Genomic DNA, 56,274 nt, shown 5'->3' on the forward strand with positions numbered 1-56,274 from the left:
ATCAAGAGCCTCAACATCATGATGATCGATGAGGCCCACGGACCGGAACGCCCCCAGCCGGGCCAGCAAAGCCGATCCCCCGCCCGGGACCCACTGGTCAAACGCGCCATCCTGCGTATGCAGCAGAACATCGAATTGCCTTTGCCGGTGGAGGATATCGCCGAGGCGCTTGGCGTTGGTCGCCGGACGCTTGAACGGCACTTCCTCAAGGATCTGCGAATGACGCCGCACAAGGCTTATCTTGGGCTGCGTCTCGACCGGGCCGAGGCGCGGCTTCGTGGCACACGGCAGACGGTAACCGAGATCGCCCAGGCTTGCGGCTTCTGTGACGGCACCCATCTTGCGCGTATGCTTCGAGCGGAACGGGGGATGTCACCGAGGGAATATCGCGCCGCAACGCCGGAACAGGACGCGGAGCATCATGCGGTCGGTGTGTTGCTACCACCTGATGGGTGACGCGGTTTTTGCCGCGACACCACATGTGATTTACCGCGGTAAAGTCAGCGCAGCCAGCGGTCGGTTTACCGGGGTAAATTCTGTACAGCTATCGTTACCCCGGGCTCAACTTAAAGCCTGCACATGGGCCGGTCTTGACAGATGAACGCTTCCGCCAGCGACACTATCCCCTCTCAGCAACCGGGCCAGCATCGATTTCAAATACCCCTGAGGCTTTGAGATTTGATCGACCTTCCGGGCGAGATAATCGACCAGCCGTATCGTATTTTCCAGCCCTGCGATCGACAGGGCTGCCTCTACGCTGTTTCGTCCAAGTCCAATGAAAGAAGAAAATTCAATGATACTCCGCTTGGCCTCATGTTCCGACGATGGGGGGCTGGGGTAGAACTCACTGAGCGAAGTGGTCTGACACCAGGCATTTCGGAAGTGACCAGAATAAGCTGGTGCAGGGTGTTTATTTATATCTTTGTGTTCAGACTCTATATGCCGGACAGATTGACCGGCATCGTCGGTGTAAGTGTCCGGCTGAGGACGCAGCTTGCGGGGCGTCGGGTCTACCTCGGTCGTGTGTTCCGGCGCTGGATCGGAACGTTCCATGGAGGCAATCTCGGTCTCGAAGGCATCGAGTTCTTCTTCAGTGACAGTGCTTCGCCGCAGCGCATTGCGCAGCGCGTCCTTCAACGCAAGCAGCCGATCAGACGGGGTAAGGCATCGCAGCAAGCTAGAGAGCCGAGCACTGAGGCTGTTATGTCGCTGTTTCAGCGCACGCGCCTCATCCTCCAGCGTCGCCTTCAGGGCGCAAAGTTCCGGGTGGCGTGCAATGACCGGCGACAGGTCGATGCCATAGGCGGCTATGATACGACCATCTGCACCGCGTTCGGGAAAGCGGCGGCCATTGGCACTCAGGCGCCGGGTGATGAGGCCGCGCGCCTCGAGCTGCACTTCGCCGCGCCGAAAGCGCCGTTCATCCATGCCACAGGCACGGTCCTGAATCTCGGACAGTTGCATGAAAGACATGTTGAGCGCGCCGGGTACCAGCGGCCCGTGGGGCAGGACCGACAGGTGCGCGCGCAGGACCATCACGTCGCGGTCGGCAAGGCCAAGTGGTTTGCGCAAGGCTGTCACCAGTGACAACAGTTCCCAACGGTCGATCGGGGCAGGGCCCGGGCACGGCTTACCCGGTTGCCCAAGCGGCTGAGCCGCGGACATTGCGTGTTCCATATCGATTTCACACGGCAAAAAGAGATCGTTCACCGGAAGTCCGGTGTTGAAAACGATTCTCGGTCAAGCTAGAAAGACTTTGCTACAAGACCCTTCGAGCCCTCTCCGGAACTTCTGTTTTCGGCGGGGGCTTTTTCTTGTGTCCCCCTTGGTCCCTCGGCCGTTCGTGCTCCTTGTTGACTGCCTCTGGATTGGATCTGCCTCCCCGGTTTACCGGGGTAAACAGTGGTTATAGGTGACCGTGAGCCTCAGTCTTGGTCTGCCTCGTACTCTGCCACCAGTGCGGCGACCGCGTCGTCGATGCGGTCGAGCAGGTCAGGAGGGGCGGATCTGCCCATCTTGATCGTGATCTGTTTGGGTTTGCGCAGCGTCGTGACGCCGCCCGCAAGATACTCGCGCCGGTCGGCCTGCGGGGCAGGGGAGGGGCGTTTGATCCGCCCGCTTTCCACGGCCTTCAGCAGGGCCTGAAAGCGCTCCACGCTGTCCTCCATGCCAAGGTCAACCAGCGGCAGTGCGTCTTGGGGCGACAGACCGTTCTGCGCCATGGCCGCGATCAGCCGGTCCCAGTTGCGCCGGCCTACCCCACGGGCGGGGCCAATGGCCACCACCAGATCCTCGCCGAGGGACTGGTAGGTCTTGACCATGAAGTTGATAAGCGTGCGCGACACGTTCAGGAACTCGGCAATGTCCTTCTGCTCATACCCCGCATCAAGGCCCTGCGCCGCAGCGCGCGCCCGTTCGATGTAGCTGGTTTCCAGCCGGGCCGAGTTCTCGATTCCCTGCGCGACAAAGGCCTCGCGGTCATCCATGCGGGCGACGAAGGCCTTGATCCGCGGCTCGCCAAGACGGCGCATGGCGGCAAGGCGGCGGCGGCCCACGACGATCTCGTAGCTGCCTTCGCCCTCGGGGAGGATGCGCACGAGGATGGGGATCTGCTGTCCGTTCTCGCGAATGCTGGACGCCAGCGTGTCAAGATCCTCGGTCAGGTCGATGCGATCACGGATGCGGCTGTCGCGCACCTGGTCGACCGGGATTTCCTGATACGTGCGGTCGGCTCCACCTTGCGTCGCGGCGCGGATGTACTTGTCACTGGCCGCGCCGCCCTTGATGATAGGCTTGCGCCGGGCAAGGGGCTTGCGCGCGGGGCGCTCATCGCCTTCAGGCACTTCAGGGTCGGTGTTGCCGGCGTTCGGGCCGAATACGGAACGGGCCATCAGGACGTCTCCTCACCGCTGCCGATACGGCCGCGTGCAACCATGATCTCGCGCTCGATTTCCAGCGCGATGCCATGCAGACTCTCGAGGATGCGGTCGTAGGTCTTGCGGGTAAAGCTCGACGGGTCTACCTCGAGCAGCGGGTTCATGGTATTGCCCGCATCGGCGATGGCCGTCGATGCGAGGAAGTCGGTGTTCAGCATCGCCGTCCCCAGCGTGTTGCGCAGGAACGAGCTCAGTTGCAGCTGAGCTGGATCGTTGGGCGAATAGCGGGTCAGCAGAATGCGCACGAACTCGAAACGCTTGGCAGGATCGACGCCTTCGATGCTTTCCAGCGTGCTCGATGCGAGGTCGAGAAACTTCACGAGGCTGACCACGTCAAGCATCCCCGCTGACAGGGGGATCAGCATGGAGTTCGACGCGTAAAGCGCTGCGATCACGCAGAAGGACATGTGCGGCGGGGTGTCGAACAGCACCACGTCATAGGCATCTTCGACAAGACTCAGCGCATCCGAGATGCGCGAGTAGAAGGGGATGCCCTTGGCCGCGGCGCTGGCGGTCTCGTACTCGAATTCGGTGAGCGAGATCGACCCGGGCAGGATGTCGATGTTGGGAAAGTAGGTGGCCTGGATCGCATCGGCGATGGGCACGCGGGTTTCCCCGTCCGCCTGTTCCTCGTAGCGCAGCACGTCGTAGATGGACGGGAAACCGTCAAGGTCGGCCTGGATGTCGAAGAGGTCCGACAGGCTGGCCTGAGGGTCGAGGTCCACCAGCAGTACCTTGAAGCCGCGCAGCGCAAGGAACTGCGCCAGGTTCGCCGCGGTCGAGGTCTTCGACACACCACCCTTGAGGTTGTATACCAACAGCTTGGAGGTGCTTTCACCTTCGAATTTTCCGGGGAAAAGATCGTTGGGGACCTTGCCTGCTTCGAACAGGGCAGACTGAATTTCGTGAATTTCCTCGAGCGAGAAGGTGCGCCGGTTGCCGGGCTCCATGATGCCCTCGGGCAGACCTTCGATGGTCTTGAGATGATGCCGCAGGGTATTGTAGTTCATGCGGAAGGCGATGTCCGCCATCTCGCGGATGGTGAACCGACGCAACCCCTTGTCGGACTTGCGCGAATCCGGCGCATGAAGTTTGCTGGCCTGCAGGCGCAGGGCCTCGTCCAGCGCATCGCTGAAGCTTCCGAGGGTCTCGGAGCCCAGAAGGTCTCTCATCTGCTCAATCCACTCGCTCTTTTTTCCAGATGATTACATCAGTAATCGCGTGAAAGTCTACAGAAAGCTGATGAAGTGCAGTTGGCTGCGTGGAAGTGTAGCTGTGTGATGGATTGACGGAGCCCGAATATGCCGTTTAATTTCAATTACCTAAAGGGGTTATTTCATCTGGCTAACGTGGATGCGGCCCGTAATGAATTATCCACAGGCTGGGCGGTCAATCCCCTAAGGGACCGCGAATCCCCATCCGAGAGCGCGGCAGGGCAGGGGGTTACTGGAAGAAATACTGCGCGTAGATCGGCGCGCAGGCGGCGCCGAGCGCTCGGGCATTGGCCCCCACCTGCGCCGCTTCGGGACGGGGGGGCAACATGCCGCGAGTGTCCAGCACCGACAGGGCCTCGCGGGTCCGGGCCACCACGCGGTCGCGGACCTGCGGGGGCATGGCGCCGTCGATCAGCACGGCCTCAAAATCCATGACCGAGCCTATGGACCGGATGGCATGGGCGAGCGCGTCGCCGGTGCGCATCACCCAAGGTTCAATGAACGGCTCGAAGGCGGTCCAGTCCTGCGGCTGGGTCCAGAGCGCGGTGGTATCCAGCCCCTCGGCGGTGATCGCGGCCTCAAGCAGATGCAGCGACGCTGCGTCGATCAGCGGCAGCTCGCCGCCGCCGGGGGCCGGCACGCGCAGCGAACCGAAGGCGCCAGCGTTGTTTCGTGCGCCCACCGTGACGCCCGAGTTCAGCACGACACCGCCGCCGATGAACGAGCCGATGAAGAAATAGGCGTAATCACTGAACTCCCGGCCGCGCCCCAGCACATGTTCGGCGCGGCAGGCTGCCGTGCCGTCGTTTTCAGTGAAAAGCGGCAGGTCGGATATCTTGGCCACCTCGGCCTTGACGTCGACGTCTGCCCAGACGGTGAAATCCAGCGGCGCGTCCAGTACCTCGGTCCAGCTCCAGATTTCCGACGGGGCAGCGATGCCGATGCCGCGCAGCCGACCGCGTTGGTAGGGGGTAAGGCCGCGCGACAGATCCGCCATGCCGTCCCGAAGATAGCCGAAGACCTCGTCCGGCATTGGATAGCGGAAGGTCGTCTGACTGCTCCCTAGCACCTCGCCGGTCAGGTTCATGACAACGAGGTCAGCCGACCGTCGCCCCAGTTTCAGCCCGAAGGACAGCGCCGCGTCGGGGTTGAGCGCCATGGGCACCGACGGTTTGCCGACCCGGCCCCGGCGGGGATCGCGGCGCAGCAGGAACTCCTCGGCCTCGAGCCCGCGCAGGATGTTGGACACGGTCTGCGCCGACAGTCCCGTAAGCTCGGCGATGTCGCGGCCCGGCAGCTCTCCGTAGCGCTGGATCATCGACAGGATCAGACGCTCGTTATAGGCGCGCACACCAACCTGGTTGGCACCGCCGCCAAGTGTCCGGATCTCGCAGATCTCCATGGGTCCGTCTCCGTCTGTAATGCTCGAAGCCTACTCTCCAGAGTTAATAAATCAACTTTATTTATTTATTGACGCGGCGCGAGTCGCGGCGCTATGAACGCTGCCAATCCGCAAGAGGAAGCGGAGAGGCCCACCGGGCCGCATTCACATAGCGGGAGGAGGATATCCCAATGAAAAAACTGCTGCCCTGCAGCGCCATCGCGCTGGTGGCATCGGCCCTTGGCGCCCAGGCCCAGGAAGGCGCCAGCGCCTGCATCATCACCAAGACCGACACCAACCCGTTCTTCGTGAAGATGCGCGAAGGCGCCTCTGCCATGGCCGAAGAGCTGGGCATGACCGTCAACGCCTACGCAGGCAAGGTCGACGGCGACAACGAAACACAAGTGGCCGCGGTGGAAACCTGCATCGCCAACGGCGTCGACGGCATCCTCATCACTGCCTCCAGCACGTCGGCCATCGTGCCCTCGATCCAGCAGGCGCGCGATGCGGGCATCCTGGTGATCGCGCTCGACACCCCGCTCGATCCCATTGATGCGGCGGACATGACCTTTGCCACCGACAACTATCGTGCCGGTGAGCTGATCGGCCAATGGGCCGCCGCCAGCCTCGGGGATGAGGCGGAGGATGCGCGCATCGCCTTCCTCGACCTCGACGTGAGCCAGCCGACCGTGGGGGTCTTGCGCGATCAGGGCTTCATGGAAGGTTTCGGCATCGACGTCGCGGACCCGAACAAATGGGGCGATGAGGATGACAGCCGCATCGTCGGCCATGACGTGACGCAAGGCAACGAAGAGGGTGGCCGCAAGGCGATGGAGAACCTGCTGGCGCAGGATCCCATGGTCAATGTGGTCTACACCATCAACGAACCCGCCGCAGCCGGTGCCTACGAGGCGCTGAAGGCCATCGGCCGCGAGAACGACGTGCTGATCGTCTCCGTCGACGGCGGTTGCCCCGGTGTCGAGAACATCGAGGCGGGCGTGATCGGCGCAACCTCGCAGCAGTATCCGCTGCTCATGGCATCCAAGGGCATCGAGGCGATCGCCGCCTACGCCAAGGACGGCACCAAGCCGCAGGCCACCGAAGGCAAGAACTTCTTTGACACCGGCGTTGCGCTGGTGACGGACCAGCCCGCCGAGGGGGTGGAGTCGATCTCCGTCGCTGAGGGTCTGGAGAAATGCTGGGGCTGACCCCGGCGGGCCCGTCCCCTGCCGGGGCGGGCCGACCCCTGCCAAACTGACAGCAAGCGCCCGGGCGGTGGCCCGGGCAGGAGGGCAATTGCATGGCCAGCTCGGATCACTACGAAGACGTTGTCCGAACCCGTAGCGAAGAACGCTTCGCAGAGTTCGATCAAGGAGGGAAAGGGCCGGTCGCGCGTCTGCATGACGTGCTGCACAGCACCCCCGCCATCGTGCCGCTGATCGTTCTGGTCAGTGCCTGCGTGGTGTTCGGGCTGGTGCTCGGGTCGAAGTTCTTTTCGCCCTTCGCCCTGACGCTGATTTTGCAGCAGGTGCAGATCGTCGGCGTCCTTGCGGCGGCGCAGGCGCTTATCATCCTTACCGCCGGGATTGACCTCTCGGTGGGGGCCATCGCGGTGCTCTGTTCGGTGGTGATGGGCCAGGTGACCTTCCGCTACGGCGTGCCAGCGGGCCTCGCCGTGCCCATCGGGCTGGCCTGCGGCACCGCCATCGGCGCGATCAACGGCTGGCTGGTCAGCCGCGTGAAACTGCCACCCTTCATTGTGACGCTGGGCATGTGGCAGATCGTGCTGGCGGTGAACTACCTTTATTCCGCCAACGAGACCATCCGCGCGCAGGACATCGAGGCGCAGGCACCGTTCCTGCAGTTCCTCGGGGCCAAGGTAAACGTGGGCGGCGCGGTCTTCACCCTCGGGGTGCTGCTGATGCTCGTCCTCGTGCTGGTACTGGCCTATGCGCTGCGCTCGACCGCATGGGGCCGGCATGTCTATGCCGTGGGCGATGATCCCGAGGCCGCGCAACTGGCGGGCGTCGACCGTCACCGCACCATCATGTCGGTCTACATGCTGGTTGGCTTCATCTGCGGTCTTGCGGGCTGGGTGATGATCGGGCGCTTCGGATCGGTGTCGCCTTCGGCCACCACCGGCGTCATCGGCAACATCCAGGCAATCACTGCGGTGGTGATCGGGGGCATCTCGCTCTTTGGTGGGCGCGGCTCGATCCTCGGGGCCTTCTTCGGGGCGCTCATCGTGGGTGTGTTCGAACTGGGCCTGCGCATGGCCGGGGCGGACCCGCAGTGGACCTATCTTCTCATCGGTGTGCTCATCATCGCCGCCGTGACTATCGACCAGTGGATCAGGAAGGTGACAGCATGACCCGGCCCGTTCTCGAAGCCCGCGGACTCGTCAAGCGCTACGGCAAGGTGACCGCGCTCGACCATTGCGATTTCGACCTCATGCCCGGCGAGATCCTTGCCGTGATCGGTGACAACGGCGCGGGCAAGTCGACCCTCATCAAGGCGCTGTCGGGCGCGATCCAGCCCGACGAGGGTGAGATCAAACTTGAGGGCAGCCCGGTGCGTTTTACCTCCCCCAACGACGCCCGCGCCGAGGGCATCGAGACGGTCTATCAGACCCTTGCCATGTCGCCGGCGCTGTCCATCGCCGACAACATGTTCATGGGGCGCGAGCTGCGGATGCCCGGCGTGATGGGGCAGGTCTTCCGCCGCCTCGACCGGCGCAAGATGGAGGAGTTCTCGCGCCAGAAGTTGGCGGACCTCGGCCTGATGACCATCCAGAACATCAATCAGCCGGTAGAGACCTTGTCGGGCGGCCAGCGGCAGGGGGTCGCGGTGGCCCGGGCGGCGGCCTTCGGATCGCGCGTGGTGATCCTTGATGAGCCGACGGCGGCCCTCGGCGTCAAGGAAAGCCGCCGCGTGCTCGACCTCATCCAGGAGGTGCGGTCGCGCGGGATCCCGATTATCCTCATCTCGCACAACATGCCGCATGTGTTCGAGGTGGCCGACCGGGTGCACGTGCATCGCCTTGGCAAGCGCCTCTGCGTGATTGATCCGAAGGAACATTCCATGTCGGATGCGGTGGCCTACATGACCGGCGCCGCAGTGCCAGACGCGGTGGCGGAACCCGCCTGAGGCCGGACGTCCCCAACGCCTGACTGCGCCGCCCGTCCCCCGGGCGGCGCATGTGGTTTCAGCGGATGCGGATGGTGGTGCCCGAGCCATCATCGTGGAGGTGCCGCGTGCCGGGAACGCTCGGCTCCTGCGCCGCGAAATCGAGGCCCGTCTCACGCTCGCGCCGGGGTCCGGCCCCGACGCTCACCTGCTCGCTGATCTCAATGTGGTGGTTGCAGCCCCCGCTGGACAAGAACAGCGCCCGTCGCGGGTGGGGATCCCCGACCTTGAGGTGGCCTGCGGCGCACCGGTCCGGACCGGCAGCGGCAGGTCGGGCGAGCCCATGATCTCGTCCACGTCCAGCGGTTCGGCGCCATTATGCACCTCGCCATCCCGCCAACTCCGGTCTTGCTTGGGAGGGTGGGCGTAGATCGCGATGCCGTTGTCCTCGCGGTCGGTCAGGTCGTTGCTTCGCACGCCCGGTGGTTGGCGACCCGTCCACGGGCAGCCCTGTGATCACCACCACTGAAATCTAGCGTGCCAGATATTGCCGCGTGGGCAGACGGAAGGCGGTGTGCAAGCCGTTCTGGTACAACCCCGCCAGCGACAGGCCCTTCTGTTCGCGCAACGACCCCGGTGTAAACTTGCGGAAGCCCATCCGGATGGTATCGGCCGCCGGGGACATCTCGCGCGGTCCAAGCGCCTCCCGGTATCAGCCTGAGCAACGATCGCGGCCTCAGCGCCTGGAAAAGGCGGGCACGCAAAGCTGGTTGGATTAATGGACATGATCTTCGAGTTCTGGTGGGTGCGGGCGCCGTGCGGCGAGGCATGAAAACAGGGCCAGAACGCAAGAGCGTCCGGGATGTGGGACAGAAGATCAGACGCGTGGCGGCTTTGGGCCCAGCAGGATCGTGCGGCCCGAGCGCCAGTGCGGCCAGTCTGCAAAGGCCGGCGCTGCAGGTGCAACGCCGCGCCGGCCGAGACGGGGTGATCAGGCGATCTGGCGCTGGCGGCGCAGCAGCCAGACGATGATCTCGACGACTGCAAGCACCAGCATCGACACCCCCACCAGTGGGAAGAAGACGCCCGCGATCACCGCCATTACCAGCAGCCCGCGCGGGATGCGCCAGTCCGCCGGGACCTGCGGCACGCCGATGCGGCCCGAGGGGCGGCGCTTCCACCACATGGTGGCGGCGGACACGCACATGGCCACCATGGCAAGGCAGGTCAGCAGCAGCACGATTTGGTTCACCAGCCCGAACTCCTGTCCCATGTGGACGCTTACACCCCATTCGGCCCAGCGGCCCAGCGTGCCTAGATCCTCGAAGCCAGCGTCGTAAAGCACCTCGCCGCTGTACTGATCAAGGTGGATCACCCGCTCGTCCGTGATGTCGTCCGGGTAGACCGAGGCGGTGAAGACGCCGGTGGCACCTTTGGGCATGGAAACGCTGTAGCCCGGCACGAGGCCCAGCCTCTCGACAGTGGAGACCACGGTATCAAGGCCTTGCGGCACCCCTTCGGCGGCCGTGGAGAGCGGCACGGGCTGCTGCTCCATGATCCACGGCGCGCGGTCCACCGCGTCGCCCACGGGTTCGGTCGACACCGGGATCTTCGACCAGTAGCCATCGGGCATGCCCAGCCCAATTGCATAGGCGGTATCGTAGAATTTGGCCCCCCAGACGCCGGACCACGGCAGGCCGGTCATGGCGAGGAACACGATGAACCCTGCTGTATAGAGGCCTGTCACCGCGTGCAGATCGCGCCACCAGGGCCGGCCCCGGGCAGCCTTGATGCGCACCGTGCCGACATTGCGGCCACGCGGCATCCACAGGTAGAGACCGGTCCCCACCAGAAGGACCATCCAGCCTGCCGCCAGTTCGATCAGCCGGTTGCCGAGCCAGCCGACATATTCCAGCGAATGCAGCTTGCGCACCACGAACATGGCCGGGCTGCCGGCGGCGCCGCCATCCCACAGCGTGCCAAGCACGTTTCCGGTGTAGGGATCGACATAGACGGTGTCGCGCAGACCGTCTGCGCCGGTGATGTCCACCTCGGCGCTACGGTCCGGCGTCTGGGCAGGGGTGTAGGCCCGGAGGGTGCCGGGATGGGCGTCAAGCGCTGCAGCAGTTATCTGCGAGGGGGCGAGCGCTGTCTCTCCCGCTTCGACGAAGCGCAGGGGCGCGTGGGCCGCGTCGTTGATCTCGTCCTTGAAGATGTAGATGCCGCCGGTGATGGCGAGGATCAGCATGAAGGGCAGGACAAGCAGCCCTGCGATGAAATGCCAGCGCCACACGGCGCGGTACAGCGCGGCGCTTGCCGCACGTTGGGTTAGGTCGGTCATGATACCATTCCGATTGGCCCGCCTGTGGGAGGCGGGTATTGCAGGGCGGCCTCGAAGGCGGGGAAAAAGGAAGACAGGTTGGATCAGGCCTGTTCCGGTGGCGCCCGCGTCGAATGGTTGATGTTGCGCGCCTGCGCCGCCCGGTGCAGCGAGCGGCCCTGCCGCCAGTCATCATGCGGCACGTACAGGAAAACGGAGTGTCCGGGCCGCAGGGCAGGGGCCTCGGGCAGACCATGACAGAACGGGCAGCGGTGGTCATGCGATGCCTCGCCGGTGCACAGGTCGTGAACCCCGTGGCCGTAGCTTAGCGTGAAGGCTTCGCGCTCGGCGCTGCCCCGGTCCGGAGCCATCATCGCAGCTGACGTCATTCCGGTCACGGCCATGAAGAGGCCGAGCAGGATCGCCGGTAGGGATGGAAGCTGCGTGATCATCCTTGAGCTGATGCCACGGCTGCGCCCGCGAGGGAAGTGGGGCGCATGGCCACAGGCAAGGCGGATCAGCCCCGCGCCGCCATCACCACGGTCGAGACATAGACCTGCACCGGCGCATCCTCCTGATTGTACGTCACGCAGCGGATGCGCACGATGCCCCGATCCGGCTTGCTTTGCGAGACGCGGGCGGACAGGATCTCGATCTCGGCACGCAGGGTGTCGCCGGGGTAGACCGGGCGGGGCCATTTCAGCTCGTCCATGCCGGCCCCGATGCTGCCGCCTGTGGGGCGGAAGGGACTATCCACGTAAAGCCGCATGGTCATGGCGGCGGTGTGCCAGCCGCTCGCGGCCATGCGTCCGAAGATGCTGCTCCGCCCGGCTTCTTCGTCAAGGTGGAAGGGCTGCGGGTCGAAATCGGCGGCAAAGGCGCGGACTTCGTCCGCATCCACCAGCTTGGTGCCCGTGCGGAACACCTGCCCGACCTTCAGATCCTCGACATATAACTCTTTCATCCGCCTGCCCTTTCCTGCGTCGCGGCAGACCGTCCCCCGGCAGGGCAGGGGCGTCAAGGCAGCCGCGGCCTTCGTGACGCAGCGATCCTTGTCATTCGTACCGTTTGCGCACAAACATCGCGTCATTCCCTCCATCCCGTTAGCACCATCAAGGGAGCAGACATGCCGGCCATCATCACCCCGTGGCGCGCCGTTGCCGCCGCCTTCGCCCTGAACGGAATCCTTCTGGGCTGCTGGGCCTCGCGGATTCCGGCGGTGGTCTCGGACCTCGAGCTCAGTGAGAGCGCGCTTGGCGTGCTGTTGCTGTTCATGGGGGTGGGGGCGTTGGTGTCCTTCCCGGTAGCGGGACGGCTGTCGGACCACTTCGGCGCGGTGCGGGTCGCGCGATGGATCGCAGCGGCCTGCCTGCTGTCCATCGTGCTGGTTGGGCTTTCCGGGACGACCGCGCTTATGGCGGGCGCGCTGCTGTTCTTCGGGATGTGCCATGGGGCCATGGATGTCACAATGAACAGCTGGGCCAGCGAGGTCGAACGCCACATGGCCCGCCCGGTCATGTCATCCTTCCACGCCATGTGGAGCCTTGGCGCCGGGCTTGGCGCTGCCGGAGGCTACCTCGCCACGTCGACAGAAACCGGCGTAGCGCTGCACTTCACCCTCGCGGCGCTGGTGACCGGAGCAGTGTTCGGTCCGTTCCTTGCGCTGCGGTGGTCTTCGGTGATCCGTCGCAGCGTGCGGACGGGAGCGGTGTTCGCGTTGCCGCGCGGGCCGCTGATCGCCGTGGGGGTCGTGGCGCTTGGCTCGGGCCTCGGCGAGGGCGCGGTGACGGACTGGAGCGCGGTGTTCCTGCGCGATGCGCTCGGTGCCGACGAGAGCCGCGCGACGCTGGGCTTTGCCGTATTCTCGGTCACCATGGTTGCAATGCGCCTGTGCGCGGGCCCGATGATCGAGCGGCTCGGGCCGGTGACGGTGGCGCGGACGGGCGGTATCGTGGCGGCGGCGGGTTACCTTTTGTGCGTCCTGACCCCGGCGCCATGGGTTGGGCTTGCGGGCTTCATGCTGGTGGGGGTCGGCCTTGCGGCGGTGGTGCCCATGGCCTTCAGCCGCGCCGCCAACGACCCCGAGATCCCGGCAGGGCAGGCCATCGCCTCGGTGGCAACGCTGGGCTATGGCGCGATGCTGCTCGGCCCGCCTGCCATCGGCTTCATCGCCCATGCCACATCGCTCCGGGTGGCATTCCTCGTGGTTGCGATCTGCGCGGCGCTCATTGCGGTACTGGCGGGATCGCTACGGGCACCGGGCCTCGGCCGGGACTAGGCGCGACCGTCTACCGGGACCGCGACAGGCGGTTATGCTGCTGCTGCCCTGCTTGCCGCTAATACAACGGGGATATGTGCCTTGTGGTCAGGTCATAGGCTCATGGTCACGCGTCAGTCCTGACCCCGGCGCCCGCTTTGCATGGCCCTTCAGGCAGCTACATGACTGCGTTCAGGTGGTCTGAGCGAGACGCTCGGCCATATCCAGCATCCTGGCCGAGAATCCCGCCTCGTTGTCGTACCAGCCGAAGATCCTGAGCTGGTCGCCCACCCTTTGCGTTTCTGTCCGGGCGAGGATGAGACTTTCTGTCCGGCCCCGGAAGTCGACGGACACACAGGGATCATGGCTGCCACCTATGATATGCCCGTCGGTGATCGCATCAAGCAGCGCCTCGACATCACTGGCAGGCGCGGCGCACTGTATCACCGCATCTACGGCAGAAACCGAGATGGACGGAATGCGCGCGGCTGCGATGCTCAGCCGACCGTTCAGCGCGGGCAGGACGTTCAGCACCTGCGCGGCGGCACTGGTCGAGGTGGGCACGATAGATTCGTGCGAGGCGCGGCTGCGCTCGGGTGTTTCGCCGGGCCGGTCGGTGGTGGGTTGGCTGGCGGTGGCGCAGTGGATCGTGGTGACATGGGCGCGGGCGATGCCGCAGCGTGCGTCGATGGCCTGCAGAAGCGGCGCGATGGCGTTGGTGGTGCATGAGGCGTTCGAGACGATGCCCGCCGTCTCCGGAAGGGCGTCCGACGCGCCCATGACGAAGGTCAGGTCGGCCGCTTTCGATGGCCCCGAGATCAAAACCCGACTCGCCCCGGCATCGAGCCCGGCTCTTGCCGTGTCAGGGCTGCCGGCGCGGCCCGTGCATTCCAACACCATGTCAACCTCCGAGAGGGCCAACTGCCGCAGGTCGGACACCGCGTGGAACGGCATCCTGCGCCCCGCGACGATCAGCGCCTCCGGCGCCGTCTCTACCGGGACGGGGAAGGGACCGAAGACGCTGTCGTAGCGCAGAAGGTAGGCGCAGGTCTCAAGTGGCGCCACGTCGTTGATCCCGACGATTTCGATCGCGCGGCCCCCGGCGATGACCTGCCGAAAGACTGTGCGGCCGATGCGCCCGAAACCGTTGATGAAGATGCGGACGGGTCGTGCCATCATGAAACCTCGTGCAGTGGGCAGGGCATCTCCTTTTTGGTGATACCTTTCTCTGTTCCCAGTTCACCTACTACAGCGACAACCGCAAGCTCCTCTGAGCCCTCTGAGCCCTCTGAGCCCTCTGAGCCAAGTGGTGCCGCAGCTTTCGCCGTCAGGCAGGGAAGCCCACCGCCCTTCGCATCGGGCGTCAATGATCACTGGACGCCGCCTGCTAGTGGCAGGGATGGTCTTGAGCAGAGGTCGAGCGGCGCGTGAGATCCGTCATGGCGACGGCCGGTCCCGGGCCGTGCGCTCGGCTCCGGAAGGCGTCCGTGCGCCAGCGCCTGGGCGCAGCCAAGCCGCACGCACGGACGCTGCGCGCACGCCGCTGGCGTCGCCGTACCGCGCGCGCCGCCTTAGGTCTCTGCCAGCAGCGTGTCGATGCCCTGGAGCAGTGACAGCCCACCGCCAAGCACCACGCATTCGGGGTGAAGGACCAGCTGGATCACCAGAGAAGCCTGGCAAAGCAGGGCAAGCCACGCCTCTATCGGGCGCGCAGGGCCGGGACCCCATTTGCCATCGCGCTGCGCCGGGGTCTTCGGGTCGAGCAATCCGCCCGCCAGATGCAGCGCAAGCTCCAAGAGGTCCGGACCTGCCGCCAGCGTCTCGAAACATTCGGTCAGCCCGCAGCCGCAGCGCCGCCTGGGCAGACCAAGCCCTGCCGCCAGCGGCGCGCCGATGGGGAGGTGCCCGATCTCGCCGGCGAGACCCTGTAGCCCCCGTGATTGCAGAGAATACGCCCCGCCCCGTCCCGTGGATCAGTCCGAAGACATTGGCAAAGCCGTCGCCCGCGCCGCCACTCGCCTCGGACAGCGCAGAGCACTTGAGATCCCGCCCCGCGCCGCAAGGTCACGGGGGGAGGAGCTTGCCAGAGGCGGCTAGGTTGGCAGCGTGGAAAAGGCCGCTCTCACGGTTGCAGAACCCCGGTCAGCCCATGGCGATTTGCAGGCCCGCGAAGGACTGTCCACGCAGCCGTCCCACATGGTCTGAAATGGCATCGAGTAGCGGCTCATAGCTGCCGTGCGGCGTGTCGAGGCGGCGGGTGACCAGCCGTTCGCCTGCGCCCAAAGAGCGCGCTGCCTCGATCTTGGTGCCGCCAAGGTCGATCCCCCCGAGCAGCTGTGCCTGCGCGGGGCACATCGCCTCAGCAGATGTGGTCAGAGGTATCTGCATCCAAAAAATGCACCTTTGGGATGTCAAAGTGCACGGTCATCGCGCCGCTCCCGGTCTCTTTCTCACCGTGATTGAGCAGGTCATCAGGCCGCGCCCCAGCTCAGGGCAGTAGGCCGAAGTAGAGACAGGCTTTCGGGCCGACCAGTTCCGAGATCAGGATTTTCGCCTCAAAGGACTGCGACGTCGCTCCGCCTGCTGGGAAAAGGGCCATGAACTCTGGGCGCACGCCAGTCAACATACGCGCTTCCGGTGTCAGATCGAAGGGGATGCCGGTCTTCGCGAGCTGGCTCGCAGGCCTTGGGGTGTGGCGGAAAGGTCGGCATAGGCGAAGTTTATCGCCGAAGAGCCCATGAACCTGGCACGAACGTGTGGCGCGGGTAGAGGTAGAGCTGATGCGGGTCGTCGCATTGCTGCAGGTTGCTCGACAGGTCCACCGAAGGTGACGCGAACACCGCGACGCGGTCCCCGACGAACATCGCCTCCGAACATCGCCTCGTGCTGATCGTGGGTGATGTAGAACATAGTCGCTCTCAGCCGTTGGCGCAGCAGCTTCGGCCCGGCGCGCATCTGTACCCGCAGCGTGGCTTCGTGGTTGGAAAGCGGCTCGCCCATTGGGTAAATTTCTGGGTTGCGCACGATGGCGCTGACCGCCTGACAGCCTGCCGGGCCTGCGACCCAGCAGCGGTTCGAATTCGAGGAACGGCGCCGCCTCGAGCACTTTCTCCGTATCTCGGAATTCGGCGGCTTGCGCTGCCCCGGCGCGAGCGAGATGTTATCGTAGACCGTGATGTGCGCACAAAGTGCGCGGCTTTGGAACACCATGGCCGCATCGCCGTCGCGTGGGTCCATGTGGCTCACGTCGCGGTCCCCGAGGTGCATCGTGCCGTCGGTCAGCTCCTCAAACCCCGCGTTCATCCGCAGGAGTGTGGATTTGCCGCAACCGGAGGGGCCGACCAGGATGGGAAATTCCACGTCCTTTACGCCGATTGACACGTTCTCGATGGCGCTTCCTTGGCCATAGTCCTTGCCCACCGCTTCGATATTGAGCGATACCACGTTTCCTCCTTGGCGCTGCACGTCCAAGGAAAAATCCGTGGCGGCGCTTTGCTCGATGGCGTTGAGGAAGCGGGGTCACTTCCAACCGTCCTCGCCTTGGCCAGAAGTGGCGCGTCGTGCTGCACCGCGTCCAAGGAGCGGGCGATGGATCCAAGGGTGTCGCCCCCGTTGCGCCCGATCCCGGCTGGGGTTTCACCCAAGAGGGCCATGTAGCGCAGGCCCCCCCGGCCATCCGGCGATAGGCCCGGGAATGCGATGGGTCGGCCCGAAGTCGACCGTCCTGCAGACCCTTGAAATGCTGGACAATTTTATCATCTACACCGGGTCCCGCTACGGTGGGGCTCAGCTGCGCGAGTGGCTCAAGCCGCCAGTGTCGCGGCTGGTGCCGTTTCTGAAGGGACTGCACGTCAGCCTTGGGAAAGATGAACGGGAGGTTACCCCGCGGGGCGCCGTCGGCCTCATCATCAGCGACCAGCTTCAGATCGAGCTCTGAAGCTGGTGCGGTCCGCCGTCATTCGGCCGAGAGCTGGCTGCCTTCGATCACAAGAGGCGTGTAGTGATGTGGCAGCCGCATGGTGATGAGATCCTTGCGGCGCGTGACATTGGTTGGATAGGGCCCGCCGAGGTTCCCAAGGTCGATGTCCAGCGTGGCCATTCCCGGCGCGTTGAGAATTGCACTTTCCTGCCGTGGAAAGGCGAAGGTGTCGGCACCGAAGATGCCGCTCAGGCCCTGATCCCCGGCATTGGCAAAGGCGAAATGCAGGTTGTTCTCGCCGCTGCGGGTGCGGAAGGCATGCCAGTGGAACGGGTCCGCGCCCTTGGGGATCGGAAAGTTGTGCGGAATTGCGGTGCCCTCGTGCGCGCCGGTGAACCCCTGCGGGAGTGCGGCGGGGCAGGCGATGATGTCGCAGCCTTCAAGGCCCAGCACCCGTGCCGCTTCGGGCAGCAGAGCATCGGTGCCGGTCAGCAGGCCGACGCGCCCGAACGGCAGATCGAACCACGCCCACCGGTCCCCTGCGGTGGCCCAAGTGCGGTCTGCCAGTGACAGGTGGATCTTGCGGTAGCTGCCCACGCGGCCCTCTGGACCAGACAGCACCACGCTGTTGTAGGCCAGTTCACCGTCACGTTCGGCAAAGCCCGCGACCATGTGCAGACGGTGCCGCATGGCGATGCGGGTGAAGCCATCGACGGTGTCGCCGGTGATCGGCTCGGGGGTCTTTGTCAGGCAAAGCTCGGGTAGGACCAGCAGGGAGGCGCCCCTCGCCGCAGCATCGGCGGCATGGGACTCGATTATGGCCAGATTCCGGGCCGGATCGTCCGCCGGCGTGAACTGCGCCACTGCCAGCGTCGAGGCCGTGCCTTCGGGCAGCGGCTGGTAGCCGTAGAGACGGTGGTACTCGAGCGGGTTCCAAGTGAAGCTGTTGGTCATCAGCGTCTTGTACAGCTCGGGGCGGCGCATTTCGAAAACAGGCTCACCCAGCACCTCGCGCTTACGGGCGCGCGCCGGGTCGATCAAGCCGGTAACGATGGCATTGCCGCTGTCCACGCTGGCCTCGATGACGCCATCGGGCCCGATGATGCAGCTTCCGCCCGAGAACTGCACCGTCCGTTCCAGCCCCCAACGGTTCGATTCGACCACGTAGCAGCCATTCTCCCACGCTCGGGTGATCCAATAGGGGGCGGGGGTGCGTTCAGCCAGCCAGTTCGAGATGTGGCAGATCACATCGGCGCCCTGCAGGGTTTCCAGCCGCACGGTTTCGAAGAAGTGCAGGTCCATGCAGATGACGATGGCGATGCGGCCGATGGGGGTGTCGAACACCGCGTGCGCCTCGTCGCCCGACGCCGCCCATTTGGGCTCGGCAATATAGGGGTGTGACTTGCGGTGTTTGCCGACAATGCCGCCAGGCCCGATGAGCGCGGCGCTGTTGTAGTAGAGCCCGGTCACCTCGTCGATCTCGGGCAGACCCACGACGATATAGCAATCGTGCCGCCTGGCGATCTCGTGGAAGCGCGTTGTGGTGGGGCCGGGGATCGGTTCGACCTCCGGGGCGACGTCGGCGCGGTCATACCAGCAATAGCCGGTGGTGCCCATTTCGGGGGTGACGATCAGGCGAGCGCCATCCAGCGCGGCGCTTTCGCACATCTCCAGCAGGGTTGCGATGTTCCGCTCCTTTTCGAACATGGTGGGTTCGAACTGGATCGTCGCGGTCTTGAACGGGGCGGGAGAGGTCATCTGGTGGCTCCTTCGAGGGCGTCTCACATGCTTCAATATAATTGAAATGGAAAATATCTCAGATCAAGATAGTTCTCACTATAAGGCGCAGACGCCGCCACGACCTCAGCCGCCATCGCGGTGGGGCGAGTGAATCTCCCGTAAAATACCGCTTTGCGAGAGCCTTCCAGCGCAGTTCCGCTCATTTCATGCGCTGAAGACCAGGAATTTCGCACAACAATTAATCGTTTCCGCGCATGGGGCGCTTATCGTGACAGATAGATATTTGCCGTTTCCAGTAAATAGGGAAGCGTCAGCTCAGGTTCAAAACCAACAGGGGACAATAATGACCAAGCTCAGCAGACGTTCTTTCCTCCGCACCACTGGCATGGCGGGTGCGGCCTCGCTCGCCTCGCCGCTCATCGCGCGGGCACAATCCGACACCATCAAGATCGGCGGCCTTCACGACCTGTCCGGCGCGCTCGACTCAACCGGCGTTCCGATGAACCAAGTCTTCCAGCTGGCCATCAAGGAGATCAACGAAGCCGGCGGCCTGCTGGGCCGCGAAGTCGAGCCGGTGATCTACGATCCGCAGTCGAACATGTCGCTCTATTCGCAGTACGCCACGCAGCTGGCACTGAAGGACCGCGTCGACGTGGTCATGGGCGGCATCACCTCTGCCAGCCGCGAGACCATCCGTCCGATCTTCCACCGCTATGACACCTTCTACTTCTACAACACCCAGTACGAAGGCGGCGTCTGCGACCGTAACGAGATCACCCTCGGTACCACCCCGGCACAGACCGTCGCGCGCCTGATCCCGTACGGCATGAACCTCTACGGCAAGAAGGTCTATACTGTCGCCGCAGACTACAACTACGGCCACATCACTGCGGCCTGGGTCAAGCGCTACGTCGAGGAGAACGGCGGCGAGGTCATCGAGACCGAGTTCTTCCCGCTCGACGTGTCGCAGTTCGGCTCGACCATCTCGAAGATCCAGGGCGCTGATCCGGACTTCGTGCTGTCGGCCCTCGTGGGCACCTCGCATCTCGGCTTCTACCGCCAGTGGGCGGCGGCCGGCATGAAGGACCAGATCCCGGTCCTGTCCACCGTGTTCGGCGCCGGCGGCACCGAGCAGGTCATCATGACACCCGAAGAAGGCAACGGCATCATCTCGTCCTTCGGGTACTTCGAACAGATCGACAACCCGACCAACAAGGCCTTCCTCGACAAGGTGGCGGCGGAATACCCGGACAAGGACTGGGTGATGTCCGAGATCTCGGAAGTCACCTACGAGGGCGTAAAGATGTGGGCCGACGCGGTCGCCGAAGCGGGCACCACCGAGCGTGATGCGCTTCTAGAGGTGCTGACGTCGGGCAAGACCTACGACATGCCCGCCGGAGCGGTGAAGATCGACCCCAAGACCCATCACGCCATCCGCGACGTCTATATCGCCGAGCTGCAGGACCAGGTGTTCCAGATCAAGGAAAATTACCCTGACAGCCCGCCGACCGACACCCAGATGGTCTGCGATCTCATCGAGAACCCGGACTCGAACGAGCACTTCGAGATCAGCCTCTGATCTGAAAAGCAGGAGACGAGCATGGACTATACACTCGTAATCGCGCTGGAGATGGTGCGGGCCGTCGCATGGCTGGTGCTTCTTGCCTCTGGCCTCGCCATCATCTTCGGCATGATGCGGATCATCAACTTCGCCCACGGGGAATTCCTGATGCTGGGCGGGTACACGGTGGTGATCTCGACAGGAAACGGCGTTAACGAGTGGTTTGCCATGCTCGTCCTCGCCCCCCTCGTGGTGGGGATTTTCGGGGTGCTCGTCGAGCGGCTGGTGATCCAGAGGCTCTATGGGCGGATCCTTGACAGCCTGCTCGCGACATGGGGGCTGTCGATGCTGATGATCGGCGGCGTGACGATGATCTTCGGCAATTCGGTCACCGGGGTGGCGACACCACTTGGCGGCATGAGCATCGGTGACTACCAGGTCCCGCGCTACAACTTCGTCCTGATCTTCGCGGCGATCTTCCTTCTGCTGGCGATCTGGGCGGTTCTCAAGTTCACCAAGGCGGGGCTGATCGCCCGCGCCACCATGCAGAACCCTGACATGTCCGAAGCCTTGGGCATCCCGACGCGCTGGGTTTACATGGCGACCTTCGGCATCGGCTCTGCCGTCACCGGCTTTGCCGGCGCGCTGCTGGCCCCGATGACCGGCGTGGTGCCGACCATGGGCGTCAACTTCATCGCGCAGAGCTTCATCACCGTCATCACCGGGGGTGCCTCGGTCATCACCGGCACGCTGAGCGCCGCCGGGCTACTCGGCTCGATCAGCCAGGGCATGACCTTCCTCACCGGCCCGGTCTACGGCGATGCCGCGCTGCTGCTGGCCGCCCTCGTGCTGCTGCGGCTGCTGCCGCAGGGCATCACCGGCCGCATCTTCAAGAAATCCTTGTAAGGACTGGGACACATGGAAAAACCCGTTACCCGAGATCCCGGCTTCTACGTCATGGTGGCGATCGGCCTTGCCGTGATGTTCATCGCCCCGGTGATGCTGGATCTCTTTACCATCATGCAGATCACCCAGTACGTCGTACTCTCGGTCTTCGCCCTGTCCCTGGGCTACATCTGGGGCTTCGGCGGCATACTGAGCTTTGGCCAGGCGGCGTTCTTCGGCCTTGGCGCCTACACCTTCGCGGTGGCCTCGATCAACATGGGCAGCACCACCATCCCGATGGTGCTTGCCTTCATCATCCCGACGATCTTCGGCGCGGCGCTTGGCTACTTCATGTTCTACGGGCGGCTGTCGGACGTCTATCTCGGCGTGGTGACGCTGGTGGTGGCGCTGATCTTTTGGAAGCTCATCAACCACACCGCCGGTCCGGAGTATGCCATTGGCGAAGCGCGCCTCGGCGGCTTCAACGGCATCCCTTCGATCCCGACGCTGCACATTCCCGGAGATCCCGGCGCGTGGCTTGACCCCGGCCAGATGTTCCAGGTCTTCATGGGCTTCCTGATCGTCGTCTACGTGGCGCTGCGCTTCCTCATCGCGTCCGACTTCGGCCGTGTGTCGGTCGGCATCCGCGAGAACGAAACCCGCGCCTCACTGCTGGGCTACGATGTTCGCAAGCAGAAGGTCATCGTCTTCGCCATCGGCGGCGGCATTGCCGGTGTCGCAGGGGCCATGTGGGCCACCTATCAGGCCTTCATCGACCCCAACTCGGTGTCCATGGAGATGTCGGCAAAGGCCCTCGTCTGGGTCATGGCGGGCGGTGTCGGCACCCTCGTCGGTCCGATTATCGGCTGCATCCTGCTGCAATGGCTGACGCTGCAGCTGGGGACCGTGGACGTGGTGAACTCCATCGCGGTGCTCGGCGCGATTATGATGGTCCTCGTCCTCGCACTGCCCAAGGGCATCGTGCCGACCACCCAGTCGCTGCTGCTGGGCGGATACATCCTGTGGAAACGCAACCATGGCTCTGCCATGCCCGGAAAGGCGGTGAAGGAATGAGCGAGCACATCCTGAGCACCTGCGGTCTGACCATGCGCTTCGGCGGGGTCACGGCGGTGGACAACGTGGACTTCAACCTGCGCGACGGTGAACTGCGATGCCTGCTGGGGCCGAACGGGGCAGGCAAGTCCACCTTCTTCAAGTGCCTCACCGGCCAGCTGACCCCGACCGAGGGCAAGGTGACCTTCTCGGGGCAGGACATCACCGGCGCCCTCACCCACGACATCGTCAAGAAGGGCGTCGGCATCAAGACGCAGGTGCCCAACGTCTTCGACGGCATCACCGCCTACGAGAACGTGCGTCTCTCGGCCCGCCGCAAGCACCTGAAGCCCATGGCGAAAGAGCTGACGATGAAGACGCTTGAGCGGTGCGGCATCACCCATCTTGCCAAGCGCGAGGTCGGTCTGCTGTCCCACGGTCAGCGTCAGCTGGTCGAGCTGGCCATGGTGCTGGCGGGCGAGCCTAAGCTGATCCTTCTGGATGAACCCGCCGCCGGGATGACCGGCGATGAGCGCGACCGCCTGGCGCAGCTTGTACTGGAATCGGCGCGCTCGGCGGCGGTGGTGGTGGTCGAGCATGACATGGCCTTCATTCGACAGATCGCCAAGTTCGTCACCGTCTTCAACCGAGGCGCTATCTTCCGCGAGGCGATGATCGACGACATCATGCAGGACCGCGAAGTCCAGGAAATCTATCTGGGGAAACAGGCCAATGCTGCTTGACGTAAAGGGACTTTCGGCCGCCTACGGGCTCGTTCCGGCGCTGCACCGCGTCGATTTCCACGCCATGCCGGGGGAGGTCGTGGGCATCCTTGGCCACAACGGCATGGGCAAGACCACGCTGATGCGGTCCATCATGGGCTACGTGAAGGTGACGGGGGGCGAGATCAGTTTCGACGGCCAGTCGATCCTCGGCACCGCCGTCAATGCGCGGGCCAGGATGGGCATCGGGCTGGTGCCGCAGGGCCGGCAGATCTTTCCGAACCTGTCGGTGAAGGAAAACCTCGAAGTCGCCATCCCCGGCGGCAAGGCGGAGGTCGCGCGCACCGTCGACGAGATGCTGGACCTCTTCCCGCGCCTCAAGCGGCTGCTCGACCGTCGCGGCGGGGCGCTCTCGGGCGGGGAACAGCAGCTTCTGGCGCTGGCCCGCTGCCTTGCGCGGCATCCGCGCCTGATGCTGCTCGACGAGCCGACCGAGGGCATCCAGCCGTCGATCATCGACGAGATCTCGGACACGCTGGCCGCCCTGACCAAGAAGATCGACATCACCATCGTGCTGGTCGAACAGAACCTCGACTTCATCACCGGGCTGTCGGACCGGGTCTACGCGATCTCGAACGGCGTGCTCGACCGCGAGATTCCCAAGGCCGAACTCACCGACGCCGGCGCGGTCAGCGCCTTCATGGGCTTCACCGCCTGACCCCGGGGGCGCGGGAGGCGCCCCCTTTTGACAACATCGCGAACAAGGACCCAACGGATGTCAGTGAAACTTCCGAACGAAGAGCAATTGGCCGATGTGGCCGACCGGCTTGGCTTCAACCTCAGCCCCGAGGACGTGAAATCTTTCCAGGGCCTGATGCAGGGCTATGTCGACGCCTACAACATCGTCGACGAGATGATCGACCCTCTGCCCGAGATCACCTATCCGCGCACCCCCGGCGTCCGCCCGCCGGAGGCCGAGAACGAGCTGAACGCGTGGTACGTGAAATCCACCGTGACCGGCGCGCCCGAGGGCAAGCTCAAGGGCAAGACCGTGGTGCTGAAGGACAACGTCATGCTCGGCGGCGTGCCGATGATGAACGGCTCCTCGACGCTCGAAGGCTACATCCCCAACGTGGACGCGACCATCGTGACGCGAATGCTGGACGCGGGCGCGACCATCGTCGGCAAGGCGCATTGCGAATGCTTCTGCATGTCCTGCGGCTCGCACACCTCGGCGCTGGGGCCGGTGTGCAACCCGCATGACAAGGGCCGCTCGGCGGGCGGCTCGTCATCCGGCTCGGCGGCGCTGGTCGCCAAGGGCGAGGTCGACATGGCCATCGGCGGCGACCAGGGCGGCTCGATCCGCATGCCCTCGGCCTTCTGCGGCACCGTCGGCATGAAACCGACCCATGGCCTCGTGCCCTACACCGGCATCGTGCCCATCGAGATCACCGTGGACCACGCCGGCCCCATTACCTCGACCGTGGCGGACAACGCGCTGCTGCTCGAGGTTCTCGCTGGCTCCGACGGATACGACAGCCGCCAGATCGACATCTCGGTGTCGGACTACACCGAGGGTCTGGACAAGCCCGTGAAGGGCATGAAGGTCGCGCTGCTCAAGGAAGGCTTCGGCCATCCGCATTCCGAGGCGGCCTCGGACGACAAAGTGCGCGAAGCGGCCAAGAAGCTCGAAGCGCTCGGCGTCGAGGTCGAGGAAGTCTCGATCCCTTTGCACCTGCTCGGACCGGCGATCTGGACCCCGATCGGCCTTCAGGGCCTGACCCAGACCATGATGCTGGGCGACGGCTACGGCACCTCGCGGCCCGACCTTTACGTCACCAGCTTCATGGACTTCCACCGCGGCTGGCGCGAGCGCGCCGACGAGCTGTCCGAGACGCTGAAGGTGGGCATGCTCTTCGCGCAATATGTTGATGACCAGCATGGCAAGCGCTACTACGGCAAGGCGCATAACATCGTTAAGACCCTGCGCGCCGCCTATGACGCCGTGCTGGCCGACTATGACGCGATCCTGATGCCGACCGTGCCGATGGTGGCGACGCCGCTTCCCGGCAAGGATGCAAGCCGCGAAGAGATCGTCCAGCGCGGTTTCGAAATCCTGCACAACACCGCGCCCTTCGACATCACCCATCACCCGGCGCTGTCCGTGCCCTGTGGCAAGGTCGATGGCCTGCCCGTGGGCATGATGCTGGTCGGCAAGATGTGGGACGAGCAGACGCTCTACACCCTTGGTGATGCGTTCGAGAAATCCGGCGACTGGACGAGCTGGTAAGCCCTCTTCCCGAGGACTGCGTCCGCCTCCCTGCGGGGCGGGCGCCTTTTTCTTCCGCCAGACCTTCCGGAGACACAGACCGATGAAAGATGTAGACGGGCCGATGATGCTCGAGACGGTGCTGGGGCTTGCCTCGGACCGTGAATGGCATGACCGGCTGCACGCGCTTGAACACGAGGGGGGGCTGGAGACGATCGCCATCCCCGAAGCCGACGCCGCCCGCAAACGCATGCGGGTCACCACGGACCGGGGCCGTGACTGCGCCATCGCCCTGCCGCGCGAACAGACGCTGACGGATGGCGCGGTGCTGTTCCATGACGGCAGGCTTGCGATCGTGGTGCGCATCGACGGCGCGGCGCGGATGCGGCTGAAGCCTGCCTCGGTGGACGACGCACTGCGGCTTGGCCATTGGTGCGGCAACCTGCACTGGAAAGTGGTGTTCGGGGATGGCGTCATGGACGTGGTGCTCGACGGCCCGCGCGAACGCTACGAGGCGCGGCTGGTCGACCTGCACGAGCTGGCCTCCTTCGAGATCCTGGGCGCGAAATGAGCCTCTCGACCATCCGGGCCATGCAGCTTGCGGACAGCGGCTTCCCCTCAGGGGTTTTTGCCTATTCCTGGGGGCTGGAGACGGCGCTCGCCGATGGGCAGGTCTGCAAGCGGACCCTGACGGACTGGGTGGCGGCAGAGCTGCGCACCCGCTGGCTGCGTTTTGACCGGGTGGCGCTGGCCGGGGGCTTCCGGCTGGCGGGTGAGGCGCTCACCGATTGGTTCCACACCGTCGATACCCTGATGCCGGTCGAGCGCAACCGCCGAGAAAGCGCCGAGGCGGGGGATGCGCTCTTTGCCTCTGCCCGCGCGCTGCGCATCTCGATGGACCCTGGCGCCGAGGCGGCGCAGGCCAGCGGCACCGGTCATTTCAGCGTGGCGCATGGCGTCTTTCTGCGCGCCTGCGGTCTCACCCTGACCGAGGCGCTGGAAACCTCCGCGCTCAGCATGGCGCGCGGCGCGTTCTCGGCCGCCGTGAGGCTCGGTGTCTCGGGCGCGATCACCACCCAGCGTGACCTGCTGGCGCTGGCGCCGCTGCTGTCCGAGCTGGCGGTCGCGCCCGCCCCGGACGATCTACCCTCGGGCTTCATGCCGCTGTCGGACGTGGCGCTGATGCGCCCGCACGAGGGCCGACTTTTCATCAACTAGGAGGCGATGATGCACCTGACCCCCACCGAAATGGAGCGGCTGACCATCTTCACCGCTGCCGAGCTTGCCCGCCGCTACGTGGCGCAGGGCATCCGCCTTGCCCACTCCGAGGCGGTGGCGCTGCTGGCAGACGAGTTGCTGACCTTTGCCCGCCATGGGCACACCCATTCCCAGATCGTGTCGCACGCCTCGACGCTGCTCACCCATGAGCAGGTCGAGCCGGGGGTCGCGCACCTGCTCAAGACCTTCTCGGTCGAGGTGTCCATGGCCGAGGGCACCAAGCTCATCACCGTCTTCGACCCCATCGCCCCCGGGCCCGGCGATCCGATCCCCGGCGAGGTCATCCCCGCCAAGGGTGAGATCGAGATCAACGCGGGCCGCGCGCCGGTCACGATCACCGTGCTCAACACCGGCGATCGCACCATCCAGGTCCGCTCGCATGCGCATTTCTTCGAGGTGAACCCGGCGCTGCAATTCGACCGGGCGCAGGCGTTCGGCATGCGGCTCGACCGGCCCTCCGGCGGTGGCGAGCGCTTTGATCCGGGCATCGAGAAAGAGGTGGTGTTGGTTCCCTACGGCGGCAAGCGCGTCGTCCACGGCTTTGCCGGGCTGACCGAAGGGCCGGTCGAGGGCGGTCTGGATGCCGCGATGCAAACTGCCAGCGAGAAGGGCTATACCAAATGAAGCTGACACGCGACGTCTATGCCCGTCTCTATGGGCCGACCACCGGCGACATGGTGCGCCTTGGCGATACCTCCCTCATCGCCGAGATCGAGAAGGATCACACCCATTACGGCGATGAGCTGACCGCCGGTGCCGGCAAGATTATGCGCGACGGCGAGGGGTTCAGCACCACCGGCACGGCAGCCAACGGCGCGCTCGACATGGTGATTATGAACGCCGTCATCATTGACGCGGAACTCGGCATCGTGAAGGGCGACATCGGCATCCGGGACGGGCGCATCGTCGGGGTCGGCAAGGCAGGCAACCCCGACATCATGGAGGGTGTCACCCCCGGCATGACCACCGGACCCAACACCACCACCGTGCACGGGGACAACCATTTCGTCACCGCCGGGGCCATCGAGGCGCATGCGCATTTTCTGTCCCCCCAGCAATGTCACCACGCGCTGGCGGGCGGCTGCACCACTATGATCGGCATGTCTCCGGGGCCGAACTTCGACGTCTCCTGCTCGGGGCCGAACGTGCTGGGCAAGCTGATCCAGGCGGCGGATGAATACCCGATCAACTTCGGCTTCCTCGGGCGCGGAAACTCCAACTCCGAGGCCGTGGCCGAAAGCGTCAGCGGCGGCGCGCTCGGCGTGAAGATCCACGAGGATTTTGGCGCGTCACCGGCGGTGCTCGACGGCACGCTGACCGCTGCCGATGACGCGGATTTCTCGGTGCACCTGCATACTGACACGATCAACGAATTCGGCTTCTACGAGACCACGATGGACGCCATCGCTGGCCGCAGCATCCACATGTACCACACCGAAGGGGCAGGGGGCGGCCACGCGCCGGACATCCTCGTGGTAAATGGCTATCCCAACGTGCTGCCATCCTCGACCAACCCCACCAACCCCTACACGTTGCCCGCCCTCGAAGAGGGGGTGCCGATGACCATGCTCGCCCACATGATGAGCTTCGATTTGCTTGAAGACGTCGCCTTCGCCGAGGCGCGCATCCGGCCCCAGTCCATGGCCGCCGAGGACCTGCTGCACGACAGCGGCGCGATCTCGATCTTCGCCACGGACACACAAGGCATGGGGCGGCTGGCCGAGAACCTTGCCAAGTGCTGGCAGCTGGCCTCAGTCATGAAGGACCGGGTGGGCCGTCTGCCAGAGGAAACGACCGAGAGCGCCGACAACGAACGCATCCTGCGCTACATCGCGAAATACACCACCAACCCGGCAATCGCGGCGGGCATCGACCACGAGGTCGGCTCCATCGCGCCCGGCAAGATGGCTGATATCGTGCTCTGGCCCTTTGCCTTCTTCGGGGCCAAGCCGTCGACAGTGATCAAGTCCGGCACCATCGTCTGGGCCACCATGGGCGACGGCAACGGCAGCTTCTCCGGCTCCGAGCCGATGATCCACCGGCCAATGTGGGGCTCTCTCGGCACTGCCAAGCACAAGCTGGGCGTCACCTTCGTTTCGAAGCTGGCCATCGAGGCGGGGACCGAGGCGAAGCTGGGCGTCCAGAAGCCCTTCGTCCAGATCAAGAACGTGCGCAAGCTGGGCAAGGCCGACATGGTTCGCAACACCGCCCTGCCGAAGATCACCGTCGATCCGCAGACCTTCGAGGTCGAAGCCGACGGCGTGCCGCTGACTGCGGAGCCCGCAACAGACGTTCCCCTTGCAAGAAGGTACTTCCTGAGATGACAGCCGCCCGTGTCGGTATCGGGGGCCCCGTGGGCTCCGGCAAGACTGCCCTGATCGAAGCCATGCTCGGCGTGCTCGCCGAGACCGGTATCGAAACCGCCGTGATCACCAACGACCTCGTCACTGACGAGGACGCAGAGCGGCTGCGCAAGGGTGGCAAGCTGGCCCCCGATCGGGTCCGCGCAGTGCAGGCTGGAGCCTGCCCGCATACGGTGATCCGCGAGGACCCGACGCTCAACATGGCCGCCGCCGACCGGCTCGAGGCCGACTACCCCGGTCTCGATCTGATCTTGCTGGAGAGCGGGGGCGACAACCTCGCCTCGACCTTCTCGCCGAATCTCGTGGATTACTGGATATTCGTGATCGACGTGGCGGGGGGCGACGACATTCCCCGCAAGAAGGGGCCGGGGATCCTGCAGGCGAACCTGCTGGTGATCAACAAGGCCGATCTCGCGCCGCATGTGGGGGTCGATTTCCCCAGGATGCTGGCCGAGGCCACGGAGGTGCGCGGTGGCAGCGCCGTTTTGCCCACCGTCTGCCGCAAGGGCGAGGGGGTTGTCGAAGTGGTCGAGCACCTGCGCCGCGAAGTGCTGTTCAAGTGAAGGATCTCACGCCAGAGCATCCGCAGGTCTTCCTGACCTGCGGGATCGGCCCCGATGGCGGTACGGCGATCCTGGGCCGCCTCGTGCAATGGCCGTGGTCTCTGCCGCGTGGTTACCGGCGTGACGGGCTGTATGGCCCGCTGACCATCCTGCCGCAATGCGCCGGGGCGGCCCTGCTGCCCGGGGACCATTGGCGCCACGCGGTGACGGTGGAGCAGGGGGCCAGCGTCGACATGATCGGCGCGGGCGCACTGATGATCCACGCCGATGCCCGGCGGGGCAGGGCGTGCCGGTCGGACTGGACCTTCCAGGCGGACGAAGGGGCGACCGTCCGGCACCTGGCCGATCCCAACGTGCTCATGACCGGGGCGAAGATGCACCAGCGCATTTCGGTGGCGCTGGCCCCCGGCGCCAAGGCGGTGCTCTTCGATGGGTTCTGCCGCCGCGCGCCGGAAGCCGAGGCAAAAGGCGGTTACTGGGACTCGGATTTGCTGATCGAGGACACTGCAGGCAGGACGATCCTGCGTGAGCGACAGCATGTCACCGAAGAAGACCTGATCCGTCTCGGCGCCCTTCGCGCTGGCATTACCGCCTTTGGCACCGTCACCTTCGTCGGCAGCACGCCTTTCGAAGATGGCCCGCTCGACCTGCCTGACTGCTACGCCGCCGCCGGGGCGGCGCGAGGCAAGGCGGGGCAGGTGATCCGCATCGCGGCAAGGACCGGAGGCGCGCTTGACCGCGCCTTCCGGCAGATCGGTTCCCTTATTTGAACGGTGACAGATCGGGGCGCTTCGTGTGCAGGTCGGTGACCCGCTGGAACGCCGCGCCGAGCTTGAACAGCTTGTCCTCGGTCAGGGCGTGCCCCATCAGCTGGAACCCGATCGGCCCGCCCCGGCTGTCGAAGCCGCCCGGCAGGGTGAGCGACGGCATACCGGTGAAATCCGCGGGCGCGGTGAACTTGAGCATGTTGCCGAGGTTCTCGCCCTTGCCTGCCAAAGGTGCTGCATAGGTGTTGTCCAGCTCTGCCATCGGCGCATCGGTGATCGGGAACAGCACCGCGTCCAGCCCGTGCATCGCCCGCGCCACCGCGCCGTTATACACCAGCCGCCACTGCATCGCCGCGCCGACCTCCTTGGCGCTGAGGCCAAGGCCGTAGTCCAGCAGTTCGGTCAGGTGCGGTGCGTAACCGTCGCGCTGCTCGGGGAAGCGGCCCTCGTGGGCGAGCGCAACCTCGATGGCGCAGAGTACTGTCCACTGGTCCACCGCATCCTCGGGCCAGGGGAAGGATACCGGCACGATCTCGGCGCCGAGGGACTCATAAACCGCGATGGCCTCTTCGATGACGGCAGCGGTCTCGGGGGCGGCGCTCTCGATCACGGCGGCGCGGTCGATGCCGATGCGCATGCCCCGGATTGGCCCGGCGCAGCCTGCAAGGTAATCTGGAACCGGCGCCATCAGGGCCGTGGGGTCGTTTGCGTCGGCCCCGGCAATGGCGGTCATGATCGCGGCGCAATCCTCGGCGGTGCGCGCCATCGGTCCCACGTGGTCGAGGCTGTCAGCCAGCGCGAACACGCCGTGACGGCTGACACGGCCCCAGGTGCCCTTCATCCCGGTGATCCCGTTCGCGCCGGAGGGAAAGCGGATCGACCCACCGGTGTCCGATCCGGTGGACCCCAAGGCCATGCCTGCCGCCACAGAGACGCCCGAGCCGGACGAGGACGAGCCCGGCCAGAGCTTCGCGTTCCATGGGTTCTTCGGCACCGCCATCCGGTCGTTGTGGCCGGAATAGGCGCCCTCGGTCATGCCAAGCTTGCCGATGGTGATGCAGCCGGCCTGTTCGAGGCGCTGGGTCACCGTGGCGTTGCGCCCGGTTTCGTTGTCCTTGAGCAGCGCGAGCCCTGCCGAGGTTGGCGCGAAGTCGGTTTCGCACAGGTCCTTCAGCGCAAAGGGAATGCCATGCAGCACACCGCGGTCAAGCCCGGCAGCGCGTTCCCGCGTCGCAAACGCGGCCTTTTCGCGGGCGCGATCTGCGGTCACGGTGATGAAGGCGTTCAGTGCGCCGTCCACCTCGGCAACGCGGTCCAGCACGGCCTCGGTCACGTCCGTGGGCGTCGCTACGCCAGATGCGATCAAGGCGCTGGTCTCTGTCAGCGACAGGTCGGGGATGTCACGGGTGGACAGGCTGGGGGGCTTGGAATGGGCGTTCATGGAGATCTCCGGCAGTGTACTTGAAAAATAAAATACCTAAAAATAAACAAATGACAGACGAGATGCGGCTTCGGCGCCGACTTGTCAGTTTGCCCGCCGCGAGCGCACATCAAACAGGCATCTTGCGGCATTGCCCCCTCAGCGACTTCCACAGGATTTGTGCGAAGGTCCAACGTTCCGTAACGATTCACACATGAAAATCGGTTTGATCCTCTCTCACGAAGGCCTCGCCGGCATTTGGACACTTGCCTGTCAGGGCGGTGCGCTGCTTGCGGCGGCCGAGCTCAACGCCGCCGGGGGTGTCCTCGGCGAGGAAATCGAAATCGTCGAGATCGACTCGGGCGACACGCCAGCCAGCGCCTACAAGGCCGCGCAGCGGCTTGCCATCGAAGAGAACGTCGATGCGGTGATCGGCATGCAGTCGAGCGATCTGCGCCCCGCCGTGCGGCGCGGGCTCGGGGGGCTGGCCCCATATGTCTACACCTCGCACTACGAGGGGGGCTTTTGCGGGCCGGGCACCGCACAGCTCAGCTGTACCGATGGTGAAGTGCTGAACCCGTCACTGGACTGGATGGCCCGGCGCCACCGGGCGAAACGGTTCTTCTTCGTCGGCAATGACTACATCTGGCCCCGCGTGGCCCATGGCACCACCGAAGAGGCGGTGAACTTCGCTGGCGGCCAGTTCGTCGGTGAGGCGCTCATTCCCTTCGGCGCGCGCGATTACGACGCGGTGCTCGACCGTGTCCGCAAGGCACGGGCGGACGTGGTTGTCATCGCCATGCTGGGAGAGGACGCGGTCTGCTTTAACCGCGCCTTTGCTGATCACGGCCTTGCGCGCAACGCCATTCGCCTGAACCTTGCCTTCGACGAATCCCAACTTATGGGGCTGGCCGATGGGGGGGGCGAGAACCTTTACGCCGCGCAGCCCTATTTCGACACCAGCCGTGCACCGGGACGGGACGCGCTGGCCGAACGATATGACGCCTGTTTCTCCGGGCAGCGCCCCGTCATGACCGCCAATTCGGTGCATTGCTACGATGCACTCCATTTGGTCGCGGCCATCGCCCGGCAGGTCGGGCGCGTGGATGGATGCCAGATGGCGCATTTCCTGCGCCCTCGCCTGAAGCGCGACCATGCCTACCGGATGATCGGCCGGACCGATGCGGATGCACGGGTCCGCCTCGCCGAGGCGGATGGCGTGGACTTCGTGGTCCGGCAGGCCTTCACCAATTAGCAAAGCGTGACATTACGGCAATCAGCCATCTGCGAGTAGGTAGTCGCGGTTTCAAATGTTGTGGAATTGTTCAACCTGCGGTGCTACATCCTGTATAGTTTCAGGGTGATGGACGGAGGCACCATGGCGGACCCCAAGTTTACCGAGCAACTCGGGTATCTCATTGCTCGGGCCAACCGTCTAATCGAAGAGGATCTGTCGCGCCGCCTGTCCTCAAACGGCATTGCGATCGAACAGTACCGCGTCCTGAAATCGCTCGAAGGCGAAGGGCCTATGACCATGGGCCATCTGGCCGAAAGAGTCCTCGTAGAACCCGCGACGCTGACAAAAATCATTGATCGCATGGTTCGCGAGGCGCTGGTGTTTCGCGTTCCCGATGAACAGGATCGCCGCAAGGTCCGCGTGGCACTTTCGTCGAAAGGCGTGGCGCTGTGCCGCGAGCTTGAGAACGTAGGCGACGATCACGAAAAGCACGTGGCAGAGGCGTTCGGCTCGGACGAGCTGGGCGATGTCCGGCGTCTGCTGGCCGGGCTCAGCCAGGACTGAGCTCGGACAGGCAGTCGATCACGCCGTGGGGCGGATCGCCCGGACAAGGCCGGTAGTGCGGGTTGGTGGTGATGCGGATCCCCCGGACCCCGGCAGCCGCCGCTGCCTTCATGTCGGTGGACACCTGATCCCCGATCATGATGGTGTCGCCCGGGTCAGCCCCGAGCAAATCCAGCGCAGCCAGCAGCAATCCCGGCTGCGGCTTGCCAAGGATAACTGGCTCAAGCCCCGGGACCGCTGCGTCGAACAGCGCGACAAGGGCACCGACGCACGGTTCGAACCCATCCTCCACCGGTGACAGGACGTCAGGATTCGTGGCGAGCAGGACCGCACCGTTCAGCAGCGCGTTCGTTGCGATGCGCAGCTTGGTATAGCCAAGGTCGTAATCCGTACCCAGCACCACCACTTCCGCCCCGGCATCCTCGACCACGTGCCCCCCGGCGGCGATGACCGATGTGCGCAACGCGTCACCCCCGATGACGTAGCAATTCGCCCCAGGACGGTTGGTCTGCAGCCACGCGGTCAGTGCCTCAATCGGTGTGATCACGTGGCTGGGGGCGACCGGAATTCCGAACCCGTTGAGAACGCGTGCGAACTCCGCCGCTGAGTGGGCGGAGTTGTTGGTCGCGAAAGCCAGCGGCACCCCGCGCTCGAACCAGCGACGCAGAGCCACCACGGAGGAGGGGATGGCCGCTTCGCCCCGCCAGACCACGCCGTCGAGGTCCGAGATCACTGCCCGGATCGGCTTGCTCATCGGATTGCTCCCGATGCGCGGACATCGCGGGGCGCGGCGTTGAACTGCCGCGAGAAGCTGCGCGAGAAATGTGCCGGGCTGCGGAAGCCGGTGCGATAGGCTACCTCCGATATCGCCAGACCTCCGTGGCCATCGGACACCAGCAGCTCGTAGGCTGCCTGAAGCCGGCGGTTGCGCACGAACTCCGACACGGACTCGCCGCCATCGGCAAAGAGGGCATAGAGGTGGCTGCGCGAGATACCGACCGCACGGGCGATGTCTGCGGGCGCCAGTCCCGGATCCGGAAGGTGGCGTTCGATGTGTTCGATGATGCGCTGGCGGGTGCGGCTGCGGCCACTGCGGCTTGGCGGCCCGCTGACCTCCTCGGCGCCGAGCATCAGCGCAACGAGTGCGACCATCTCGGCCCCAAGCGCCTCGGGCTGCCGGGGCGGCGCGGTGCGAAAGACTTGTGCGGTGGTCGAAACCGTCCTGGACACCAGCGCAGCCATCTGTGGATCTGCGCCAAAACGCCCGCCCACGTGCCGTTCCACATCCATGAGCCGCGCCCCGAGTGCCGATGCGGGCAGCACCACAACCCGCTGCGACAGGTTTTCGAACGCAGTCAGATCATAGAACCGATCCCCTCTCAGCAGCACATAGGCCCCGGGCCGCACCTCGCCTGTCATCCCCGACTGGCAGAAACGCAGCGGCGATTGCATGGGGAAGACGAGGTGATAGCAGGGCTCGGTCGATCCCGAGTTGACGAGGCGGGTGACGGCGTCACCCCGGTGCAGGATGTTGACCGGCCCAAGCGTCAGCTGGGTGGGGCAGGAGGGCTCAGGAGTGTGGCGACGCATCGTCATGGGGCTGGGTCTTCTTGCTGGTGGAAAGGATACGAACCCCCTGCGCCGAAAGCGTCGCGGCAATCGCGCCCTGCGGCGGGGTGTCAACGACAAGGAGGTCGATCTCGGGCCAGCTCGCGATGCGGGCCAGCGCTGGCATGCCGAACTTTGAACTGTCGGCAAGAACGGCAACCCGTCCTGCCTGCCGGAACATGCGGCGACAGATGCCCGCCGCGTGATCGTCAATGTCATAGACGCCCGAGCCGTCGATTCCCGAGGCGCCGAACATCGCCCAGTTGGCACGGTAGCGGGTCAGCTCCTCGATGGCCTGCGGACCCCAGGCGTAGCGCTCAGTTGGGTGGAGGCGGCCGCCGAGGGTGATGATCTGCGCGCCGGGATTGTCACACAGCGCCTCGGCAACGGAATGATAGTTGGTTATGGCCGTGACCTGCTGTGCGCCGGCTGCAAGACTGCGCACCATGTGCCAGCAGGTCGATTCGCTGCCGATCATGACGACCTCACCGGGACCAACCAATGCCGCCGCCTCGGCACCGATCCGGTGGCGGGTGTTCACGTGCATGGTGCGCCGTTCTGCCAGTGGCGCCTCGATCCGCAACGGCCGTTCGGCGCCACCATAGGTGCGCCTCAGCAGGCCGCGCCGATCGAGGTCTATGATATCCCGGCGGATTGTCTCGTGTGACACATCAAGCTTTTGCGCAAGTTCCGAGGCGCGCATGCTTGGCTGGGCGCGCAGCTCGGTCAGAATGCAATCCTGCCGGGCGGCGCGGTGGCGGCGTTGCGATGAAATGTTCGGCTCGGCCATGCAGTCCCCAGGCGTCTGTCGTGCGGCGAACGCCACCTGAGTACCACTCTCTTTATTGAAAGTTGCATTTTCAAGTATGTAGATTAAAGCAGGCAGGCCTCTTGCGGGGCCCGCCTGTTTCTTGTGCGTTGTTGCCGGGTCTCTGCTCAGACCAACCGCAGCCAGCTGTCGAACCGTGGGTCCATCATCATCGCGCGTCCGCGCATGTATTTCCAAAGCCCGTATTTCTGGAAATCAAAATCCCAGTCGGTCAGCTTGCGGTTTACCACGGCCCAGCTGCCCCATTTCATGTCCGCGAGGATGCGGCACAGGGTTACCCGTGCCTGCATCTGCGGTGACACCTTGCCGAAATAGGTCTCGATCAATGCATCGGTCTCGTCCTCCTCGAGAAACATCTCGCAGGCAAAGACGCCGATGTCGTAGCTGCGCTCGTTGGCCGAGGCGAACTCGTAGTCGATCAGCTTCAGTTCTCCCGAGGGCGAGAACAGGAAGTTGCCCGGCATGGGGTCGTTGTAGCAGGTCACCAGGTCGAGGCCCGACGCGGTGAACGCCGCGCGGATCTTTTCGTAATGGTGCAGCAGCCAAGGCAGATCCTCGGGCATGGATGAGCCCAGTTCAGCCGCCTGCTTGAGGTGCTCGTCGATCAGGTCGAAGATAGTCTTGCGCTGGCTCAAAACCGGGCTGGAGTGCAGGGTACGAAAGAGGCGGATCACCTGATCGCGTACATCGGCGCGCATGAAATCTGCCGTGGTGCAGGTGGTGTGTCCCTCGAGGAACTCGTGCACCTCCGTGCCAGTGGCGTCATCGTGAAAGATCACCTCGGGCGCGATGCCGACACTGTGGGCGGCCACGGCAGCCTCGTAGGAAGTGGCCCGGTTGATGAAGATCTCGGTGCCGTCGCCGGGCACCTTGAGGAAATAGGACCGCGCGTCCCCGGCCACCGATATGTGCCAGTTGCGATTGTTGAGCCCACCCACCATCATCCGGTAGCTGATGTCATCCTCGCGCCCGGCCCATTCGGGCACCTTGCGGATGGCGGCCTCTGCGTTGGTTTCGTCGATGGTGCGGGCCTCGCCCAGTTTGCGGATGGGGATCATGCTGCGCTCCTCAAGCGTTCGCCAAAGCGGGGATCGCGCAGGGCGGCGCGCAGCCGGACCAGCCGCCACAGGCCGAACTTGTAGAATTCCTCGTTCTTACGGGGGCTCAGGTGACCCATCAGCATCCCGATCATGGTCCAGCGCAGATCGTCCGCGATGCCGTGCAGGCGCACCCGGTCGAACACCTCGTCCTCATCCGGCAGGCCGAACAGTGCCGCCGCGCGCGAGAACGCGGCCCGAGCGGGCGGTTCGAAGGCGTACATCTCGACCAGGGCGCTGCCCAGTTCCTCGCAGGGGCTGCCCATGCCGGCGCGGTCGTAATCCACCAGCCGGATCTCGCCCACCTCGTTGAACATCACGTTTGACAGGTTGCCGTCCCCATGGATCGGCACCGGCGTGTCGTGCCCCTTGCGGGGGGCGGCGAGCATCACCGTGTCAAAGAGGAACTCCAGGTCAGGCGCGGTTGGAGCCTTCGTGTCGTTGATCAGCGCATGCAGGCGTGGAAGCTCGGTGAAGACATCGGCGCAGGCGGGGAGGGCAGGGCCCGCCCCAAGCCGCGCGCGGGCCGCCAGCACCCGGTCGACGAAGTCCGGATCGGCCGCGTGTTCAAGACCCGCGGTCCGCCAGCCGTCGCCGAGATGTTCGGTGACCAGCACCCCGTCCCCGGCATGAAGCACCTTTGGCCCGACCCCCAGCTCACCTGCAATGCGCGCCGCCTCGAACGAGGCGTCCGGGTCGATGTAGAAGGATGTGTCAGGGTGCAGTTGCTTGACGAAAAGCTGTTCACCGCTGTCGCCGTCGCGCACCACGAGAGGCGCGCCGTCTACGCCGCGCCAGGACGGAGAGGCCAGGACCGGGATCGCCGCCTCGGTGATGAGGGGGCGTCCGTCCCAGCCGGGAATACGGTGGATGATCTGCTCGATGTCCATGGGATCCTCGCGTTGTCGCCGCAATGAAACCATGGCCCGGACAGGTTGTCCTGCGCCGATCGGGGCGGGATTTGTCCCAGAGTCCAGTATGTCGTGACGCAGCGCCCCGCGCCGCCGATGGCGCCTGTCTGCAGCATCGGCGCGGGGGTAGACAGGGCGGGCTTTCAACGCGGGAACCCCCAAGATGCATGATGACCTGATCGCCCTTATCGACCGCTTCTCCCAGATCGGCTCGACCATGGACGGAGGCGTCCGGCGCCTGACCGGCAGCCCCGAGGATGGCGCGGCGCGCACCCTCTTCGCGCAACTGGCGACCGAGAGGGGCGCCAGTGTCATCACCGACGCTGTCGGCAACATGTTCGCGACCTTCCCCACAGCGCCCGACGCGGACACCACCGTTCTGTGCGGCTCGCACCTCGACAGCCAGCCGACGGGCGGGCGGTTCGACGGCACCCTTGGCGTGCTTGCGGCGCTCGACGCGGCGGCGGCGCTGCTTGCCGAGGGGACGCCCCTGCGCCACAACATCACCGTTGTGAACTGGACCAACGAGGAAGGCGCCCGCTTCCAGCCCAGCCTCACGGGCAGTTCTGTCTTTACCGGCAAGTACACGGCCGACTTCGCCCTTGGTCTGCGCGATCGCCTTGGCACCAGCATGGGCGAGGCCCTTGAGGCGATCGGCTGGCTGGGCGAGGACAGCCTCGGCCTGACCCCGGTCCACAATCTCGAACTGCACGTGGAGCAGGGCGGCCACCTCGAGGAAAGCGGCGTTCAGATCGGCGCGGTCACGGCCTCCTGGGGGGTGCGCAAGCTTACCCTGAGCTTCGTCGGCGCGCCGTCCCACACCGGCCCCACGGCCATGCCGCAGCGCCGCGATGCCATGCGTGCCGCCGCCCTGGCCATCACCCGTTTCCACGACCAGATGGAGGCCGAGACCGCCCGGCTTCACTGGTCCGCCGCCAAGATCGTCGCCGAGCCGGACAGCCCCAACGTGGTGGCCAGCCGCGTCACCGTGTACTTCGAGATCCGCAACCCTGATCAGGCGGTCTGCACCGAGGTGGGCGACCGCTTCATGCAGGCCATCACCAAGGATGTCGCCGCCCTTGGCTGTGCCATCGATGTCGCAACGGACGAAGCCCGCCCCGGCACGCCGCTGTCGGCTGAAGGGGTGGGCATGACGCTCGAGGCGGCCAGTGCGCTTGGGCTAAGCGCGACCCCCATGCTGACCATTACCGGTCATGACGCACTGGCGCTTGCGGCGGTGATGCCCAGCACGCTGGTCTTTGTTCCCAGTGTCGGCGGCCTCAGCCATAGCCCGCTGGAACTGACCCATCCCCAGGATCTGCGCAACGGTGGCGCGATGATCCAAGCGCTGCTGCGGCGGCTCACCGCCTGATCGCCGGCCCCTTCAGGCCGCGCGAGGCAGACCCCGTCACAGGTGGTGCTCAAAGATCCGGCGAAGGGGCAGGCTGGACTGCAGCCGGTTGTCCAGAACCAAGAGGCCGCCGAATTTGCGCTGCAGGTACAGCACGTCCATCGGCACCGAGGGCGGCTAATAGCCTTCTCGCGCCGGTTCCATGCCCTCGGTGTTGAGGGTACGAAGAATGGCTTGATCGGAAAAATCAAAGCGCTCGGCTCCTAGGGCCTCGAAACCGCGCCCCATCAGCGCCAGCGCGCTTGCAGCGAAAGCGTCGTTTCCAGCACCCGTGCCAACCAACCCGAGGGCCTCAGTCGCGGTCTCGGGGCGAGCCGCGTCGGCGGAGAGGCCAGCCGCACCGCGACTCGGCCATGGGCATCAGCGTCAGCCCGGCCTCGGTAACGTCATTGGTGTGATCGACCAGAAGGGGCCGGGCGCGTCGTCCGGGCCGATGATCTATGTCGCGTTCTCCATCGGATTTCTGTCCCAGCCTCGCGCCCGCCGCATGAGAAACCCGCGCGCTGCGCCGACGGCTTTGGCTGATTCCACTCGGCTTTGCAGGCCGTCTTTCCGGCGTAGCGCTGCAGTCGATCCCTCTGATGGTTCTGGGCACTGCGTTGACCAGCGCATCCGGTTACGGCTTCACATATCAGTCCTCGCTGTCGGAAATCTCGATGCTGGCACCGGAGAACACTGCGCGTGCCAACGCCGGCTTCTTTATTTACGCATACAGCGGTTTTACAATCCCGGTGATCGCGACCGACGGCCTTGCGGATGGGATCGGGCTTGTTCCGGCCAAGGCCAACTTTTCGGCTGTGCAGCTCGCGTGCCTCGCATCCCTTGCCCTCGCATGGCGCAGCCGGCTCGACGGGCTGGAGGGGGCAGAGGCATAATCCACGGGGCGTCCGGGCGGCGTGTCCACGCTGCTAGGGATCCGTCATCCAGTCTGTCCCCGATCTCCACCCCGTCGCTAGACGAGCCGACCGCCACGCCAAACGGGCGGCCGGCGTGGTCTTTGTCGGGTCGTCAGTCGGGTGCTTCGACGAGGATCTTCACATGGGACTTCTCCGAGACCAGCGCCTCGAAGCCTTCAGTGACGATATCCTCCAGGGCGATGCGCTTTGTGACCAGCTGATCGGCGCTGAAATAGCCCTGGGTCATGAGCGCCATGACTGCGGGGTAGACGTTGCGATAGGCAATGGTGCCCTGCACCTGACGTTCCTTCAGAACGACCGTGTTGGGCTGGAAGGAGGCTTCCTGTTCCCAGATCGAAACGATCAGAACCTGTCCTTCATGGCGTGTGGCGTCGATGCACTGGGGAAGGACCCGTGGCACGCCGGTCACTTCGAAGGCGACATGAACCCCGCCGGTGGCAGAGCGGATCTCGGCCACTGCATCTGTCGATGTCGGATCAATCACCGATGTCGCGCCAAGATCCAGCGCCTTTTGTCGCCGCACCTCCGAGGGTTCGACGACGTGGATTTCCGACGCCCCCGCGACGCGCAGCGATTCCACCACCAAAAGCCCGATCGGGCCGGCGCCGAAGACGGCGGCCTTGTCACCGGCCTTGATCTTGGACAGGCGAACGGCGTGCAGGGCGACGGCTGCAGGCTCCACGAGCGCGCCCTGTTCCATCGACAGGCCATCAGGCATTCTGTGAACCATGCGCGCGGGCACGACGCTGTGTGCGGCGAAGCCACCATGGCCGCCGGACAGGCCAACGAAGCCAAGGCTGTCGCAAAGGTTGTACTTGCCCTCGAGACAGGCGGGGCAGGCCCCGCAGGCAAAGATCGGCTCGATCGCGACGCGGTCCCCGACCGAAAGGTCGGTGACACCCTCGCCCAGTTCAGTGACCGTGCCGCAATATTCGTGCCCCATGGTGATCGGCGCCTTGTCGTGGCTCAGGGGGTGATCTTCGTCCACGGGCACGAAGATCGGCCCGGCCAGATACTCGTGCAGGTCGCTGCCGCAAATCCCGGTCCACGCCACCTTGACCTTCACGTCGCCCGGACCCGGCGTCGGGTCCGAAATGTCTTCGACGCGAATGTCCTTCACGCCATGCCAACGTGCTGCTTTCATGTCTTTTCTCCTATGTCAGAAAGGATGCGCCCGGCAGGAGCAACGGCCAGGCGCCGCGGCGCGCGCCCACGGGCGCGGCCATGTCAGGCCATCACGACAGGTGATGCACCTCCTGCAGGCCGTAGACCGGGGTATCGATCCCCTCCATACGGGCCTTCAGCTGTAGCGCGAGGTACAGCGAGTAGTGGCGCGACTGGTGCAGGTTGCCGCCGTGGAACCAGAGGTTCTCCTGCTGGGTTGGCTTCCACATGTTGCGCTGCTCGCCCTCCCAGGGGCCGGGGTCCTTGGTCGTTTCGGATCCCAGGCCCCAGACCTTGCCGACCCTGTCCGCCACATCCTGGCTGATGAGATCGGCGGCCCAGCCGTTCATGCTGCCGTAACCCGTCGCCATCACCACGAGGTCGGCATCGAGATGCGTGCCGTCCGACAGCACCACGCCTGTTTCATCGAAGCGCTCAACCTGGCCTTTGACCAGCTTCACCTCACCATCGATGATGAGCTGACTGGCACCCACGTCGATGTAGTAGCCCGAGCCGCGGCGCAGGTACTTCATGAACAGGCCCGAGCCGTCGTCACCCCAATCGAGATCGAACCCGGCCCTTTCCAGCCCGGCATAGAACTCGGCGTCACGCTCTTTCATCTGGTCGTAAAGCGGGATCTGGAACTCGTGCATGATCCGGTAGGGCAGGGAGGCAAAGACCATGTCGGCCTTCTCGGTGGTCATGCCGCCGGCAACGGCGTCTTCGGAGTAAAGCGCGCCAAGGCCGATTTCCATGAGGCTGTCGGACTTCACGATATGGGTCGAGCTGCGCTGCACCATGGTCACGTCGGCATCCGCTTCCCAGAGCGCGGCGCAGATGTCGTGAGCCGAGTTGTTGGAGCCCACCACGACAACCTTCTTGCCGGACCACTCATCGGGACCGGAATGCTGCGATGAGTGCTGAATCGTGCCCTTGAAGCTGTCCATGCCCGGGAAGGACGGCATGTTCGCCTTGCCCGACATGCCGGTTGCAAGCACCAGCTGGGTCGGTCGCAGAGTCACCTCCTCGCCGTCGCGGTTGACCTTCACATCCCATGTGCCGCTGGCTTCGTCATAGCTGGCCTTTTGCACTTCGGACCGGGTCCAGTAATTGATCTCCATGACCTTGGTGTACATCTCGAGCCAGTCACCAACCTTGTCCTTGGGCGTGAAGACCGGCCAATTGTCGGGGAACTTGATGTAGGGCAGGTGGTCGTACCAGATCGGATCATGCAGGCAGAGCGACTTGTACCGTGAGCGCCACTGGTCGCCCGGGCGGTCATGTTTGTCGAGCACGATGGTGGGAACGCCAAGCTGCCGCAGCCGCGCGCCAAGCGCGATGCCGCCCTGGCCGCCGCCTATGATGACGGTATAGGGTTGCTCGGTGTAGCCGAGCTCTGCTGCCTCCGCCTCGCGCTTTTCGGTCCAAGACTTGCGGGACTTGGACGCGCCGTGCTCTGCCCCCATCGGGCGGCGTTTGCCCCGGCTTTCCTCGAAGCCCTTCAGTTCCTGCAGCGCGGTGAGCAGCGTCCAGATGCGACCGTCTTTCAGGCGCATCAGGCCCCAGCCCCTCCCGACGGCGGTCTCGAACGTGACCCAGGCGGTGATGACACCGCCCTCTTCGGCAGGAAGCTCGCCCTTCTGGAGTGCGAAGTTGCCCGGCTTCGTGTGAGCGAGCTGCGCCGTGAGCATATCCTGCACACCTGCGGGGCCTTCCACGGTCTTGAGGTTCCAGCTCACGGCAACCAAGTCGCGCCAGTAGCTGTCAGTGGCAAACAGGGCGCTTGCAGCCTTCGCGTCGCCCTCCTCGAGGGCGGCGTTCAGGCGGTCGAGCGTGCCTTGCACTTCGGTGGTGACGGTCGAGTCGAGCATTGCGTATCCTCCTCATAGGCAATGTGATGAGGAGAGTGTGGCGATCCGCAATGCCCCCCGGCCACGTCAATCTGACGATTTTCGGTGTCCCGAAGGTTGCGGCGTCGCAGCATGTTGCAAACGCAACGCCGCGCAACGGTTCAGCCTGGTGCGCGCAACCCTTCCTTGCGGATGCGGCGCAGCACGGTCGATCTGTTCACGCCCAACCTGCGGGCGGCACGTGCCATGTTCCAGTTGCAGGCGTCGAGCACCGCCTCAAGGTCCTGCTTCGCCTCGCTGGGCTGTGGCGGTTGGGGCAGGTCTGGCAAGTCGATCACGTCCCCCATCGCCAGCGCGCAAGCCACGTCAAGCACATGGCCCAGCTCACGCAGGTTGCCGGGCCAGTCGCGGGCCATCAGTTCGGCCCGTGCCGAGGGCGTGAGCCGCATGTCGCCGCCGCAGCGCCGCCGCAGCAGCCGGTCGATCAGCCAGCCGAGATCCTGCCGCTCGCGCAGGGGTGGCAGCTCTAGCACGGTACCGGCAATCCGGTGATAGAGTGCACTTGGCAAGGTTTCGTGCGACATCAGGTCAGATGGCGACAAGCCGCTTGTGGCGATCGGGCGCAGTTCCGGGTGCGCATCGAGAAGCCCAGGCAGGGCGCGGGCGGCACCCTCGGAAAGATCCTCGACGCGTCGGAGCAGCAGCGTCGCCTTGCCGGGCTGTGCAATGATGAGCCGGGCCATCTCGTCCACGTCGGCGCAGTCCACTGTCAGGAACCCTCCGCGCCCGGAGGCCATGTGCAGCGCGCGGGCAAGCTTGGTCTTGCCGCTGCCGCTCTCACCGCTGATCAACAGCGGAACGGAGGTCGTCGCCAGCCGCTCCGCCCGGGACAAAAGGCGCTCCATGCCGGGATCGCTGCCTGCCATCCCGGTCAGGACGCCGCTGCCGGTACGAGCGACCGTCGCGCCTGGAGGGCGGCGCGGGGCCTGTGGCGAAATCGCGTGACCGAAGACCGCGCCACCATCGCCAAGGGCGACCACGCGGTCCTCGGTCGGGCGGTCGCGCATCAGGTCGGGAAGATCGTCGACGCTGATCCCGAGCAGGCTGTCGATCCTCTCTCCGATAAGGGGCTCGCCGCGCGATAGCATCCGCGTCGCCGCGTGCGTTGCCCCGATCACCCGGCCTGACCCGTCGAGCGCGATAGCGCCTTCGGGGTCCACGTCGAGGAACTCCGGGCTCGAGGAGAAACGGAACACCCATTCGCGGCGGCTCGCGGCCATCAGGTTCGCCATCTCGACCCGGCGCGCTGCCGCCGTCACCATCGACATGGCGAGGTTCTGGCTGCTTTTCGGGGACGGCGAGCGCAGCAACGAAATGTCGAGCACCGCCGCCAGCTGCCCGAGGCTGTCGTAGATCGGCGCAGAGGTGCACGAAAGCGCGGTATGCGCGTTGCCGAAATGGTCATCCTGGTGAACCGTGACCGGCTCTCCCGTCACGATGCAGGCGCCTACGCCGCAGGTTCCGGCAAGGTCCTCGGACCAGTTCGACCCCAGATAAAGGCCGGCCCCACGCAGTTCATCAGCGAAAACGCTGTCACCGAAGAAATCAACGCACACGCCTTTCGCATCGGTCAGCAGCAGAACGTAATTCTGCCCCGCAACCTGCCGGAAGAGGGTCTGCAGACTGGCACGGGCTGCGCCGATCATCCACTCGGCCTGATCGCGATGGGTGCGGAGCTCGGCATCGGTGACGATATGCGCGGGCTCGGCGCGGGCGGGGTCCATGCCATAGAGTTCGACGCAGCGCCGCCAGGACGCATCGACATAGCTGTCGCGGCCGGTGGCCCGGCCCTCCAGAACCTGCGCGATTTCCTCGACGTGATGTCGCTTGACCATTGGAACGTTCTCCCGACGCCGACTGTACAGTCAAACCATGCTCGCACAGATGGTGAACTTTGGTCGTAGGCTTGGGCAACTTCGTACCCTTTGACCGACTCCGCTGAAACCTCCGCAGTTTGAAGCTCGCCTTTTCTCCAAGCGAGGAAACAGTTTATGCGGAAAGGCCGTTTCAGTGAAGAGCGGATCATTCACAACCTGGCTGGTACAGGGCGAAGCTGAATAGCCCTGATTTTCTTGGATGCCCTCGTTCTTCAGATTCTAATGCCGCGCGAACCCGACAGGTGGCCCGCTGCCGGTTCCATGGACAGTGCGTTAGGGTTGCATAGCACGGGCCTCGAAAGCCAAGCGGCTTGGATATCCGAGCTTTGAATGGCGCCGCCGCGGATTGTAGAAGCGCTCAATGCCATCGAACAGGTCGGCGCGGGTGCGGTAGGCTTTGGGTTCGGTCCGTTCCGTCTTCAGCGAGGAGAAGAAGCTCTCAGTCGCCGAGTTGTTCCAGACAGTGCCAGCCCTGCTCGTCCATTGCCCGGCAGGCGCATGCGCAGCATGCTGCCGAAAGGAGAGCAGATGATGCCATTGTCGAGGAGCAGGCGTTGGAACTGCCCGCGAGCCACTGCGCTTGCTGGACGCCGACATCCGAACCGTGATGGTGGAACCGGGCAGTGTCGAGGCACTGTGCGATGCTGTTCGGCTCGATACTTGCCGCCTAGGCTTTTGCCAATTCGTCGGTCGCGGCGTTGCACGCGCTCACCTAGCTGATCGGAAGCGGCGTTCACGTGCCGCACGAGCTGTCCAACGTGCTGGTACTGCCGCATGTGCTGCAGTTCAACGCGCCTGAGGCGCATGTGATCTATGCCCAGATCGAAGCCGACGCCTTTCCCGAGCGCCCGACCATTGCCGGCACCGAAGCCCCCTGCGAGATGCTGATCTCACTGCCCCAGATGCCGGTGCGAAATCTCAAGATGCCGTGCCGCGTGCGCGTTGTCGGCCTCCCCGGTGAGGCGCCTTGGGGAATGGCGGGGGACACGATGCTGTAGGGACGGCTTCTGATCAACAACCCTCGCGAGGTCGGCAAGGCAGATACCCGATCACTCTATGAGGCGGTGTGGTCGTCGCGCAGGCTTTGTCAGATTGTCGCCCACTTCGCACCGTGATGGCGCAGAGCCATGTTCGATATCGCAGACATGCCCCGGATCAAGGGCTTCTCTTTCCAGTGAAGAGAGACTTTGGTTGCGCCACTTGGGACTACTATCGTTTCGGATAGATTCTGCGGGATGTGGACGTTCTTTTGGGGGGCACGGCGTAGAGGTTCCGTATGACAGCCTCCACGACCGGATCGCCCGGTAAGCCGAAGTCTCTCATGTCCCAAAATACTGGATCCACCAGACATGCGCTCCGGCCGCAGGAAGTCTGGCAGAAAGAGGTTTCACCAAGGCTGTGCTCCCACTGGTATTGTCCTGACATCATGAACCACCACGCGTGAGCGATGGCATCGTGGATCCGTCCCTCAGGGCCGCGTCAGGCTCAGGTATATAGCTTTGCGTGATCTCCGGTAGGCATCTGCATTTACATCATTCGACCTTATCCGACCTCGCTCTCTCAATCTGTGCAGGAGGCTCAAAGAGCGAAGGTGCGAGACCATCTTCGTCCTCACCACCAATCATGAGGGGCGCATCGCCAAGCCGTGTGGAGGCAGAGATCGCTTTTCGAGGCATCTCTTATCGACTGGTCAGTTCCTGCACCGCGAGGCGGTCTTGCAGGAGCGCTTCAAATTTCAATGCCATGGGGCTTGCACTGCGGCGTGCGGCGCGCACGAGGTAGAGCTTGCGCATGAGGTCGAGACCCGTCACCGGCTTGAAGGTGATGGCGGGATCGTTGAACAGCAGCACGGCATTGCGCGGCAGCAGCGCCACGCCGATGCCGGCACGCACGAGGCAAAGCTGAGCGATGGTCGAATGGCTGCGCAGCGGCCCGGATTTCAGCGCATCGGGCAGGGCAGGGTGCGCCGCGAGCAGCCGCGACGAGCCGGTTTCGGTCCCGGGATGGATGAGCTGGCCGGGGTCGATTTCGTCCAGCCTGGCCGGCCCGGCCCGCTGCGCCAGCGGGTGGTCCACGGCACAGGCGAGGCCGAAGGGATCTGCGGCGATCTCGGTCTGCGCAAGGTCGGGCGAGCTGCGGGCGCGGCCAGCGATGGCAAGATCGAGCCGGTTATCGGCAACCATCTCAGCGAGGGTCTCGGCAACATCGTCATGCAGGGTCAGGATTACCTCGGGGTGCGCAGCTCGGAAGGCGGCGATCACCGGCGCCACCATCGGCGTGATCGCCGAGGGCGTGGCACCGATCCGCAGCGTGCCGCGCAGTCCACAAGCCTGATCGCGCAGGCGAGTGAGCGATTTGTCGAGCGCGTCGAGAAGGGGTTCTGTCTCTTTCAGGAAGTCCAGCCCCAGTGGCGTGGGGGTTGGAGGGCGGCTGCGGCGGTCGAACAGTGCGCCGCCTGCGATCTCCTCAATTTGCCGCACGGTTTCGGTCAGCGCCGAGGGCACCACCCCGAGCCGGTCCGCAGCGCGGGCAAAGCTCCCCTCCGCCCAGATCGCGTGAATAGCCCGCAAATGGCGCAGGTTAAAGTTCGTATTTTCTGAATCAGTCTTCATATTTTTCAATTTTAAAGAATAATGGCCATCGGTCAATATGCCGCCAGACAGGAGACCCAGATGACCGCCACCGACCGCAGCCTTTCCGATGCCATCGACCGACTTCCCAGCGCCCTCAAGGACGCCGGCTTTCGTGGAGAGGTGACCCGTGACAGCGCGCTGAGGGCGGCCATGTCCACCGACAATTCTGTCTATCGCATCCTGCCCGACCTCGTCGTTGCGCCGCGTGATGCCGAGGATGTCGTGACTTGCATGGCGGTGCTTGAGCGCCCCGAGTTTGCCCATGTCCCGCTGACCGCCCGCGGCGGCGGCACCGGCACCAATGGCCAGAGCCTCAACCGCGGTGTCATCCTCGACATGCGCCGCCATATGCATCGGCTGCTGGAGGTCGATCCCGACGGACACTGGGCTGACGTGGAGCCGGGCATTGTGCTCGACGATCTGAATGCGCAGCTGCGCCCCAAGGGGCTGTTCTTTGCGCCAGAGACCTCGACCTCAACCCGCTGCGCCGTCGGCGGCATGGTCTCGACGGATGCCTCGGGCAAGGGCTCGCGCGTTTACGGCAAGACCTCGGACAATCTCGTAGGCATCGAGATCGCGCGGGGGCAGGGCCTCGTCTCCAGCCTCAGTGACGCCCCGGGCTGGGCCGCGCCGATGCTGGTGGCGGCGGAAACTGCCGTGCGAAAAGGGCGCGCAGCCTTTGTCGCCAATACCCCGCGGCTCAACCGCCGCTTTACCGGCTACGATCTCGAGCGCGCCTGCCCCGATGAAGGGGGCTTTGAGTGGTGGCGGCTCTTCCCCGGCTCGGAGGGCACGCTGGGGCCGATCACGCGCATCCGGGTGAAGCTCCGCCCGCTGCCAAAGGAAAAGTGCCTCGTGGTCGCGGGCTTTGCCAGCTTCCGTGCCTCGCTGGCAGCCGCGATGCCGCTGCTCCAAGACAACCCCACCGCCATCGAAGTGATGGACGAAAGGGTGCAGGCGCTGGCCGATGAGGCCGGTCTGCTTGGCCGCCTACCCCGGACCCTGCGTCCGCAGGGCGGTGAGGCGCTGGCCTACACCTTCGTTGAATTCAATGGCAATGATGTGGCGGAACTCGAGGCGCGCATTGCCGCCTGCGAGGCGCGTCTGCAGGACTTGCCCGGCATCCGGGCGGTGCATGTTGCCGCAGGCAGCGATGAGATACGAGAACTCTGGGCGATCCGTTCTGCCGGTGTCGGGCTTTTAGGCAAGGTCGAAGGCCGCGCCCGACCTGTGGCCTTCGTCGAAGATTGCGTGGTGCCGCCCGAGACGCTGCCGGAGTTCCTTGACGGATTTCTCGACATCCTCACCCGGCACGGTCTGAGCTTTGGCATCTACGGGCATGTCGACGTCGGCTGCCTGCACATCCGCCCTGCGCTGGACATCGACTCCGAGGCAGATCGCGCGCGGCTGGTGCAGGTCTCGGACGAGGTCTTCGCGCTGGTTAACCGGCACGGTGGCATCTTCTGGGGAGAACATGGCAAGGGGGTGCGCGGTGCTTATCTCGAGGGCTGGATCGGGCCAGAAGCCTACGCCGCCTTGCAGGGGGTGAAGGCCGCCTTCGATCCCGCGGGACGCTACAATTCCGGCAAGTTGGTGGCTTCGGGCACGCCAGTCATGGGCATCGCCACGACACCCTTCCGTCCGTTCAACACGCCCGACGGCGATCCGCTGGAAAAGGCCTTCCGCTGCAACGGCAACGCGCAATGTCTCAGCTACGCGGCCAGCGTGCCCATGTGCCCGTCGTTCAAGGCGACGGGGGATGTGCGCCACTCACCCAAGGGGCGCGCCGACGCGCTGCGCGCATGGCACGAGGGGCAGGGAACCGGGGTCACGACGGTCGACGAGGCGGATCTTCTCGGCACTCTCGACACCTGCCTTGGCTGCAAGGCCTGTGCCTCGACCTGCCCGGTGCAGGTGGACATCCCCGCGATGCGCGCGGCGTTCTACGCCGATGTCTACACCCGCAGGGCGCGCCCGCTGACCGACCGGGCGATGCTGCTCGCCGAACGCCTGAGCCCGCTGATGCTGCGCGCGTCCCCCGTTATCCGCCCCTTCTGGCCGCTCGCGCGGCGCGCGGCAGAGGCCGTGCTGGGCGTGACGGACCTGCCCGGTGATCTGGCGCGCCCCTTGCCGCGCTCGGCACGGATCACGCTGTCCGAGCTTGGACACCGCCCGCTTCCGGAGCACGCGGTTCTCGTGTGGATGGATTGGTTCTCGGCGCTTTATGACGGGGCGACGCAGCGCGATGTCCATCATGGGCTCAAGGCGCTTGGCTATGCGCCGCTCTTCGTCGAAATGCTGCCGGCGGGCAAGGTGGCGGGGGACCTTGGTGATCAGTCCGGGTTTGCGAGGATGGCGGGGCGTCTCGTCGCGGCGCTTCAGGTCGGGAAAAAACGCGGCGCGCCGATGGTCGGTCTCGACCCGGCCTTTGTCATGGCACTGCGGCAAGACTACCGCAAGGCCGGGCTCGACGTTCCAAAGGTGCTTTTGCCGCAGGAATTTCTTGCAGCAGAGCTGCGCCGCGGGGCGACGCTGCCACGACTGCCGGGCGGCCCGCTCAGCCTGTTCATGCATTGCACCGAAAGCACCGGGGTGCCGACGGCGCGCAGAGACTGGCAGGAGGTCTTTGCCGCGCTGGGTCTGCAGATCGACACGCCCTTGACCGGCTGCTGCGGCATGGCAGGCATGTTCGGCCACAAAGAACGGCACCAGCAGATGTCCCGAAAGCTGTTCGACATGTCTTGGGCGGAGCCACTTGCGAAAGCCGACGAGGCGGTCGCGACGGGGTTTTCCTGTCGTTGCCAGACCGAACGTCTGGGGGGCGAGACCCTGCGCCACCCGCTGGGCCTGATCGCCGACAGGCTGGGCTGATCTGCAGGGCAGTGCCGTTCAGTGGCATGAGTTGGGCTATCACGAAGTCCAGGGGGCTGATGTCGACATTGGCAAGCCGACAAAAGCCGCCTTGCCACATCGACGCGCCCCGGAGGACATGTCCGCCGCTCAGGCGCGTGACGGAACTAAGGGATGGTTCCACCGGATGTCAGGCTTGTTTGCCGGGGACCGACTCAGCGGCTGAAAACCAGATCCAAGGCCATCAAGTGCTGCAGCGAAAGAGATGGTGCGCCGCCCGCACCGTCTCGCACGCCCTCCCGACGAGATGTGTCCGCAGAGCTTTATTGATCGAACTCCAGGTGAATCTTCTCCGAGACCTCGGAGCGCTCGGTGAAGCGGTCGATGCCATAGCTGGAGATATCTACCGGTGACACCTCACCCTGCACCACTGCGGCGAGGCACTGACCGACTGCCGGTGCAATCTGGAAGCCTCCGCCGCTGCCGCCGAAGGCGTGGAACAGGCCCGGCGTGGTGGTGCTGGGCCCGATCACCGGCAGCATGTCCGGCAGGTAGCCTTCAACCCCGGACCATACGCGGATGACCTCGGCCCGCGCCAGCATCGGGATGCATTGAACCAGCTCGCGCATCCCACGTAGTGTTTTAGCGGGCGGGACATGGGTGAAAGCGCCTGACGGCAAGGAGTGGGTGCGCGGATAGCCCGAGAAGATGATGTTGCCGCGAGGGATCTGCCGCACGATGACATCCCCCTCGACCATGTGCACCGAAGGGTGAAGCCGGTGCGGCAGGGGTTCGGTGACGAATTGCGGCGGGCCGGCGCTGAACATCGGCACGGGCTCACCGGCCTGCTTTGCCAGCGCCCCGGACCAAGCACCGGCGGCATTCACCAGCTTTGGCGCCTCGAAGTGGCGGCCGTCGGTGCTCGTGACGGCAAAGCCCCCGGAGGAGGCGTCGAAGTTGGCGATCTCGCAGCCCTCGATCACCGTGCCGCCGGCGCGGGCCATCGCCCGGGCGACGGGCGGCGTGCTGAGCCGGGGATTGGCGACGGCGCTGCGCGGACTGAAGGCGGCAAGGCGAATGCGGTCCGACAGGAAGCCGAACCGCTCGCGCAGGAGTGCGCCCTCGAGAAGCTGCGACTCGACGCCGAACCGCGTGGCTGTCTCGACATCCTTGCGCAGCTGGATCTCGCCCCGCTCGCCGCCTGCGAAATAGAGATGCCCGGTGCGGTCGATCTCGCAATCCTCGCCCGTCAGGCTGCCGTAGCTCTCCCAGAGCTCCTGCGCTCGGATCGACAGGGGGTATTGCCGCGCCGAGCGTCCATGCAGGCGGAGGTTGCCGAAGTTGGTAGCCGAGGCCTGTGCCCCGATCTGTCCCTTCTCGAGCAAAGTCACTTTCAGCCCCGCCCGCGCCAGGAACAGCCCGGTGAATGCCCCGAACAGCCCTCCGCCGATCACGAGCACATCGCTTTGCAGTGCCGGGCTCACGTGTCGTCCCCCTCTGGGGCCATGGGGCCGGCATCGAAGACCAGCGGTATGGGCCGGATCGGTGCCTGTGTCCGCAGACGGCCGGGGGGGTCACCGGTGGCTGAGGCCACCATCTCGCCAAGCGCGGGCCCGCAGAAACGGCCCTGGCAGCGCCCCATGCCGCAGCGGGTGATGGACTTCACGCGGTTCACCTCGATCGGGCCGGAGGGAGTGGCGAGCGCCGCGCGGATCTCTCCGGCCGTGACCCGCTCGCAGCGGCAGACCAGGACGTCGTCGGCGAGGGTGGCGGCCTGCTTGGCGGGCCAGCGGAAGGCGTCGGTCATCGCGCGCTGGAACCCGTGCTGTTTGCGAAGGCGCCGCGTGTCACGCCGGATACAGTGCGCGTCTGCGGCCCGCCCGAGGCTTTCTAGCAGGCTCTGCGCCGCAAGGCTCCCGGCGGCATCCGCCGCCTCGGCACCGCCGATGCGCGCGCTATCGCCCGCAAGCCAGAGCCGTTCGCCTGCGCGGCCCCTGTCGTCGGTGCGGGGAAACCACTGCCGGAACGCCGGGTCGAACGCGAAGGTCGCACCAGCCAGCTCGGCCAGCTGCGTCTCCGCCCGCAGCCCGTGTCCCAGCGCCACCGCATCCGCCTCGGCGGTCATGTCGCGCCCGCGGGCGGTGGCGTAACGCAGCCGCTGTACACGGCTGTCCCCCTCGATCCGGTCCAGCCGCACGCCCGCGCGCAGCGTGACCCCGCCCCGCCAAAGCTCGGCGATCAGTGACACGCCCTGCAGCGCGGTGTGGGGCTCGTGGCGCAGCATCGCGGGAAAGGCCCGGGCCTTGCCGCTGGCAGGGGTGGTGTCGAGCACGGTCAGATCGCGATGCCCGAGCCGCAGGTACTGCGCCGCCGCGAGGTAGAGCAGTGGCGAGGACCCGGCGAACACCACCTTCTGACCGATGAAGCTGGCATGCCGTTTCAGTGCCACCTGCGCACCGCCCAGCGTGAACACACCCGGCAAGGTCCAGCCCGGCATGGGCATGAGCCTGTCGGTCGCGCCGACGGCGATGACGAGATGGGTATACGTCAGGCTGTCGAACCCGTCCGGGCCGAGCAGTTCCAGCCGATTGTCGTGGCAGGCCCAAGCCAGTGTACCCGTCCGGAAATCGCACTGCTTCAGCACCGCGTCCTCGGCGTCTTCTCGGCGAGTAATGGATTGGGCTGAGGCGCCGAACAGTGCCGAGCGATGCAGGGCGGTCAGCGGAGACAGGCGCCGTGTGCCCTGGCCGCCTGCCAGCGGGCTTTCCTCAAGCACGACAGGCCGCAGCCCCGCCTCGACCAGCGTGCGCGCCGCGGCAAGGCCGGCGGGTCCTGCGCCGACAATGGCGATCCTCGTGTCGGTCTGCATCTCAGTCGGACCCGCAGTGGGGGCGTGAGCGCAGGCGCAGGCCCTCGCGGGCCTCGGTCATGCAGCCGCGCAGGCGTCTGCCATCCTCGTCCCACATGGTGCATTCCTGGCAACTGCCCATCAGGCAGAACCCGGCGCGACCGCCTCCGTCGAACTCATTGACGCCGCAGCGCTCCCGCGAGGCCAGCACTGCCGCCAGCACCGTGTCGTTGCGCCGTGCAGTAATTTCGGCGCCGTCGAACTCGAAGCGCAGCGGGCGTGGGGTGCCGGGATCGATGGGTTGAAAGAGATGGCGTGCCACGAATATTACCATGCAATATTGTTTATGGCACTATGAGAGGTCACAATTGCTCTTTCGTCAAGCCTCCGCGTTTGCGGCGGATTGGTGTTCCTTTCAGGAAAACGAGACGGATCGGGCCGCCGCGAGGATCATTGGCGCGAAAGAGGCATCGAGCTGTTCGCGCGTGTAGCGCAGGGTCGAGAGCGCCAGCGAGACCGACCCGATCATCTGTCCCTGCGCGCCCAGGATTGGCGCCGCAATGGAGGCATCGGCGTGGTAGATTTCTTCGAAGGCGGTGGCATAGCCCTTGAGTCTTGCCTCCTCGATGATCTCCTTGAGCCTGCCGATGTCGGTTACGGTGTTTTGCGTGTGGGGCCGAATCTCCGAGGCTTCGAGGATCGAGGCGATCTCTTCGGGGGGCAGGCGCGACAGCATTGCCCGGCCGGGGGCCATGCAGTAGGCGGGCAGACGGGTGCCGATTGTCACGTCCGTATGGAGCACATGCCGGCTCAGGAAGCGCGAGATGAAGACAATCTCGGTGCCATCCAGAACGGTCAGGTTCACGGTCTCTTCGGTTTCCTTGCTCAGGTACTGCAGCACCGGCATGGCCCGGTCTACGAGCCGCGATGTCCGGGTGAAATGATGCGCGAGATCCAATGTCTTGACTGACAGCTGGAACTGCCGCGTGCGCGTGTCCTTCTCGAGATACCCCAGGTTTTCCAGCGTGTGCGCAAAACGTTGCGCACCGCTGAGGTCCATACCGGTCTGCTCGGCTATGTCCGAAAGTGTCATTTGCGGATGCTGCCCGTTGAAGGCCTCGAGGACGCGGAACGCCTTGGCCACCGATTGCACCATCAGCGGGTCCGCCCGCTTGGTCGGCTTCTTCTTTTCTTCTGCCACCACTTTGTTCCTCGATCCCGGCTGCGACACGCACCACGCACCTGCGTCGGCACTGCGTTTCTTTCTGTAACACGGGTCGAATTTCAACCGACAGGCTCAAGACGATTGACAAACCCGTGTTCGATCATTTTTATCCAATAAGAACTATCACAATGCAATGGATACTATGGACAACTTCATCCTGACCGAGAAAGCCGACAACGTGTTGACCATCACGTTGAACCGTCCTGAGAAGATGAATGCCTGGAACGCGTCCATGCGTGACATGCTCATCGAGGCGTTCGAAACCGCTGAGGCGGATGACGAAGTTCGAGCCATCATCCTGACGGGTGCGGGCGACCGGGCCTTCGGCGCCGGGCAGGACCTGAGCGAGAGCAAGACCTTCGATGCAGACCGCACCGAACGCTGGATGGGTGAGTGGAAAAAGCTCTATGCCTGCCTGCGCGACAGCTCCAAACCCATCATCGCTGCGCTCAACGGCGTGGCTGCGGGCTCGGCGTTTCAGGTGGCGCTGCTGTGCGACCTGCGCGTGGCGCACTCCGGCGTGCGCATGGGTCAGCCCGAGATCCTCTCCGGCATTCCGACGGTCACCGGCAACTGGGTGATGCGCGGCATGATCGGCATTGCCCGCACCATCGACCTGACCTTCACGGGCCGGATGCTCGACGCCAAGGAAGCGTATGAGTGGGGCCTGATCAGCCGCCTGGTCGACCAGGACAAGGTGATGTCCGCGTCGATGGAACTGGCACGGGACCTGGCATCCAAGCCCCCGGTGGCGATGCGCCTGAACCGTCAGCGAATCAAGGAAGTCACCCAGGAAGGCTACGAAGATGCCATGCAGGCAGGCGTCCGCATCCAGCTCGAGGCCTATGCCACCGGCGAGCCCCAACGGATGATGGAAGAGTTCTTCGCCAAGCGCGCAAAGGCCTGACCGGCAGGCGGGACCTTACCGAAAGACCGCGGTGTCCGCCCCGGCGGCGGGCGTCGCTCAATCAAAACAACAATAAACCAAGCCAACCTTCCAACAGAGGTACCACCCATGACCAAAACCGACAGATCGCTCCTGAGCCGCCGCAGCATGCTGGCCATCGGCACGGCCGCCCTCGCGGCCCCGATGCTGGGCCGCCGGGCGAATGCACAGACCGCCTCGCTGACCGTCGCTGACCCCGGCGGCCCGTTCAACGCCGGCTTCAGCAAGGCGTTCTACGAGCCCTTCACCGCCGAAACCGGCATCGAGATCGTGTCGGTCGCCCGCGACGCCGAGCCGACCGCGCAATTCAAGTCGATCGTCGAGACCGGCAGCTACATCTGGGATGTCTGCACCCTGACCCTGTCGGCGCGCCTGATCCTGGAGCAGGAGGACCTGCTCGACGACATCCAGCTTGACCCGGCGCTGGCCGAGAACATGATGCCGGGCTCGGTACACTCGAACTTCCTGGGCAC

General features: G+C 65.0%; 52 protein-coding genes and 2 pseudogenes (2 of these 54 only partly in view). 26 read left to right on the plus strand and 28 right to left on the minus strand.

Features of this window, described 5'->3' with window-relative positions; all coding sequences use genetic code 11:
- Positions 1-456 carry the end of a GlxA family transcriptional regulator gene (locus IEX41_RS19545; RefSeq protein ID WP_188792010.1) on the plus strand. Its footprint begins 570 nt before the window's first position, so 456 of the gene's 1,026 nt are visible here — the last part of the coding sequence; its start codon lies off the left edge, out of view; it ends in the stop codon at positions 454-456.
- Between the two features lie 105 nt (positions 457-561).
- Here the strand turns inward: IEX41_RS19545 and IEX41_RS19550 are convergent, their stop codons facing one another.
- The 4 genes from IEX41_RS19550 to IEX41_RS19565 all read right to left on the minus strand — a co-directional run bounded on the left by IEX41_RS19550 (position 562) and on the right by IEX41_RS19565 (position 5,552).
- Positions 562-1,710 (minus strand): helix-turn-helix domain-containing protein, encoded by a 1,149-nt coding sequence (locus IEX41_RS19550; protein ID WP_188792011.1) that lies wholly within the window; start codon positions 1,708-1,710, stop codon positions 562-564.
- A gap of 215 nt (positions 1,711-1,925) precedes the next feature.
- Positions 1,926-2,891, minus strand: a complete 966-nt coding sequence (locus IEX41_RS19555) for a ParB/RepB/Spo0J family partition protein (protein ID WP_188792012.1) — start codon at positions 2,889-2,891, stop codon at positions 1,926-1,928.
- The gene (locus tag IEX41_RS19560) at positions 2,891-4,108 is read right to left on the minus strand and encodes an AAA family ATPase (RefSeq protein ID WP_188792013.1); all 1,218 of its coding nucleotides are present in this window, start codon (positions 4,106-4,108) and stop codon (positions 2,891-2,893) included. Before IEX41_RS19560 ends, IEX41_RS19555 begins: the two co-directional genes overlap by 1 nt.
- 271 nt (positions 4,109-4,379) lie before the next feature.
- Complete coding sequence (locus tag IEX41_RS19565) at positions 4,380-5,552, minus strand: ROK family transcriptional regulator (RefSeq protein ID WP_188792014.1); 1,173 nt, start codon at positions 5,550-5,552, stop codon at positions 4,380-4,382.
- A gap of 170 nt (positions 5,553-5,722) precedes the next feature.
- Here IEX41_RS19565 and IEX41_RS19570 point away from each other — a divergent pair, with 170 nt between their 5' ends.
- From IEX41_RS19570 to IEX41_RS19580, 3 genes are all read left to right on the plus strand, one after another.
- Complete coding sequence (locus IEX41_RS19570) at positions 5,723-6,739, plus strand: sugar ABC transporter substrate-binding protein (RefSeq protein ID WP_188792015.1); 1,017 nt, start codon at positions 5,723-5,725, stop codon at positions 6,737-6,739.
- Positions 6,740-6,831: 92 nt separating this feature from the next.
- Positions 6,832-7,902, plus strand: a complete 1,071-nt coding sequence (locus IEX41_RS19575) for an ABC transporter permease (RefSeq protein WP_188792016.1) — start codon at positions 6,832-6,834, stop codon at positions 7,900-7,902.
- Positions 7,899-8,678, plus strand: coding sequence for an ATP-binding cassette domain-containing protein (locus IEX41_RS19580; RefSeq protein WP_188792017.1), 780 nt, complete (start codon positions 7,899-7,901; stop codon positions 8,676-8,678). The genes IEX41_RS19575 and IEX41_RS19580 overlap by 4 nt, the downstream gene beginning before the upstream one ends.
- Positions 8,679-8,861: 183 nt before the next feature.
- On the opposite strand, the gene IEX41_RS19585 is transcribed toward IEX41_RS19580, so the two are convergent.
- The 4 genes from IEX41_RS19585 to IEX41_RS19600 all read right to left on the minus strand — a co-directional run bounded on the left by IEX41_RS19585 (position 8,862) and on the right by IEX41_RS19600 (position 11,941).
- Positions 8,862-9,134: a hypothetical protein gene (locus IEX41_RS19585; RefSeq protein ID WP_188792018.1), complete on the minus strand. Its 273-nt coding sequence runs from the start codon at positions 9,132-9,134 to the stop codon at positions 8,862-8,864.
- Between the two features lie 514 nt (positions 9,135-9,648).
- A complete protein-coding gene (locus IEX41_RS19590) occupies positions 9,649-10,998 on the minus strand; it encodes a PepSY-associated TM helix domain-containing protein (protein WP_188792019.1) in 1,350 nt (449 codons plus the stop codon).
- Positions 10,999-11,081: 83 nt separating this feature from the next.
- On the minus strand, positions 11,082-11,429 hold the full coding sequence (locus IEX41_RS19595; protein WP_188792020.1) for a hypothetical protein: 348 nt from the start codon (positions 11,427-11,429) through the stop codon (positions 11,082-11,084).
- 65 nt (positions 11,430-11,494) lie between these two features.
- A complete protein-coding gene (locus IEX41_RS19600) occupies positions 11,495-11,941 on the minus strand; it encodes a MaoC family dehydratase (protein WP_188792021.1) in 447 nt (148 codons plus the stop codon).
- 162 nt (positions 11,942-12,103) lie between these two features.
- Between IEX41_RS19600 and IEX41_RS19605 the strand changes: the two genes are divergently transcribed.
- Complete coding sequence (locus tag IEX41_RS19605; protein ID WP_188792022.1) at positions 12,104-13,255, plus strand: MFS transporter; 1,152 nt, start codon at positions 12,104-12,106, stop codon at positions 13,253-13,255.
- Between the two features lie 171 nt (positions 13,256-13,426).
- On the opposite strand, the gene IEX41_RS19610 is transcribed toward IEX41_RS19605, so the two are convergent.
- The 4 genes and pseudogenes from IEX41_RS19610 to IEX41_RS19625 all read right to left on the minus strand — a co-directional run bounded on the left by IEX41_RS19610 (position 13,427) and on the right by IEX41_RS19625 (position 16,699).
- Positions 13,427-14,410, minus strand: coding sequence for a type I glyceraldehyde-3-phosphate dehydrogenase (locus IEX41_RS19610; protein WP_188792023.1), 984 nt, complete (start codon positions 14,408-14,410; stop codon positions 13,427-13,429).
- Positions 14,411-14,805: 395 nt separating this feature from the next.
- A pseudogene (locus IEX41_RS19615) lies at positions 14,806-15,192 on the minus strand (ROK family protein); the annotation flags it as partial.
- Between the two features lie 184 nt (positions 15,193-15,376).
- The gene (locus IEX41_RS19620) at positions 15,377-15,622 is read right to left on the minus strand and encodes an acetate and sugar kinases/Hsc70/actin family protein (protein WP_188792024.1); all 246 of its coding nucleotides are present in this window, start codon (positions 15,620-15,622) and stop codon (positions 15,377-15,379) included.
- Positions 15,623-15,874: 252 nt separating this feature from the next.
- The gene (locus IEX41_RS19625; RefSeq protein ID WP_229673399.1) at positions 15,875-16,699 is read right to left on the minus strand and encodes an ATP-binding cassette domain-containing protein; all 825 of its coding nucleotides are present in this window, start codon (positions 16,697-16,699) and stop codon (positions 15,875-15,877) included.
- Positions 16,700-16,973: 274 nt separating this feature from the next.
- On the opposite strand from IEX41_RS19625, the gene IEX41_RS19630 reads away from it, so the two are divergent.
- Positions 16,974-17,171, plus strand: coding sequence for a hypothetical protein (locus tag IEX41_RS19630; protein WP_188792026.1), 198 nt, complete (start codon positions 16,974-16,976; stop codon positions 17,169-17,171).
- Between the two features lie 18 nt (positions 17,172-17,189).
- Here the strand turns inward: IEX41_RS19630 and IEX41_RS19635 are convergent, their stop codons facing one another.
- A complete protein-coding gene (locus IEX41_RS19635; protein WP_188792027.1) occupies positions 17,190-18,911 on the minus strand; it encodes a nitrilase-related carbon-nitrogen hydrolase in 1,722 nt (573 codons plus the stop codon).
- Between the two features lie 325 nt (positions 18,912-19,236).
- Here IEX41_RS19635 and IEX41_RS19640 point away from each other — a divergent pair, with 325 nt between their 5' ends.
- The 12 genes from IEX41_RS19640 to IEX41_RS19695 all read left to right on the plus strand — a co-directional run bounded on the left by IEX41_RS19640 (position 19,237) and on the right by IEX41_RS19695 (position 30,357).
- Positions 19,237-20,472 carry a transporter substrate-binding protein gene (locus IEX41_RS19640; RefSeq protein ID WP_188792028.1) on the plus strand — a complete coding sequence of 412 codons (1,236 nt, stop codon included), beginning with the start codon at positions 19,237-19,239 and terminating at the stop codon, positions 20,470-20,472.
- Positions 20,473-20,493: 21 nt separating this feature from the next.
- The gene (locus IEX41_RS19645) at positions 20,494-21,360 is read left to right on the plus strand and encodes a branched-chain amino acid ABC transporter permease (RefSeq protein WP_188792029.1); all 867 of its coding nucleotides are present in this window, start codon (positions 20,494-20,496) and stop codon (positions 21,358-21,360) included.
- A gap of 12 nt (positions 21,361-21,372) precedes the next feature.
- Positions 21,373-22,413: an ABC transporter permease subunit gene (locus IEX41_RS19650; RefSeq protein ID WP_188792030.1), complete on the plus strand. Its 1,041-nt coding sequence runs from the start codon at positions 21,373-21,375 to the stop codon at positions 22,411-22,413.
- The gene (locus tag IEX41_RS19655; protein ID WP_188792031.1) at positions 22,410-23,135 is read left to right on the plus strand and encodes an ABC transporter ATP-binding protein; all 726 of its coding nucleotides are present in this window, start codon (positions 22,410-22,412) and stop codon (positions 23,133-23,135) included. The genes IEX41_RS19650 and IEX41_RS19655 overlap by 4 nt, the downstream gene beginning before the upstream one ends.
- Entirely contained in the window at positions 23,125-23,832 is a 708-nt protein-coding gene (locus IEX41_RS19660; protein ID WP_188792032.1) for an ABC transporter ATP-binding protein, read from the plus strand. Before IEX41_RS19655 ends, IEX41_RS19660 begins: the two co-directional genes overlap by 11 nt.
- 57 nt (positions 23,833-23,889) lie before the next feature.
- Positions 23,890-25,404 carry an amidase gene (locus tag IEX41_RS19665; protein ID WP_188792033.1) on the plus strand — a complete coding sequence of 505 codons (1,515 nt, stop codon included), beginning with the start codon at positions 23,890-23,892 and terminating at the stop codon, positions 25,402-25,404.
- Positions 25,405-25,486: 82 nt separating this feature from the next.
- Positions 25,487-25,954, plus strand: coding sequence for an urease accessory protein UreE (locus IEX41_RS19670; protein WP_188792034.1), 468 nt, complete (start codon positions 25,487-25,489; stop codon positions 25,952-25,954).
- Entirely contained in the window at positions 25,951-26,601 is a 651-nt protein-coding gene (locus IEX41_RS19675; RefSeq protein ID WP_188792035.1) for an urease accessory protein UreF, read from the plus strand. The genes IEX41_RS19670 and IEX41_RS19675 overlap by 4 nt, the downstream gene beginning before the upstream one ends.
- Positions 26,602-26,610: 9 nt before the next feature.
- Positions 26,611-27,285: an urease subunit beta gene (gene ureB / locus IEX41_RS19680; RefSeq protein WP_188792036.1), complete on the plus strand. Its 675-nt coding sequence runs from the start codon at positions 26,611-26,613 to the stop codon at positions 27,283-27,285.
- Entirely contained in the window at positions 27,282-28,985 is a 1,704-nt protein-coding gene (gene ureC, locus IEX41_RS19685; protein WP_188792037.1) for an urease subunit alpha, read from the plus strand. Before ureB ends, ureC begins: the two co-directional genes overlap by 4 nt.
- Positions 28,982-29,587, plus strand: a complete 606-nt coding sequence (gene ureG / locus IEX41_RS19690; protein ID WP_188792038.1) for an urease accessory protein UreG — start codon at positions 28,982-28,984, stop codon at positions 29,585-29,587. Before ureC ends, ureG begins: the two co-directional genes overlap by 4 nt.
- Complete coding sequence (locus IEX41_RS19695) at positions 29,584-30,357, plus strand: urease accessory protein UreD (protein ID WP_188792039.1); 774 nt, start codon at positions 29,584-29,586, stop codon at positions 30,355-30,357. The genes ureG and IEX41_RS19695 overlap by 4 nt, the downstream gene beginning before the upstream one ends.
- On the opposite strand, the gene IEX41_RS19700 is transcribed toward IEX41_RS19695, so the two are convergent.
- Complete coding sequence (locus IEX41_RS19700; RefSeq protein ID WP_188792040.1) at positions 30,350-31,795, minus strand: amidase; 1,446 nt, start codon at positions 31,793-31,795, stop codon at positions 30,350-30,352. The genes IEX41_RS19695 and IEX41_RS19700 overlap by 8 nt on opposite strands.
- Positions 31,796-31,988: 193 nt before the next feature.
- On the opposite strand from IEX41_RS19700, the gene IEX41_RS19705 reads away from it, so the two are divergent.
- Both IEX41_RS19705 and IEX41_RS19710 read left to right on the plus strand, forming a co-directional pair.
- Positions 31,989-33,029: a substrate-binding domain-containing protein gene (locus IEX41_RS19705; RefSeq protein ID WP_229673391.1), complete on the plus strand. Its 1,041-nt coding sequence runs from the start codon at positions 31,989-31,991 to the stop codon at positions 33,027-33,029.
- 123 nt (positions 33,030-33,152) lie between these two features.
- Positions 33,153-33,575, plus strand: coding sequence for a MarR family winged helix-turn-helix transcriptional regulator (locus IEX41_RS19710; protein ID WP_188792041.1), 423 nt, complete (start codon positions 33,153-33,155; stop codon positions 33,573-33,575).
- On the opposite strand, the gene IEX41_RS19715 is transcribed toward IEX41_RS19710, so the two are convergent.
- From IEX41_RS19715 to IEX41_RS19735, 5 genes are all read right to left on the minus strand, one after another.
- The gene (locus IEX41_RS19715) at positions 33,562-34,329 is read right to left on the minus strand and encodes an HAD-IIA family hydrolase (RefSeq protein WP_188792042.1); all 768 of its coding nucleotides are present in this window, start codon (positions 34,327-34,329) and stop codon (positions 33,562-33,564) included. The genes IEX41_RS19710 and IEX41_RS19715 overlap by 14 nt on opposite strands.
- On the minus strand, positions 34,326-35,171 hold the full coding sequence (locus IEX41_RS19720) for a helix-turn-helix domain-containing protein (RefSeq protein WP_188792043.1): 846 nt from the start codon (positions 35,169-35,171) through the stop codon (positions 34,326-34,328). The genes IEX41_RS19715 and IEX41_RS19720 overlap by 4 nt, the downstream gene beginning before the upstream one ends.
- Entirely contained in the window at positions 35,146-35,973 is an 828-nt protein-coding gene (locus IEX41_RS19725) for a DeoR/GlpR family DNA-binding transcription regulator (protein ID WP_188792044.1), read from the minus strand. Before IEX41_RS19725 ends, IEX41_RS19720 begins: the two co-directional genes overlap by 26 nt.
- Before the next feature lie 146 nt (positions 35,974-36,119).
- The gene (locus IEX41_RS19730; protein WP_188792045.1) at positions 36,120-37,070 is read right to left on the minus strand and encodes a choline/ethanolamine kinase family protein; all 951 of its coding nucleotides are present in this window, start codon (positions 37,068-37,070) and stop codon (positions 36,120-36,122) included.
- Positions 37,067-37,999, minus strand: coding sequence for a phosphotransferase (locus IEX41_RS19735; protein WP_188792046.1), 933 nt, complete (start codon positions 37,997-37,999; stop codon positions 37,067-37,069). Before IEX41_RS19735 ends, IEX41_RS19730 begins: the two co-directional genes overlap by 4 nt.
- Before the next feature lie 184 nt (positions 38,000-38,183).
- Here IEX41_RS19735 and IEX41_RS19740 point away from each other — a divergent pair, with 184 nt between their 5' ends.
- Both IEX41_RS19740 and IEX41_RS19745 read left to right on the plus strand, forming a co-directional pair.
- Positions 38,184-39,392, plus strand: coding sequence for a Zn-dependent hydrolase (locus IEX41_RS19740; RefSeq protein ID WP_188792047.1), 1,209 nt, complete (start codon positions 38,184-38,186; stop codon positions 39,390-39,392).
- A gap of 638 nt (positions 39,393-40,030) precedes the next feature.
- Positions 40,031-40,306 (plus strand): hypothetical protein, encoded by a 276-nt coding sequence (locus IEX41_RS19745; protein WP_188792048.1) that lies wholly within the window; start codon positions 40,031-40,033, stop codon positions 40,304-40,306.
- Positions 40,307-40,439: 133 nt separating this feature from the next.
- Here IEX41_RS19745 and IEX41_RS19750 read toward each other — a convergent pair whose 3' ends face one another.
- The 4 genes and pseudogenes from IEX41_RS19750 to IEX41_RS19765 form a co-directional block, all read right to left on the minus strand.
- Positions 40,440-41,492, minus strand: a complete 1,053-nt coding sequence (locus IEX41_RS19750; RefSeq protein WP_188792049.1) for a 2,3-butanediol dehydrogenase — start codon at positions 41,490-41,492, stop codon at positions 40,440-40,442.
- Positions 41,493-41,583: 91 nt separating this feature from the next.
- Complete coding sequence (locus tag IEX41_RS19755; protein ID WP_188792050.1) at positions 41,584-43,383, minus strand: NAD(P)/FAD-dependent oxidoreductase; 1,800 nt, start codon at positions 43,381-43,383, stop codon at positions 41,584-41,586.
- Positions 43,384-43,523: 140 nt separating this feature from the next.
- Positions 43,524-45,257 (minus strand): sigma-54-dependent Fis family transcriptional regulator, encoded by a 1,734-nt coding sequence (locus IEX41_RS19760; RefSeq protein ID WP_188792051.1) that lies wholly within the window; start codon positions 45,255-45,257, stop codon positions 43,524-43,526.
- A gap of 315 nt (positions 45,258-45,572) precedes the next feature.
- Positions 45,573-45,862, minus strand: a pseudogene (locus IEX41_RS19765) (hypothetical protein); the annotation flags it as partial.
- Between the two features lie 174 nt (positions 45,863-46,036).
- Between IEX41_RS19765 and IEX41_RS19770 the strand changes: the two are divergent.
- Positions 46,037-46,297, plus strand: coding sequence for a dehydroquinate synthase/iron-containing alcohol dehydrogenase family protein (locus IEX41_RS19770; protein ID WP_188792052.1), 261 nt, complete (start codon positions 46,037-46,039; stop codon positions 46,295-46,297).
- 681 nt (positions 46,298-46,978) lie between these two features.
- Here IEX41_RS19770 and IEX41_RS19775 read toward each other — a convergent pair.
- Positions 46,979-47,911: a LysR family transcriptional regulator gene (locus IEX41_RS19775; RefSeq protein WP_188792053.1), complete on the minus strand. Its 933-nt coding sequence runs from the start codon at positions 47,909-47,911 to the stop codon at positions 46,979-46,981.
- Positions 47,912-47,971: 60 nt separating this feature from the next.
- Between IEX41_RS19775 and IEX41_RS19780 the strand changes: the two genes are divergently transcribed.
- Entirely contained in the window at positions 47,972-50,803 is a 2,832-nt protein-coding gene (locus tag IEX41_RS19780; protein WP_188792054.1) for an FAD-binding and (Fe-S)-binding domain-containing protein, read from the plus strand.
- 302 nt (positions 50,804-51,105) lie between these two features.
- On the opposite strand, the gene IEX41_RS19785 is transcribed toward IEX41_RS19780, so the two are convergent.
- The 4 genes from IEX41_RS19785 to IEX41_RS19800 form a co-directional block, all read right to left on the minus strand.
- On the minus strand, positions 51,106-52,266 hold the full coding sequence (locus IEX41_RS19785) for an NAD(P)/FAD-dependent oxidoreductase (RefSeq protein ID WP_188792055.1): 1,161 nt from the start codon (positions 52,264-52,266) through the stop codon (positions 51,106-51,108).
- Positions 52,263-53,651 (minus strand): FAD/NAD(P)-dependent oxidoreductase, encoded by a 1,389-nt coding sequence (locus tag IEX41_RS19790; RefSeq protein ID WP_188792056.1) that lies wholly within the window; start codon positions 53,649-53,651, stop codon positions 52,263-52,265. Before IEX41_RS19790 ends, IEX41_RS19785 begins: the two co-directional genes overlap by 4 nt.
- A gap of 1 nt (position 53,652) precedes the next feature.
- Positions 53,653-53,952, minus strand: coding sequence for a (2Fe-2S)-binding protein (locus tag IEX41_RS19795; protein ID WP_229673393.1), 300 nt, complete (start codon positions 53,950-53,952; stop codon positions 53,653-53,655).
- Positions 53,953-54,045: 93 nt separating this feature from the next.
- Positions 54,046-54,831 carry an IclR family transcriptional regulator gene (locus IEX41_RS19800; protein ID WP_229673395.1) on the minus strand — a complete coding sequence of 262 codons (786 nt, stop codon included), beginning with the start codon at positions 54,829-54,831 and terminating at the stop codon, positions 54,046-54,048.
- Positions 54,832-54,988: 157 nt separating this feature from the next.
- Here IEX41_RS19800 and IEX41_RS19805 point away from each other — a divergent pair, with 157 nt between their 5' ends.
- Together IEX41_RS19805 and IEX41_RS19810 are read left to right on the plus strand one after the other, a co-directional pair.
- Complete coding sequence (locus IEX41_RS19805) at positions 54,989-55,762, plus strand: enoyl-CoA hydratase/isomerase family protein (RefSeq protein ID WP_229673397.1); 774 nt, start codon at positions 54,989-54,991, stop codon at positions 55,760-55,762.
- Between the two features lie 108 nt (positions 55,763-55,870).
- Positions 55,871-56,274: the beginning of an ABC transporter substrate-binding protein gene (locus IEX41_RS19810; RefSeq protein ID WP_188792059.1), read on the plus strand. The gene runs 658 nt beyond the window's last position; 404 of the gene's 1,062 nt are visible here — the first part of the coding sequence; the start codon lies at positions 55,871-55,873; the stop codon falls past the right edge of the window.

The sequence above is a fragment of the Salipiger pallidus genome (assembly GCF_014643635.1).
Taxonomy (GTDB): Bacteria; Pseudomonadota; Alphaproteobacteria; order Rhodobacterales; family Rhodobacteraceae; genus Salipiger; species Salipiger pallidus.

Excerpts from the sequence above, each read along its gene's own strand:
- IEX41_RS19780 (WP_188792054.1), top strand. The coding sequence starts at position 47,972 with ATGACCGCCACCGACCGCAGCCTTTCCGATGCCATCGACCGACTTCCC.
- IEX41_RS19560 (WP_188792013.1), bottom strand. The coding sequence starts at position 4,108 with ATGAGAGACCTTCTGGGCTCCGAGACCCTCGGAAGCTTCAGCGATGCG.
- IEX41_RS19750 (WP_188792049.1), bottom strand. The coding sequence starts at position 41,492 with ATGAAAGCAGCACGTTGGCATGGCGTGAAGGACATTCGCGTCGAAGAC.
- IEX41_RS19565 (WP_188792014.1), bottom strand. The coding sequence starts at position 5,552 with ATGGAGATCTGCGAGATCCGGACACTTGGCGGCGGTGCCAACCAGGTT.
- IEX41_RS19710 (WP_188792041.1), top strand. The coding sequence starts at position 33,153 with ATGGCGGACCCCAAGTTTACCGAGCAACTCGGGTATCTCATTGCTCGG.
- IEX41_RS19665 (WP_188792033.1), top strand. The coding sequence starts at position 23,890 with ATGTCAGTGAAACTTCCGAACGAAGAGCAATTGGCCGATGTGGCCGAC.
- ureB (WP_188792036.1), top strand. The coding sequence starts at position 26,611 with ATGCACCTGACCCCCACCGAAATGGAGCGGCTGACCATCTTCACCGCT.
- IEX41_RS19670 (WP_188792034.1), top strand. The coding sequence starts at position 25,487 with ATGAAAGATGTAGACGGGCCGATGATGCTCGAGACGGTGCTGGGGCTT.
- IEX41_RS19570 (WP_188792015.1), top strand. The coding sequence starts at position 5,723 with ATGAAAAAACTGCTGCCCTGCAGCGCCATCGCGCTGGTGGCATCGGCC.
- IEX41_RS19640 (WP_188792028.1), top strand. The coding sequence starts at position 19,237 with ATGACCAAGCTCAGCAGACGTTCTTTCCTCCGCACCACTGGCATGGCG.
- IEX41_RS19725 (WP_188792044.1), bottom strand. The coding sequence starts at position 35,973 with ATGGCCGAGCCGAACATTTCATCGCAACGCCGCCACCGCGCCGCCCGG.
- IEX41_RS19735 (WP_188792046.1), bottom strand. The coding sequence starts at position 37,999 with ATGGACATCGAGCAGATCATCCACCGTATTCCCGGCTGGGACGGACGC.
- ureC (WP_188792037.1), top strand. The coding sequence starts at position 27,282 with ATGAAGCTGACACGCGACGTCTATGCCCGTCTCTATGGGCCGACCACC.
- IEX41_RS19775 (WP_188792053.1), bottom strand. The coding sequence starts at position 47,911 with ATGAAGACTGATTCAGAAAATACGAACTTTAACCTGCGCCATTTGCGG.
- IEX41_RS19610 (WP_188792023.1), bottom strand. The coding sequence starts at position 14,410 with ATGGCACGACCCGTCCGCATCTTCATCAACGGTTTCGGGCGCATCGGC.
- IEX41_RS19700 (WP_188792040.1), bottom strand. The coding sequence starts at position 31,795 with ATGAACGCCCATTCCAAGCCCCCCAGCCTGTCCACCCGTGACATCCCC.
- IEX41_RS19790 (WP_188792056.1), bottom strand. The coding sequence starts at position 53,651 with ATGCAGACCGACACGAGGATCGCCATTGTCGGCGCAGGACCCGCCGGC.
- IEX41_RS19730 (WP_188792045.1), bottom strand. The coding sequence starts at position 37,070 with ATGATCCCCATCCGCAAACTGGGCGAGGCCCGCACCATCGACGAAACC.
- IEX41_RS19715 (WP_188792042.1), bottom strand. The coding sequence starts at position 34,329 with ATGAGCAAGCCGATCCGGGCAGTGATCTCGGACCTCGACGGCGTGGTC.
- IEX41_RS19755 (WP_188792050.1), bottom strand. The coding sequence starts at position 43,383 with ATGCTCGACTCGACCGTCACCACCGAAGTGCAAGGCACGCTCGACCGC.
- IEX41_RS19575 (WP_188792016.1), top strand. The coding sequence starts at position 6,832 with ATGGCCAGCTCGGATCACTACGAAGACGTTGTCCGAACCCGTAGCGAA.
- IEX41_RS19605 (WP_188792022.1), top strand. The coding sequence starts at position 12,104 with ATGCCGGCCATCATCACCCCGTGGCGCGCCGTTGCCGCCGCCTTCGCC.
- IEX41_RS19580 (WP_188792017.1), top strand. The coding sequence starts at position 7,899 with ATGACCCGGCCCGTTCTCGAAGCCCGCGGACTCGTCAAGCGCTACGGC.
- IEX41_RS19655 (WP_188792031.1), top strand. The coding sequence starts at position 22,410 with ATGAGCGAGCACATCCTGAGCACCTGCGGTCTGACCATGCGCTTCGGC.
- IEX41_RS19720 (WP_188792043.1), bottom strand. The coding sequence starts at position 35,171 with ATGACGATGCGTCGCCACACTCCTGAGCCCTCCTGCCCCACCCAGCTG.
- IEX41_RS19705 (WP_229673391.1), top strand. The coding sequence starts at position 31,989 with ATGAAAATCGGTTTGATCCTCTCTCACGAAGGCCTCGCCGGCATTTGG.
- IEX41_RS19630 (WP_188792026.1), top strand. The coding sequence starts at position 16,974 with ATGCTGGACAATTTTATCATCTACACCGGGTCCCGCTACGGTGGGGCT.
- IEX41_RS19645 (WP_188792029.1), top strand. The coding sequence starts at position 20,494 with ATGGACTATACACTCGTAATCGCGCTGGAGATGGTGCGGGCCGTCGCA.
- IEX41_RS19675 (WP_188792035.1), top strand. The coding sequence starts at position 25,951 with ATGAGCCTCTCGACCATCCGGGCCATGCAGCTTGCGGACAGCGGCTTC.
- IEX41_RS19620 (WP_188792024.1), bottom strand. The coding sequence starts at position 15,622 with ATGCAGATACCTCTGACCACATCTGCTGAGGCGATGTGCCCCGCGCAG.
- ureG (WP_188792038.1), top strand. The coding sequence starts at position 28,982 with ATGACAGCCGCCCGTGTCGGTATCGGGGGCCCCGTGGGCTCCGGCAAG.
- IEX41_RS19760 (WP_188792051.1), bottom strand. The coding sequence starts at position 45,257 with ATGGTCAAGCGACATCACGTCGAGGAAATCGCGCAGGTTCTGGAGGGC.
- IEX41_RS19555 (WP_188792012.1), bottom strand. The coding sequence starts at position 2,891 with ATGGCCCGTTCCGTATTCGGCCCGAACGCCGGCAACACCGACCCTGAA.
- IEX41_RS19650 (WP_188792030.1), top strand. The coding sequence starts at position 21,373 with ATGGAAAAACCCGTTACCCGAGATCCCGGCTTCTACGTCATGGTGGCG.
- IEX41_RS19595 (WP_188792020.1), bottom strand. The coding sequence starts at position 11,429 with ATGATCACGCAGCTTCCATCCCTACCGGCGATCCTGCTCGGCCTCTTC.
- IEX41_RS19740 (WP_188792047.1), top strand. The coding sequence starts at position 38,184 with ATGCATGATGACCTGATCGCCCTTATCGACCGCTTCTCCCAGATCGGC.
- IEX41_RS19635 (WP_188792027.1), bottom strand. The coding sequence starts at position 18,911 with ATGACCTCTCCCGCCCCGTTCAAGACCGCGACGATCCAGTTCGAACCC.
- IEX41_RS19660 (WP_188792032.1), top strand. The coding sequence starts at position 23,125 with ATGCTGCTTGACGTAAAGGGACTTTCGGCCGCCTACGGGCTCGTTCCG.
- IEX41_RS19600 (WP_188792021.1), bottom strand. The coding sequence starts at position 11,941 with ATGAAAGAGTTATATGTCGAGGATCTGAAGGTCGGGCAGGTGTTCCGC.
- IEX41_RS19590 (WP_188792019.1), bottom strand. The coding sequence starts at position 10,998 with ATGACCGACCTAACCCAACGTGCGGCAAGCGCCGCGCTGTACCGCGCC.
- IEX41_RS19805 (WP_229673397.1), top strand. The coding sequence starts at position 54,989 with ATGGATACTATGGACAACTTCATCCTGACCGAGAAAGCCGACAACGTG.